Below are 55,713 nucleotides of genomic sequence, written 5' to 3' on the forward strand. Positions count from 1 at the left end.
CGACAAGAACCCCGGCGCGACCGCCACTCGTGCCGGCCAGTCAAGAACAAAGGAACCTGATCATGAGCTTTACGATCAACATCAATGGAACACAGCGCAGCGTCGACGTCGACGGCGACACGCCGCTGCTCTGGGTGCTGCGCGACGTGCTCGGCATGACCGGCACCAAGTTCGGCTGCGGCCAGGCGCTGTGCGGCGCGTGCACCGTCCACCTCGACGGCTCTGCCATTCGCTCGTGCATCACGGCCGTCGACAGCATCGGCGACTCCAAGGTGACGACGATCGAAGCGATCGGCGCGACGCCGGCGGGCGAGCGGATCCAGAAGGCCTGGCTCGACCGCGAGGTCGCCCAGTGCGGCTACTGCCAGTCCGGCCAGATCATGTCGGCGACGGCGCTGCTCGCGGACAACCCGCATCCGACCGATGCCGATATCGACGATGCCATGAGCGGCAACATCTGCCGTTGCGGCACCTATGTCCGCATCCGCGAGGCGATCAAGCTCGCCACGCAAACGCGCGTGAAGGAGGGCTGACCATGATCTTCGATCGCACGACATCCCGCTCGCCCCAGGCGAGCCTTTCCCGCCGAAGCTTTCTGGTCTCCGCCGCGATGACGGGCGGAAGCCTCGTAATCGGCCTCACGCTGCCGCTCGGCCAGAGCAGCGCCACGGGCGCGGAGGATTTCGCGCCCAACGCCTTCATTCGTATCGGCCAAAACGGCGAGGTCGTGCTGACCATGCCCTATGTCGAAATGGGTCAGGGCACCTATACGTCGATCCCGATGCTGATCGCCGAGGAGCTCGAGGTCGATCTGAAGCAGGTGAGGCTCGAGCATGCGCCGCCGGACGAGAAGCGCTACGTCAATCCGCTGCTGGGCATTCAGGCGACCGGCAATTCGAACGCCATGCGAGGTGCCTGGAAGCCGCTCCGCGAAGCCGGTGCCGCTACGCGCCTGATGCTGATCGAGGCGGCCGCGAAGCGGTGGGGCGTCGAAATTAAGTCCTGTCATGCCGAAGCGGGCGAGGTCATCCATCGCCCGAGCGGGCGGCGCCTGTCGTATGGCGACCTCGTCGCGGATGCGGCGCGTCTGCCGCTTCCGACAAACGTGGTGCTGAAGAGCCCGGCGGAATTCAAGCTGATCGGAACGCCAGCCAAGCGGCTCGACGCGTCGGGCAAGGTCAATGGTTCGGTGGTCTACGGCATCGATGCCCGTCCGCCGGGAGTGAAGATCGCGACGCTGGCGCAATCGCCCGTGTTTGGCGGCCGCGTGAAGAGCGTTAATGACGGTGCCGCCAAGCTGGTCAAGGGCGTGCGCCAGATCGTTCGGCTCGAGGATGCGGTCGCCGTCGTCGCCGATCATATGGGGGCCGCAAAGAAGGGGCTGGAAGCTCTCAAGATCGAATGGGACGAGGGTGCCAACGCCGCCTTGGCCACCGAGGACGTCGCGCGCGAGCTCGAGCAGGCCACCCTCAGAACTGGCCCGGTCGCGCAGAACATCGGTGACGCCGGTGAGGCGATGGTGAATGCCGCGACACGGATTGCCGCGAGCTATCACGTGCCGTTTCTCGCACATGCCACGATGGAGCCGATGAACTGCACGGTGCATGTCCGCGGCGGAGCATGCGAGATCTGGCTCGGCACCCAGGCGATCGCGCGAGTCCAGACAATGGCGGCGAAGGCCGCCGGTTTGCCGATCGAGCAGGTGATCGTCCACAATCATCTCATCGGTGGTGGCTTCGGGCGCCGTCTGGATGCGGATGGCGCGGTCCGCGCGGTCCAGATCGCAAGGCAGGTCGACGGTCCCGTGAAGGTGGTGTGGACGCGCGAGGAGGACATCCAGCACGACATGTACCGGCCCTATTGGGTGGATCGCATCGAGGCGGGCCTGGACAAGGATGGAAGGCCTGTCGCCTGGACCAACCGCTTCGCCGGCTCGTCGGTGATCGCGCGCTATCTTCCGCCCGCCTTCAACAACGGTCTCGATCCGGATACGACGGAAGGCGCGATCGACCTGGTCTATGCGCTTCCGAATTTCCACGTCGAGTATGTGCGCGTCGAGCCGCCGGGCATCCAGACGGCGTTCTGGCGCAGCGTCGGCCCTTCGCACAACGTTTTCGTTACCGAGAGCTTCATCGATGAGCTGGCGGCGGCTGCCAAGCAGGATCCTGTGGCCTATCGCCGCGCGCTGCTCGATCACAATCCGCGGGCGAAGGCGGTGCTCGACCTCGCCGCGGAAAAGGCCGGGTGGGGCGCTCCACTGCCGTACGGGTGGGGGCGCGGCATTGCCCTGCAGAACGCCTTCGGGAGCATTCTGGCGCAGGTGGCCGAGGTCGAGATCGCGAAAGACGGCTCGGTCCGGGTTCATCGTGTCGTCTGCGCGATGGATTGCGGCACCGTGGTCAATCCGGATACGGTTCAGGCCCAGCTCCAGAGCGGCGTGATGTTCGGTGTCACCGCGGCGCTCTATGGCGAGATCACGCTGAAGAACGGCCGTGTGCAGCAGGCCAATTTCGATAGCTATCAACTGCTGCGCATCAACGAGGCGCCGGCCGTCGAGGTCCACCTCGTCAACAGCGTGGAACCGCCGGGAGGAATGGGCGAGGCCGGCACGTCCGGCATCGTTCCCGCCATCGCCAACGCCGTGTTTGCCGCCACAGGCAAGCGGCTGCGGAAGATGCCGATCGACCCCAACGCGCTCAAGGCGTGAACGGAACCACCACCAGCAAGGAGTAACAGCATGATCCGCAAGGCAACGGCATTTTGGCGCGGCACCGGCAGGGACGGCAGTGGGCACCTGTCCAGCGAATCCGGCGTGCTCGCCGAGACGCCCTATTCGTTCAAGACCCGTTTCGAGAGCGAGAAGGGCACCAATCCGGAAGAGCTGATCGCGGCCGCGCACGCGGGCTGCTTCACAATGGCGCTGGCGTTCGGCCTGCAGCTGGCGGGCTTCACGCCGACCGAGCTTTCCACCGAGGCGGCCGTCACGCTCGAGCCGGACGGCAAGGGTTTCAAGATCAGCAAATCGGCGCTCACCTTGCGCGCCAAGGTGCCGAACCTCGACGAGGCCGGCTTTGCCCGCATCGCCGCTGAGGCTGAGAAGAATTGCCCAGTGTCGAAAGTGCTCAACGCTGCGATCACGCTCGACGCCAAGCTGATCTAGGCGAACACGGCAGGGAGCGGGGCATGGCCCACCGGGATCCGCGTTTCGGCCGGGCGCGCGGCTGGCCGTCATGGTCGGCCGTCCCGTCGAGCCTGGGTCTCACGTCGTCCGATGGCAAGCCGGTCTGAGGGAACTGCTTTGCTTGCCATTCAATTGTCAAAGCGCGAGACTTTGTCTTCAATCTCTATGCCCGCTGAAACGCCACCTCGAACAATTGGAGCACGTCAGATGACGACAGAGCGCGCAGTGCTTGCCGGAGGCTGCTTTTGGGGCATGCAGGATCTCATCCGCAAGCAGCCGGGCGTGATCTCGACCCGGGTCGGCTACACCGGTGGAGAGGTGAAGAACGCGACCTACCGCAATCACGAAGGACATGCCGAGGCGATCGAGATCATCTTCGATGCCGCGACGACGAGCTACCGGACGATGCTGGAGTTCTTCTTCCAGATTCACGATCCCACCACGCGCGATCGTCAGGGCAATGATCGGGGATCGAGCTACCGTTCGGCCATCTTCTACACGACGGACGAGCAGAAGCGGGTTGCCGAGGACACGATCGCTGATGTCGAGGCCTCGCATCTCTGGCCCGGCAAGGTGGTCACCGAAGTCGCGCCCGCCGGCGAATTCTGGGAGGCCGAGCCCGAGCATCAGGACTATCTGGAACGTTTTCCGGACGGCTACACATGTCACTTCATCCGCCCGGGCTGGAAGTTGCCGCGGCGCGAGCCCGAAGCTGCGTGATCAGGCGCCGGGCCATGCGCATGTCGGCGGTATCAGCCCCCTCGGTCAGCCGTCCGCAGATCGTCTCGAGAACCTCCGTCGCCTCCGCGGTCCGGCCCTGATCCATTCCGAGGCGCGCGATGCTGATCGCGCATCTCAGCTCCCAGAAGCGGGCGCCGTGTCGGGCTGCGATCGCCATGGCCTCGCGAAAGTAATTCTCGGCGCCGGCCGATTGCTCCCCGTCCCTGAGCATCAGTTCGCCCTTAATGCGGATCAGCTCCGGCAGATACCACCGCTCCTGCCGATCGTCGCAGCGCTTCAGGATGTCCTCAATGGCGGCGAGGCCGCGATCGACCTGGCCGGCCTCGCCAAAGCACGCGGCCAGTTCGCCAAGCAGGGGAAGAAAGCGTGGCAGGACGCGGGCGTCGCCGGCGCGATCGAGCTCATCGCGCAGCAGCGCCAGGCCTGCCGCGCTATCCCCGCGCCTCGACACGATCATCGCATTGAAGGAGCGAGCCCAGAGACTCCAGAGTCGGATCCCGTAGCGGTCGGCGTGTCCGAGCAGCTCAGCGCCATGGCGTTGCGCGGCATCATGGTCGCCGGCGAAGAAGGCGAGAAGGCAGGCGCTCTGTCCGAGCACGCTGCAGAAGGTCAGCGCGTGGCCGTTCGCTCGTCCTTCCTCGATGTTGCGCGCGGCGAGCTCCTGCGCCTGGTCGGCCAGGCCCTGTAGCCACAGGATGCGAGCCCGGAAGTATTGCGTTGAGACCCTGAGATCGAGCGGAAAGATCTTCGGCTTCTCGGTAAGCACATGCAGGGAGGCATTCACCCGGTCGATACGGATCCGGGCCTCGGTCTGGTCGCCGAGATAATGCAGCGCGACGGCCATCAGCCGGTCGGCGAGCATCAGGTCGGTCTTGTCGGGGGAGCTCGCCGCGATGGTGGTGAATCGTTCGGCAAGCGCGCGCGCCTTGCCGAACTGACCATTGTTGAACTGGTCGATGCACAATCCCCACAGCGCCCGCAGCCGGAAGTCCTTGTCGTCGAGCCGGTCCGCGAGCTCGAGCGTTTCCTCGAGGATCGGGCGGGCTTCGCGCGCGCGGCCTTCGCCGTACATCAGCGACCAGCCGAGGGCGCTCAGCAGCTGCATGCGAAGCCGATCCACTCCGTCGGCATTGTCGTCCAGCACCGCAAGCGCAGTCCGCGTCCGTTCGCGGCATTCGGCGAGCAGCGACAGGCGCACCCACAGCGTGACGGCGGCGGCCGTCAGCGCAACGCCGAGCGCAGCGTCGCCGTCGGCGGAGAAGGCCCACTCCAGTGCCGCGCGCACATTGTCCAGCTTGCCGCCATACGTGCTCAACCATGCGTGCAGTGGCGCCGATGTCTCGGTTTCGGCGCGATTGAGCACATCGCGGAAGTACTCCGCGTGGCGCTGCGCAAGACGCCTTTGCTCTCCCGACTCGGCGAGCTTTCCGAGCGCGTAGGTTCGTGTCGTGTCCAGCAGGCGGTAGCGCAAGGTCCGCGCGCCGGACGGGACGATCAGCGATTTGGCGACGAGGTTGTCGATCGCCTCGCTCGTTTCGGCCGCGCTGAGCCCGTCGCCGGATGCGACGGCTACGGCTGCCTCCGGCGTAAACGGTCCGACGAACACGGACAATCGTCGCAGGACGGTGCGTTCCGGGTCCGGCAGAAGATCGTAGCTCCAATCCAGCGCCGCGCTCAGAGTCTGGTGTCGCGGAATGGCCGTGCGCCGGCCGCGCCATTGCAACGAGAAGCGGCTGTCGAGCAGCGACGCCGTGCCGGCGATGCCGTAGGCGTTGACCCGGCCGGCCGCCAGCTCGATCGCAAGCGCGATGCCGTCGAGGCGGCGGCAGATGTCGGCGACGAACGGCGCGTCTTCCGCGCTGAGCTCGGATGGTCCGGAGCCCTGGGCGATGCGTTCGACGAACAATTGCGCCGCGGGGTAGGCGAGGATCTCCGCAACGCCGAGATCGTCGCGCTGGGGCGGACAATCCAGCGGGAACAATCGAAAGATCCGTTCGCCCTCGCTGCGGAACGACTCCCGGCTGGTGGCAAGGACGTGCAGCATCGGCAGGTCGCGGACGAGGCGTTCGGCGAGCGGCGCCAGGGTCTCCAGCACATGCTCGCAGCTGTCGAAGATCAGCAGCGTCCGCTTGTCCTGCAGATTTGCCAGCAGCGCCGGGAGCGGATCGTCCGCGTTGACGGCGAGCCCCACCGCGGAGGCGATGGCGGTTGCGGCGAGCCTGGGATCCCGCAGCGGTCCGAAGTCGATGAAGACAACCTGCCCGGCGAAGTCAGCGGAGCGGCGATGCGCGACAGTGACCGCGACGGCGGTCTTGCCGATGCCGCCCGGGCCGACCACGGTGATGAAGCGGTGCTGCGAGAGCCCGCTTGAAATCTTCTCGACGACGTCCTCCCGCCCGATCATCTTCGCGAGCGACGGCGGCAGCGGTGCGCGAGGCGCGGCGGCTTCGACGGCGGCAGGTGCGACCGGCGGTTGGGTGAGCGGCGCGGCAAAGCAGTAGCCGCGCCCAGGAACGTTCACGACATAGCGGGCCGACTTGCCGCCATCGCCCAGCACCTTGCGCAAGGCGGCGATATGGAAACGAAGGCTGCCTTCGTCGACATGCACGTCGGCCCAGATGCGCTGGACCAGCTCCCGCTTGTCGACGACCTCGCCGGGCCGCTGGGTCAGGGCGATGAGGATGTCAAGGGCGCGACCGCCGATATGAAGCGGCGCGCCATCCTTTTCCAAAAGCCTGGACTTGGGAAAGAGGCGAAATGGCCCAAATGAAATGGCCGAGTCCTGAGTGTCGTTATCCGGCACGCGCCAACGTCCCCTCGGCAGGGAAACTGCATGGTTTTTCTGTACCAGATCGAGGCGTGGAGTAAACTGGTGGAAGCGGCAGGACCAGCCTGGTGCGCAGCCTGGTTCCCGAGCCACGTGGCGAGGACTTGCTCGTTCGAACGAGTGGCCCAATCCATGCCGGGCCCGATCGGCAGACTGCCGGTTGGCAATGGACGCGCGCAGGGAGGGGCCTGTTCGAACTGCTGCGGTCGCGCCGGGACCGATGACTGCCGGTTGCCCTCGTGGGCTTGACGACTTGCGGAATTGAACATGCCCTGGCTCTCGCGCCGACAATTCATCAGTTCCGCCGCGTGGGCGGGCGCGCTCGCCGTGGGCGCGCGCAACGGAACAGCGGCCGATTATCCGACCCGCCCCATTCGGTTGGTCATTCCATATTCGGCGGGGGGATCGGGTGACCAGATCGGGCGCCCCTGGGTCGATCGGATGGCGGCGCAGCTTGGTCCGGTTTTCGCCGAAAACATCGGGGGAGCGGGCGGGGCGATCGGTGCTGCGTCCGTCGCGCGCGAAAAGCCCGACGGCTATTCGCTTCTACTGGGCAACGGCAGCACGCAGGTCATCATTCCCTTGGCGGAACGGCCTGCCTATTCCGCGGGCGACTTCCGAGCCATCTACCGGCTGGTCTCGAGCGCACTGGTCTTCGCGATACATCCTTCGGTGCCCGCGCAGGATCTGCAAACCCTGATCGCCTACGCCAAGGCCCATCCCGGCAAGCTGTCCTATGGCACGCCCGGCGTTGGCACCGGAAATCACCTCGTCGGCGAAATGTTCAAGCGGCAGGCCGGCGGGCTCGATGTCGTCCATATTCCCTATCGTGGCGTGGCGCCGGCGACGAATGATCTCGTCAGCGGTCAGATCCCAGTGTTGATCGCCGTCATGTCGGTCCAATTGCAGCAACTGAGCCGGGCCGGCACGATTCGACTGCTCGCGGTCACCACCGTCGCGCGGCTCAGCGCGGCCCAGGAGATCCCGACCGCAGTCGAATCCGGCATGCCGGACCTCCGCTATGAGGGATGGTTCGGCTTGTTTGCACCCAGGCTCACCCCAGATTCGATCGTCAACCGGCTCGCGCTGGCGACGCGCGCCGTCATGGCGGACCCGGCTCTGCAGGAGGCCTATCGGTCCCAAGGTCTGGAGCCAGACAGCCAGTCGAGCCCAGACAAGTTCCAACGAATTGTCGAAGCCACGTCTGCAAGTTTGGCCCCCGTGATCGAGTCGATCGGGCTACGCTCTGGTTAGTCAGATGGTGAATTCGACGCGACCGCGGAGCCCCCGACCTGCGCCACACGGGCCATCAGCCCTCGTCACCTCTTGGGCGCACTGTTGAAGCAAGACATGCCGAGCGCCAGCAATGGCAGAACAGAAGCCGAAAACTGAGAGCCTTTTTCGACCAGAACGCCGCAACGAATTCGCAACGAAATGGGTGAAATGAACGTGAACAAAACGGGACTATACGAATCGCGATGGAAGAAAAATCAATAACTTAGGAAATATCCCGTGCGTTCGGGACGCAGGGGTCGCAGGTTCGAATCCTGCCGCTCCGACCATTTTTTGAGGCGCTCAGCTTTTATCTCCCGAGAAGCGCAACGAAACGTACAATGAAATCACGCGGCGCCGCCCTGCACCATCCGGCATATCGGCTGTTCGTGAGCATTTGCCGCCTTCCTCCAAACGCCTCAGCCGCCTCGCCCTGGAAATCCTGATGGTGGGGGCCGTAGGTTTGCTCTAACTGCTCGACGGTCGTGCCGAGCCAACCGGCCGCTTGCCAATGGTCGGTGCCTTGCTGCGTCAGCGACGTCGCGGCCGTGTGGCGCAGGGAGTGACGCACGACGTCATCGCCAAGCCCTGCGTCTTCCAGAATGCCCCATGCCGAGCGGATCTTGCCGGCGAGCGGCTGGCGATCGTGCATGCGGTTGATCGAAGCGGATCTCCTTGCCGGTATCGAAAAGGCCGCTGCGCGCGGCTCTGCAGATCGGCATCCGTCGATCTTACGCCAGCGCACCAGATGCGGCCGCAGCCGATTGGCGATCTTGGCCGGCGGTCCGCCCTTCTTTGTTCTGCGGCCATCGCATGGAGGTCCATCCATGGATGCGTCGTCGTCGGCACCCATTGCGTCCGGCGGATCGTCTCCTCGCGCCGGGGGCTTAGAGCCCAATCAGGATGAAGCGGGCCGCCGGCCGGCGTGCTCGCACCCATCAACGACCTGTTCTTTCGTGTGCGAGGACTTGACGTAGTTCCTTGGTAGACGACAGCGCCTATCCAGCGTCCAATTCCTTCAGCTTCCGGTAAAGCGTGCGCAGGCTGATGCCGAGGGATTTTGCAAGCGCTTCCCGATTGCCGCGATGCGTCGACAGGGCGGTCCGAAGCGCTCGCGCTTCCCGTTCCTTCAATGACAGCGAGCTCTCATCCTCGGCATGCAGCAGCCTTGCTGCCGTTCGCTGCGCATTGTCGCGACCCGTGATGCCCGGCGCTCGCAACGCCAGAGCACGCTCGATCGTTGCGGCTGAGATGACATCGTCATCGCAGAGCAGGGCCGCGCGCTCCAACACGTTGCGCAACTCGCGAACATTGCCCGGAAAAGCGTAGCCCTCGAGCCGTTCGAGTGCCGGGGGGGACAAGGTGAGCTTTCGCTCCGGTGCCACGCGGGCAAGCAGCGCTGCGGCGAGAAGCGGTAGATCGCCGGGGCGGTCGCGCAATGCCGGCAGAAGGATCGGAAAGGTCGACAATCGGTAGTAGAGATCGTTGCGAAAGCGCCCGTCTGCCACCATGCGCTCGAGGTCCCGATGCGTTGCCGAGACCAGTCGCACGTCGGCGCGACGCAGCTCCGTGCTGCCGACCCGGCGATAGGTGCCGCTTTCGAGCAGCCGGAGCAGCTTCACCTGCATCGCAAGGGGGATGTCGCCGACCTCGTCGAGAAACAGAGTGCCGCCGCTGGCGGCTTCGACCAGCCCGCTCTTTGCCGTATGCGCGCCGGTATAGGCGCCCTTTTCGTGACCGAACAATTCGCTCTCGAACAAGGTCTCCGGCATGCTGGCGCAATCGACGACGACCAGCGGGTGCGAGGCGCGCATGCTCGCTTCGTGAACGGCCGCAGCGACGAGCTCCTTGCCGACGCCGGACTCGCCAAGCAGCAAAACGCTCGCGTTCGATGGACCAACCCTCGCGACCAGTTCGAGCATCTGCCGAAACGGCGCAGAACGCCCGATCAACCCTCGCGCCGCCGGCTCTCCCTTGGCAATCCGAAGTGGCTCCATCTTCTCGACAAACCAGGCGTCGTGTCCCAACGTGTCGCGGACGGGCGTCAACTCGATGTTCACGTAGGCTTCGCCAATCGGCGTGTGATGCAGATGCAGCACGCGCTCGCGCTGACCGGTTTTCTGCAGGCGCGCACGCGGACAGCTTTCTCCGGCCTGATCGCAAGGCACGGTGAAATGGTGAGACACTTCATAACAGGTGCGGCCGACGACCGATTCGTTGGGGCTGAAGTGGGCGCGATAGGCCGCGTTTGAAGCGATGATCCGGTACTGCTCGTCGACGAGAATATGCGGCTCCGGAAGGGCTTCGAGATAGGATGCAAGTTCGGGCTTCCGGCGAGTGGCCTCTGGCAGCCGGCCCGGCACTCGCGCTTTCGACGTCATCCTGCTCCGCCGCTCCGTGTCGTTCCTTCGCTGCACTGTGCCATGGACTGCCAAATAATGCCAGAATTGGCATCATGGCACGGGACGCGATGACGGCCGTTTCGGCAACAGATTGAAATAACACAATAATTCATCACGCCGCCCGCTGGCACGGGTCTTGTTAAGCAATGGCCATGAATGACAGGCGCCTCTTCCGACATCTGGGCGTCGCGATCGTCGCCAAACTCGTGCTGCTCCTGGCGCTGTGGTGGGCGTTTGTTCGCGACGCCCGCATCGACGTCGATGCGCCGACCACTGCTGCTCATCTTGCCGGCGTCAATTCCGCGCGGCAGCCGCTGGGCTTGCCAGGAGCTCTCCCATGATTCCCGACCAACTCGTCGATCTGTCGCGGCTACAGTTTGCCGCGACCGCCATGTATCACTTCCTGTTCGTGCCGCTCACGCTCGGCATGGTGTGGCTGCTCGTGATCATGGAAGCCGTGTACGTGATGACCGGCGCCGTGGTCTGGAAAGACATGACCCGTTTCTGGGGCAAGCTGTTCGGGATCAACTTCGCGCTCGGCGTCACCACCGGCATCACGCTCGAATTCCAGTTCGGCACCAACTGGGCCTACTATTCGCACTATGTCGGCGATATATTCGGAGCGCCGCTGGCGATCGAGGGCCTGATGGCCTTCTTCCTCGAAAGCACCTTCATCGGCCTGTTCTTCTTCGGCTGGGATCGCCTGCCAAAGACCCAGCATCTGATGGTGACCTCGCTGATGGCGATCGGCACCAATCTCAGCGCGCTGTGGATTCTCATTGCCAATGGCTGGATGCAGAATCCCGTGGGGGCCGCGTTCAGCTGGCAGACCATGCGCATGGAGATGGTCGATTTCTGGGCCGTCGTCTTCAATCCCGACGCGCAGGCCAAGTTCGTCCATACCGTCTCGGCGGGCTACGTCACCGGCGCGATGTTCGTGCTGTCGATCTCGAGCTGGTACCTCCTGAAGGGCCGCGACATCGAATTTGCCAAGCGCAGCTTCCGGGTCGCCGCCGCGTTCGGGCTGGCCAGCGTCGCGAGCGTCATCGTGCTGGGCGATGAGTCCGGCTACACGGTCGGTGAGGCGCAGCAGACCAAGATGGCCGCGCTGGAGGCGATGTGGGAGACCGAGCCGGCGCCGGCCGGGCTGAAGCTCCTGGCTGGCATCAACGAGAAGGCGGGCCGGAACGATTGGGAGATCGAGATTCCCTGGGTGATGGGCCTGATCGGCACACGCTCCGTCAGCAAGACGATCCCCGGCATCCGTGAGATCAAGGAACACAACCGGCGGCGGATCGTCGATGGCATCACGGCGGTCCAGGCGCTGGAAGCGCTGCGCAAGGACCGTCATGACCAGGCTGCACTGGCCACGCTCGAGCAGACCAAGGGCGATCTCGGCTTTGGCCTGTTGTTGAAGCGATACACCGCCGACGTGGCCCAGGCGACGCCAGCGATGATCGATCGTGCGGTCGACGATACCGTGCCGCCGGTGTCGCCGATGTTCTGGAGCTTCCGCGTGATGGTCGGGCTCGGCTTTGCGATGCTTGTCCTGTTTGCGATGGCCTTTCTCAGCACGCTGCGGCTGCAATGTGCGGCGCGGCCATGGATCATGCGTGCCGCCGTGATGCTGCTGCCTGCGCCCTGGATCGCGAGCGAGCTCGGCTGGTTCGTCGCGGAATATGGCCGCCAGCCTTGGACCATCTACGGCGTGCTGCCGACCCATCTGTCGGTGTCGACGCTGAGCGTCGCCAGTCTCTACGGCTCGCTCGCCGGCTTCGTTGGCTTCTACACGCTGCTGCTGGTGGTCGAGATGTATCTGATGGTGAAGTTCGCCCGGATCGGCCCGGGCAGCCTCGGCACCGGCCGCTATCAATTCGAACCCAAGCCCGTCTGAAGGACGCCGTCATGCTCGATTATCCCACATTGAAGGTCCTCTGGTGGCTGCTCGTCGGGGTGCTGCTGATCGGCTTCGCCATCATGGATGGTCATGACATGGGCGTCGGCACTTTGCTGCCATTCGTCGGCCGCACCGACACTGAGCGCCGCGTCGTCATCAATACGGTCGGCCCGCATTGGGACGGAAACCAGGTCTGGTTCATCACGGCCGGCGGCGCGATCTTCGCCGCGTGGCCCGTGGTGTATGCAACGGCGTTCAGCGGATTCTACTGGGCGATGCTGGCCGTGCTCTGGGCCTTGTTCTTTCGCCCCGTTGGATTCGACTACCGCAGCAAGATCCACAACGTCACCTGGCGGCGGACCTGGGACTGGGGCCTGTTCATCGGCGGGGCGGTACCACCTTTGATCTTCGGCGTCGCGTTCGGCAATCTGCTCCAGGGCGTTCCGTTTCACTTCGATCGCTACCTGGTCTCGACCTATAGCGGCAGTTTCTGGCAGCTCCTCAATCCGTTCGCGCTGCTTGCGGGCGTGGTCTCGAGCGCCATGATCACGCTGCACGGTGGCGTCTACCTGGCGCATCGCACCGAAGGCGCCATCCAGGCCCGCGCCGTCCGTGGTGCGCTCGGAGCCGCGTCGATCATGGTGATCGCCTTCATCGGTGCCGGGCTCTGGCTGCGCTTCGGCGGCTTCCAGGGCTACGCCATCACCTCGGTGCTCGATCCGGCCGCGCTTCCAGATCCGCTCGCCAAGACCGTGGTCCGCAGCGCCGACGCGTGGTGGGGCAACTATGGCCGATGGCCCGTGCTGTGGGCGCTGCCGCTGCTCGGTATCGCGGGCGCGCTGCTAGCGGGCGCACTCGCCGCCGCCGATCGCACCCTCGCAGCCTTCGTGTCGTCATCACTTGCCATTGCGGGCGTCATCGGCACGGCCGGGGCCAGCATGTTTCCCTTCGTCATGCCGTCCTCCTCGGTTCCGGATGCCAGCCTCACGGTGTGGGACAGCGTCTCCAGCCACCTCACATTGGGGCTGATGTTCTGGGCCACGATGGTCTTGATGCCCTTGATCATCGTCTACACCGGCTGGGCCTATCGCGTCATGCACGGCAAGGTCACGGAAGCCCAGATCCACGCCAACGAACATTCCGCATACTGACGGCGGTCCGATCCCCACGCCGCCGGAGCGGCCAACTCGAAGAGCTTAGTCATGTGGTATTTCGCCTGGACTCTCGGCGTCGGCTTCGCTGTCTTGCTTGCTATCATGAACGCGATGTGGGGCGAGACCGAGGAGGCGCGCAAGGCCAGCAACCGGACGGGGGAATGAACATGGCGCCGGTAGCCACGTCTCAGGCGCGCATCCATCTGCCGTGCCTCGTGGCCGCGCTGGTGATCATGCTGGCGAGCACGCTCTATCCGCCGTTCCTGGCGAACGCCGCAGGGCGCGCCGACCACCTGTCGGCCGGTCTGGCATTCTGGGCCATGAGCGCAGGCTTCGTCCGCGGCGTCGGCTTCGTGCCGCACGCGATCTTGCCGCGATGGCTGTTCTCCGGATCCGTATGTCTGCTGACTCTGCTGGCCTTGACGGGACTGAAAGTCCTCACGTGATCACGCAAAGGCTGAGTGCACGCTTTCGCAAAAACCATCAGCTCCAGCGTCGCAGCGAAGCCGATAGCCGGGCAAATCTCAGTCTGTCACGAGACTGACTTCGACTATGGAATAGGCCATTTTGCTCTCCGAGGATCAGCTCAGCGTCTTGGCATTCTCGTCCTCTACGGCCAGGCATGATGGATTTCGTCATTTGGATGTCCATTGCGACTAGCCTTGCCTAGAAAAGGAAGTGCGTCTCATCCTTGACTGGAGTCAAAGATGAGACGCATGCGTGCGATCGATTCCGTGGACCAGGAGAGCGCGATCAGGAAGGCCGGTGCGCGACCATTCCGATCAGCGCAGAGCGGCCATGATGGCCGCTGCCTTCGCTGAGCTCGGTCTCGTATTCGCGCAGTTCGATGATCTCCAGCTCATGGAACGCCTCTCGGAGCATGGCTTCCGTATAGAGGTGCGAGACGGCGGAAGGGCCGCCCGTCTTGTATTCCAACTGCTTGGGCGTATAGCCCTGCAGGATCAGGATCCCGCCCGGCTTCAGGCTTGCGATCATGCGCGCGAACAGCCGCTTCCTCAAATCCGGGGCGGCGAACTGCACGAAAATCGCCGCGATGCCGTCATACGCCGCACTTGGCCACGCGAAGCCGTCGCAATCGGCAAGCTGGTAATTCACGCTCACTCCGGCTGATGCGGCAAGCTTGCTCGCTTTCGCCAGACCCACTTCCGAGATGTCGAAGGCGTCGACCTGGAATCCCTGCCGGGCGAGCCAGACGCTGTTACGGCCTTCTCCGTCGGCGACGCAGAGAATACGACCGCGGTGCGGGAACGCGCCGGCATGGCGGCGCAGCCATTGATTGGGGTCGGTTCCGAAAACGAAATCATCGCTTTCGAACCGTCGGTTCCAGCGGCCGGCGTCGGCGTCTGGCGGTACGTTCGTGACCATCGGCAATCCCACTTTGAAGATGACAAGCGTGTTTGTTGGCAGACGCAGGGAGCTTGCGAACTCGCTCGGTATCAGCTTGCGAACCCTTGATCGCAAGCTAGGCGAACTGAAAGCCGGATTGTAGTTCTCCATCAGCTCGTCAGACATGGCGGGCGCGTGAGCAGGACACGCTCGCTCCGGCGTCTCGATACCGTCTCGCACGAACCGCGCCGGGACAGGCTCGACCGCCTGTTTGTTATCGTCTCGCCAAAGTGATAGCAACACGGGGCGGCCATCGACACGACGCAGTGGCCGCCTGGATGTAACCGACCGAATCGGGCGATTGGGGAATATGCGGACGAACATGGCAACCAAGCGTGCACGCAGCAGGTCTTCGCTCGAGCCTGACGCGTTGCTCGAGAAGGCTCACAAGGCAAGCGAATTCCTCAAGGCGCTGTCGCACGAAGCGCGGCTTGCCATTCTCTGCCTGCTGCTGGACGGAGAGAAATCCGTCAGCAGCATCGAGGACTCGCTGCAGCTCCGCCAGCCGACGGTGTCGCAGCAACTTGCCCGGCTGCGCGCGGACGATCTCGTCAAGGTACGCCGGGACGGCAGAAACGTGTATTATTCGGTTGCGCGGCCGGAAGTGATCGAGGTCATGTCCGCCCTTTATCGCGCCTTCTGCTAGGTGGTGCTGATGGAGTCTCGCTGCCTGCCGGAGCTCTTCCGTCAGGCGGAGCCGGGGACGGCCGCGACCGTGTTTTCAGCGGTCACTCGATCGATGAACCCGGCCGCTGCGGCTATCACCGCCGAGGTCGCCTGCTGGTGGGGCGCGTGCCCACAGCCTTCCAGCACGCAGGTCTCGATCCGGGCCGGCACGAGGGCGCGGAGTGTCTCAAGCTGCGCATGCGTGAAGAACTCGTCTTCGCTGCCCTGAACAGCGAGCACCGGGGCGCGAACCCGTCCAACGTAGGGCTTGATACCCCAGTCGCGCGCTTCTTCTCCGGTCCAGGCATCGACCAGCCGGCCAAAAAGATGGTCGGTTCTGCTGCCATGATACCGTGCGAGCCGCGCCCTCAGGTCACCGTGCTCGAAGTCCCTGATCTGGGCGGCGATGCCGTCAACGGTCCGCTGTTCGCGGAAGAGGTGAGGGGCGATCGCGACGACCCCGCTGACCTCATCGGGAAACGCGCCGGCAAACGTCAACGCGATCGCAGCACCGTCGGAGTGTCCGACCAGGATCGGACGCCGCGCTCCGGTCGTCCGTAGTACTTCGGGCAGGGCATCCAGAGCCTCGGCGAGCAGATATTGCCGCGAATGGGGCAGCTCGAGCGGCTCCGAGTCACCGGAGCCCCAGCGGTCGAACACCAGGACGGAGGAGCCGGTCGCAGCCGCAAGCCGCTCGGGGAAATCGCGCCACAGCCGGGCGCAGCCCAAGGCGTCATGCAGCAGGACGAGCGGCGGACGTTCCGGTCGCGTCGCCGCGAGCCAATGGCCGCGAAGCCTACGGCCGGCCGCAACGAAGCTGAGCTGCCGCGCTGCCGCGACGACAACATCGCGAATGTCCGGCGGGCCGAGATTGACGAAGTCGGCCGACGTGCGCGAGAAGAAGTTCTCGACGATCGATCCGGCATTGGCCAGTTCGGCGCCGCGCAGCGCCGCCTCGAGATCAAAGATGACGCGTGGCGGCGTGACGAAGAAATCGCCGGTGATCAGAGCTTCGCGAATCCGTCCGCGGTCCGGCCCCTCGAGGCGGATATCGGCGCGCAGGCTGCCGCCACGCCGCGTCAGAGTGGCACTGACCAGCGAGCCGTCCACCTCGGGAGCGTCGACCATCTCGACGAAGTCGTCACTGCCGATCTCGTCGCGATACAGCTGCTCGGCGAGTTCTTCTTCGAACATCGATACCTGGCCCCATTGCGGGACAATGCCGAGGCCTTCCGCGAGGCCGTCAAGCAGGCCTTGCTGGATGGTGGCGAGATCAGGAAGGTTGTCGCCGAGGATCTCGCGCATGCTGACGACGCGCTGGCGGGCCGAAGCGAGGTCGCGCTTGGCGAGCTTTTCCACCGGCACTTTGAGCGCGGCGATCATCTGCTCGGGGTCGAAGTCGATCAGCAGAGTTCCCTGGTAGAACAGCGTATCGCCGTCAAAGAAGCCGCCGGTGCCGCTGATCTTGCGGCCGTCGACGTCGATGTCGTTGCGCGGGCGGTAGCGCGCGGGGACGCCGAGCTTGTTGAGCCCGAGTGCGACGCTTTCGCAGATCCGCCGTGTTGTTTCGGTGAGATCCACCGTGCCCAGGCTGGAGCGGCCGAACACGAGTTCCCATCCGATCTGGCCCTCGTCGAGATAGAGACCGCCGCCTCCCGTGATCCGCCGGCCGATCTCGATTCCCTTGCTCCGGCAATAGTCGAGCCGGACCTCATGGCTCAGGATCTGATGCATACCGACGAGCGCCGACGGACGAAACCGCAGGAAGCGGATGGTATCGGGAATCCGCCGTGCCTTGTGAGCGTCGATGAGCGCCTGGTCGAAGGCGATATTGGCGCGTCCGCCCCGAATCCCGGTGTCGATGACCCGAAATGACTTGACGCTATTGGCCATCGCATCTTCCTCCCGATTATTTGGGTAGCCCGCGCCGCAGTTGGCTGCGCACGTGGCGAATGTCGCGGCGATCGGGCTTGAAAGGGTATGAAGCAATGTCGCGCGGCGGCGAGTCGCCGTAAGGGCGGTCGCAGGCGGACACATCAGCGGCCTCCTTGCCCGGGCAACCGGACGTGCGGAAGGCCACGCCCGCGTCGATGATCGCGTCAACTTCGTCCTGCGGCAGACCAAAATCGACGAGTTGACCGCGCTCGTCGAAACGCATGCGCTGCAGGGAATGGCTTCGATAGTCGATGAGATAGCGGGCGAGCTGTATGCGTCGCCATTGCGGGCGCGGCGCCGGCGGGAGATGATCCATCAAAGAGCCTTGTTCGGGAAAGAATGCGAACAGGTGGCTGTGGCCGCCGAGGTCGCGAATTCTCTGCACCTGCGAGAGAACGTCGTGGTCGCTCTCGCCCATCCCAACGATGAGATGGGCGCCGAAACGTTCCGGGCCGAATATCTCGGCGGCGGCCAGCAGGATCTCCCAATATTTGTCCCAGCTATGCGGCGATTGAACGCCGTCGCCGCGGGTGCGGTCGAAGATGACCGGGTTGGCGGCATCGAGCGCGACCGTAAATATCTCGGCGCCGAGATCCTTCAGCTCCTGCACATCCAGTCGGGTCATCGTCGTCGGGTTGGACAGGATGGACACGGGCACGTGCCTGATGCGTTCAACCCATTTCCGCAGGACGATGCGGGTGTCCTCGTCCGACCGCGGATGCGTGATCATGCTGATACACATGCGATGGAAGCGCCCGCCGTCGCCGCCCGATGCGACGATGTCGATCACCTGGTCGTAAGGCACCGCAGGCCAGTCGACACGAATAAAGTTGCGGTCGGCATAGTCGCGCTCCGCTTCGCGATGGCGCGCAAGCCCGCAATAAGCGCAGTTGGCGCGGCAGCCCTCCGGGTAGGTCAGCAGCAGGTTCAGGCAACGGGTGCAACTGGTGCGATGCATGTAGCCGTTCATGATGCCGAGGGTGATCGCCGCTGCCGTCGACATTTGCACGTAGTCGGGTGATCGCATGTTCGGCGTCAGAACGTTGTCGTTCGGCAGGTAGACGCCTTCCGGCCGCGCGTCCTGTGCTTTCACGCGCCCGCCGTTGCGTGCTTCTGCCGGCACGTCGCCGGGCGCGCGCGGCCGCATGGCTTCGGCCGCGTTGAAGGCGCGCGTCTCCCCGGTGAGGAAATCCGGCACCGGATGCGTCGGTCCTTCGAGACAGCTCATGACTTCCTCTCCTGATCCTGCATTTTCACGCCCAATAGTTCGGCGAACTGATCCACCCCTCGGCGAGCGCAGCCGCGTCGGGGCGACGGCCGTCGCCGTATTGCGCCAGAACTTGCCGTCGTCGCCGTGATGCCCGGCTCAAGGCCGCATCGAAAATGTCGCTGAGCTCTTCGTCATAATCATTGAGGGCGCCGCTGCGGCCGGACAGCATGTCTGCCGCGGCTTGCCCGGCGAGTGCGCCCGATTGCACGGCGGAGGCGATGCCGGCGCCGGTCACGGGGTTGGTCAGGCCCGCCGCATCGCCGGCCAGCAACACCTGGGTTGCGCCAAGCCGGCCTGTCGAACCCACCCTGCCGCCCACGGGTATCGCCCCGCCCGTCAACGCGAACGGGCGCGTTCCGATGCGGCGCGATGCCGACAGCGCGCCAAAGAGCGCGGCGAGCATCGGTTTCAGCCGCCGCCGGTCCTCCATCATGACGCCAACGCCGATATTGGCCACGGCGCCCTTGGGAAACAGCCAGCCATAGCCGCCGCGATAGTCGGCGCTCAGGAAGATATCCGTGGCATCGTGCGGCACGATCAGCGGCGCGGTCAGTTGCCTCGTATCGACGAGCGCGCGATTGGTCTGGCCGATGGCCGCGCCGACCCGCGAGCGAGGGCCGTCGCAGCCGATCAGGACGCGCGGCTTCATGGCAAGACCATCGGACGTATGAATTGTGCCGTCGATGTCGATGGCAACCACGGAGGTGCCGTATCGGCACGCGGCTCCCGCATTCGCCGCCTCATCAGCGAGCATTCGATCGAAGGCGGCGCGATCAATCATCCAGCCGCGGAAATCCGGCGTTTCCTCGCAATCCGTCGCCTCGGTGAAGGTCAGCATGCGCGTGATCTTCTGTTGGGCGACGGCCGTGATGTTCGGAACGTCCCGCTCGATCATGGCGGGCACGAACTCGGCACACTGGACCGGGCGACCCGCCTCGAGCCGGCGATCCACGGCGACGACGCGGTAGCCGGCCTTCGCGGCAACTGCGGCCGCACGACTCCCAGCCGGTCCAAGCCCGACGACGACGATATCCGTTGCCTCGGCGTTCATCGTGCACCTCAGGCTGCGCAAGCCCGCCGTCCGGCGAGGCCGTCAAGCGCGATCGAGCAGCAGGCATGCTCCTGCTCGACCGGGCGACCGATGGCGCGGGCAAGAGCTACGATGCCGTCCGCGGGATAGGCGATGCCATCAAATCCGGCCATGACGGCGTATGCGTCGGTCATCAGCTTGTGGCGGCCCGCGGGGCGGATACAGCCAAGTTGAACCGGCGCGTGACTGATGCGTTGCCGCGCGGCGACCAGCACCTTTGCCACGTCGTCGGTGGATATCGTGGCGAAGGGCCGATCCGGCGGCGCATAGATCGGGGTCACCACCACCAGGATCAACGCGGCGACCGGATGGCGCGAAACGATGTCCAGCGCGGTCTCCTCGCCGAGCAGCCGGCCATAGTGCAGACCGATGACGATGTGTGGCACGACCTGCATCTTGGTGCCCGAGAGCGCGGCGAGCGTCGCCTCGAAATCCGCGACGGGACGGTCGAGGTGATAGACGTCGCGGATCGTCTGCTGCGAGCCGATCACGTCGAGCATCGCGACGTCGACCCCGGCCGCTTCCATGGATCGGGCGCGCCGTTCGTCGAGCAACGCGGAATGGATGGCAATGCGCAGATGGGGAAAGTCGCGCTTGAGCCTTTCGATGGTCGGATAGAAGCGGTCGTACGGAACCTCGTTGCGGCGGTTGGATCCGCCCGAGAGCAGGAACCCGCGCAGATCCTTGAGCAGAACGAGATCGCGCACCTTGCGGTCGAGTTCGTCCGGGGTCGTTGCCGCGATCATCGGTTCGAGGATCTTCGCCTGACAGTGATCGCAATTCAGCGCGCAAGCGCCGCCGGTGATGGAAAAGGCAGGAAAACTCGCCTTGCCGCAGCCCTTGAGTTCCTCGCTGGCATAGGCGCGGAACGTCGGCGTGTAGAACCGCATCGGCCCGAGTGCGCGCTCGCGCGCCGTCGCCTCGAGCGCATCGACGAGCCCGCGATCAAAACACAGGTCGTCAAGCGGCTCGATCTCCTTCAGCTTCTCGTACCACGCCATTGTGTTCCTCGCTGGTCACATGCGAAAAAGCATATATATTGTGCCGTCGGCTTCGGCCGCCATTGACGCATCATCTGTTGGTCGCGGTTCGCCATGAAGACACTCTGCGTCTTGCAGCATTTCGAAGCCGACTATCTCGGCTTGATGGAAGATCAATTCGAGGGACGCAACGTCGGCTTTCGCTATTGCCGGCCGTTCGCGGCCGGAGGATCGATACCTGCGACGGCGGGGGACTTTGACGGCCTCATTGTTCTTGGCGCCGGACCGCTCGGAGTCGTCAGCGGCAACCTGCTTCCGAGCCTCGGGCCGGAGTTGCGGTTGGTACGGGATTTCCTGGCGCGCGGCTTGCCCGTCATCGGCATCGGAGCCGGCAGCTGCATACTTGCGACCGCGTGCGGCGGCGGCACTCAGGAAGCTCCGCTCCGCTTCGTCGTGGAGACGGCCCGACGGGTCGATCCCGCTGCGCTCGGCGGTCATCTGCCGCAATCCTTTCCCGTGGCGATCTACATGCGCGATCGCCCGGTGCTGCCGGCCGATGCAAGTGTTCTCGCGATCGACTCTGCGGGGGAGCCGGCGGTGTTTCAGCTTCGTGATAACTGCTTCGGGTTCCTCGGCCATCCCGGAATCAAATCGGCCATGATCGAGGATCTGATCATGGCATTCGACGAATGTCCTGATCGCACGGCGGAAACGCTCGCCGATCTGCGCGTGGTGCAGCGCGAGATTGCTGCGGCGCTCGGGCCGCTGATGATTGGTTTGATCGAGTCGACGCATTTGATGCGGCCGCTCCCGTAGGACCGTTCTCCCGAGCAACGAATTATTTTCTTCACCCTATAGATGTCATTCAAAAAATGGAATATGTTTTGTGCGTTCGTCCGATGGATTGGATGAAATCGATGTCAGCTTGTTGTCCACCTGGGACTTCGGTTCCTGGGCTTGTTGATCTTCATCAACCCCAAGGCGATGCGCCTCGAGATAACTTGTCGTGTACGCTCCTGTGTCGATGTGCGCTACGCACGTTCAATAGCAGACGATCGGGGAGGACATCGTAGGAATGGCGAAAAAGCTCATCATCATCATGGTCAATACCGATCCTCGCAACGGCGAGGAGCTCGGCGCGCCGTTCTTCCAGGCCACTGTTGCCGCGGCGATGGACTACGAGGTCGATGTCGTCTGTACCGCGACGGCGGGGCAGCTCATGAAAAAGGGCGTGGCCGAGAAGCTCGTGGTCAAGCCCGGATCTCCGAAAACCGTCTATGACTTCATCAAGGACGCGCACGGAGCTGGAGTGAAGTTCTATTGCTGCTCTCCGAACCTCGATCTCTTCGACATGACCGAGCAGGATCTGATCCCTGAATGCGAGGGCATCGTCGGGGGTGCAAAGGTCATCGAAGAGGTGATGGAAAACGATAACGCCAAGGTGCTGACCTACTGAGGAGAGCCGCCAGATGACGAGCGGAGCTTCAATGCAGCTGACCTCTATCGGCGACCCGGTCTCCGAGGCGCCGGTCGTTCCCTATGAGAAGCTGGAAGAGGTGTTCGACGACATTCGCTCGCACGTCCTCTACGATCATGAGCTGCACGGCTGTCTCAATTGCGGCATCTGCACCGCGACCTGTCCCTCGGCGCACTACTACGATTATTCGCCCCGCGAGATCGTCCAGCTGCTGTGGACCGAAAATCTCGAGGGCATCTACGACGCGATGCAGGAGAAGATCTGGTCCTGCGCGCAGTGCTACACCTGTGCCGCCCGCTGTCCGTTCGAGAATTCACCGGGCGGGCTCGTCATGATCATGCGCGAGGTCGCGATCAAGCATGGCATGCAGTCGGCGAAAGATGTTCTGCGACCGTTCTCGCGGGTGCTTCTGAAGGTCATTTCCACGGGAAATCAGCTCGCGCCCAACATGATCACGCGCGATGCGTTTCCCGACTGGGGCCCGAACGTCGCCAAGGTCGATGCTCCGCTCAATATCCTGCGCAAGGCCATTCCAGTCCCAACCATGCACACCATGGACACGGCCTGGGAGGTCAACCTGAAGACGTCCGTCGAACTCTACACCATTTGGGAGGCGACCGGCGTGCTCGATCAGCTCGAGACGATCGACGAGAATCTGTTCGACGTCGTCAGCGACGTGATGGATGAGAAGCGCGAGGAATACAACGAGTGGCTTGAAGAGCAGCAGGAAGAATAGGGCCGCTGAGACGACCACAATAGACGGCGAGATCAATCGCCGCGGTGGACGACGGAGGAAGCGATGGACGAAAAGCGCAGTGACAGTCAGTCGGCTTACGCCGGCTTTGGCGCGGAGTGGCGCCCTTCCAACCTGACGCCGAGCGAGGCGCAGACGGCGACGGCCTGGGTGGAAACCCGGATCGACCGTCGCTCCATGCTGACCAACAAGGAGCGTGTCCACGACATCCGCGACGCGATGTGGGAGTTGGAGAAGGACGGCGAAATCGTCGTTCATCGGATCGACGAGCGCCACGAGCCGGTGGTGGCGCGCACACTGTACGGCTGGGACAAGCGCATTCCCACCACCAACCTCTGGCAGCACAAATCCTGCGGACAGTGCGGCAATATCCCCGGCTATCCGTCGAGCGTGATGTGGCTGATGAACCAGCTCGGCGTGCGCTATCTCGACGAGACCGATCAGACCTCTTGCACCGCCTGGAATTATCACGGCTCCGGGGTCGGCAATGTCGTCAGTCTGGCCGCCGTCTTCCTGCGCAACTTCCACCAGGCATACATGTCGGCCAAGGCGCAGGGCCTGCCGGTCGGAACCTACTTCCCGCTGATCCACTGCGGCACGTCGTTCGGCAATTACAAGGAGATGCGCATCTTCTTGATGCATTCGGCTGAACTGCGCGAGCAGGTGAAGAAGATTCTCGGCAAGCTGGGTCGTCTGGTCGACGGCAAGCTGCTGATCCCCGAAGAGATCGTGCACTATTCCGAGTGGCTGCACGTCATGCGCCACCGCATCCGGGAGCGGCAGGTCATCGACGTGAGCAGCCTTCGTGCCACCGTTCATCCGGCCTGTCACGTCTACAAGATGGTTCCGGAAGACGTGATCTATGACGACACCGTCATGGACGGCAACCGCGTGGCGGTATCGACCGGCCTGATGCAGGCGCTGGGTGCACAGGTCGTCGACTACTCGACCTGGTACGACTGCTGCGGCTTCGGCTTTCGTCATATCATCGGCGAACGTGAGTTCACGCGCTCCTTCGCCATCGATCGCAAGATCAGGGTCGCGGTCGAGGAGGCGCGGGCGGACGTCATGATCGGCCACGACACGGGTTGCATCACCACACTCGACAAGAACCAGTGGATCGGCAAGGCCGTCGACAAGGTCTATGCGCTGCCGATCATGGCCGATTGCCAGTTCGCGGCGCTCGCCCTCGGCGCGCATCCCTACAAGCTCGCACAGCTTCACTGGCACGCCTCGCCGTTCGAGGGGCTGCTCGAGAAGCTCGGGATCGACTGGCAGAAAGCCAAAGCCGAGTTCGAGGCCTATCTCGGTGAGGTCAAGGCCGGCCGCATCGAGACGCTTTACGACCCCAAACGCGCGATTACGTCGGGCCCAGGCTATGTCAAGCCGACGGCGACCCTGCCAGGAGCCGCATCATGACCCGTCCCGTTCTCATCGTTGGCGGCGGGCCGTCGGGGCTTTCCGCCGCACATGCGCTGGCCGCGGCCGGCCAGCGCGTCGTTCTCGTCGAAAAGGCGGAGCAGCTCGGCGGTGCGCCGATCCAGTCAGGCTACGCCAGGCTGGTGCCGTCCGGCGAATGGGCCAAGGACGCCATCGGTGGCATGGTGCGCCGGGTCGAAACCGACAGCCGTGTCGAGATCCGAAGGCGCGTCACGGTGAAAGCCTTTTCGGGCAGCCCAGGCGACTTCCGCGTGACGCTGTCGGATGGCGCGGTGCTGGAGGCGGGGGCGGCGATCCTGTGCACCGGCTTCACGCATTTCGATTCCGTCAATAAGCCGGAATGGGGTTTCGGCACCTACCCTGATGTGGTTACGACGACCCAGGTCGAGCAGATGCTCTCCTCCGGCAGGGGCGTGCGCTGTCCGTCCGACGGGCGCGAGCCGGAACGGGTTGCGATCCTGCTATGCGTCGGCTCGCGCGACCGCCAGATCGGTCGCGAGTGGTGTTCGAAGATCTGCTGCACGGTCTCCGCCAACATCGCCATGGAGATCCGCGAGGCGATGCCACGGTGCAACGTGTATGTCTACTACATGGATATCCGCACCTTCGGCCTCTACGAGGATCTCTACTACTGGGAAAGCCAGGAGAAGCACCGCGTCAAATACATCAAGGCGCGGATCGCCGAAGTGACGTCAGACGGCAGGCGGTTGATCGTGAAGGGCGAGGACACGCTGGTGAAACGGCCGATCTCGATCCCGTTCGACATGGTGGTGCACGCCATCGGCATGGATCCCAATGTCGACAACATGACGTTGTCGGCGGTGTTCGACGTCAAACTGCAGAAGCACGGCCATATCGAGAAGGCGTCGGTCTATTCCAACACATCGGCCACCTCGCGGCCCGGCGTCTTCGTCGCCGGCGCGGCCACCGGGCCCGAGACCATCGACGATTCCATCGCACAGGGCCAATCGGCAGCGATGGCCGCGCTGGCCCTGGTCCGCGGCGCCATGATGGAAGCGGCCGAGTGATGTGGCCGATCACCAACCATAGAGGCAAGGCGGTGGTCGAGCCGACGCGGCCGGTGCTCGATCTGTCCGGCCCCAGGCTGCGGCGGGCGTTCGAGAGCCTCGTGGAATCCGCCGACGACAGCGGTGGCGTCGAGCGCTATGTCGGAGCGCTCGCGCTCAAGGCCTCGCTGTTCGAGGAGGTGTTGGGCAAGGGGCGGGTCAGCGAGCTGACGGAGGCCGAATTCTGCGACCTTGCCACGTTCATCACGCCGGTGCGCCGGCGTGTGGGGGCGTGGCTCGGCCGCAACGGGTTTGCGGCGCTGCGCAGCAGGCTCGAGGCGCTGCTGCACGGATGGTCCGACCTCGGCACAACCGACCAGCGCGTCGCCGCGTTCGTCACGAGCTTTCCGGCCGATCGCGAGCACCGCTGGTCGCGCGATCTTGCCGCCGAGGTCCTTCATTTCACCGCGCCGGACCACTATCCGCTGATGACGCGCTGGATGTGGGACGCCAGGGTCAATACCGGCGTATTGCGCGAGATATGGTACGACGAGGCTGCCGAGACCGGCACGATCGCCGTCGGCGACGGCTTCGCCACTTTCACGATGCTACGCGAGGAGCTCGAAGGTTTCCTGCAGGCGAACGGTGTCTTCCGCGATCTGGCCTTCTACGTCGATCTGCTCTGCGCCCACACCTATGCAAGCTATATCAACGACAAGGGCGGCCAGTTCCTGCACGCGGACTTCTGCGGCGGCTTCAAGGCGGACGCGATGGCGCATACTCGCCGTCTCCTGGGACTCGATGCGGTCGATACCGAGTCGGGGCGCACCCGCCTGAAGCTGATCGATGGCAGGGCCCATGTGCTCGGGCAGCCTCGCCTGCTGAGCGAATGAGGGAACATCCATGCCGATTCACGAAAAATCGCTGATCCGGCCAGAGAATCTCGTCACGCATGAGCACCTGGAAATTGATGGCGTCGATGTCTCCGGGCACTGGAGCACGTTCATCACCTCACGCGCCATTACCGACTACAACGAGCAGATGCAGGAGGAGATCGCGGCGCTCCCGGGAGGCGAGTTCATCCACCGCTGCTGGCAATGCGGCTCATGCACCAATGCCTGCACGATCAACGCCGTGAATCCCGACTTCAACCCGCGCTATTGGATCTACCTGATCCGAATGGGCTTCGAAAGCGAGTTGCTGCGCGACAAGGACATCATCTGGCAGTGCGTCTCCTGCAACAAATGCACCTATGCCTGTCCTCGCGACGTCAGTCCCGAAGGCGTGATGAAGGCCACGGCACATTGGCTGGAGCTGAAGGGCCATACCGAGAAGAAGCCGTCCACCGCGTTCGATGAGGTCTTCTCCGAGCAGGTCTTCGCCACCGGCAGGATCGAGGAGGGCCGCGTGCTGCGCCGGTTCTTCGCGCGGACCGGGCAGTCCCTGTCGCAGGGGTGGCTCGTCGAACTGATACGCAGTCTCGCCAGCCGATTGCCGGTGGGCCTCCTGGTGAAGTTGGGACTTGCCAGCGTGGTCCGTCCCCGCACGCGCGGATGGGGGGGCGCCAGCCTCGCGATCGACGAGTATGTCCGTGAGTGTGAAGCAGCGGCCCGCAAGGCGCTTCGGTTGGACGTTCAGGGAGCTGAGTGATGAGCGACAAACACAAGCGGGTCGCCTACTATCCGGGGTGCGCGCTCGAAGGAACCGGGCACGCCTACAACCGCTCCACCCGGGAGGTCGGCAAGGCACTCGGCCTCGATCTGGTCGAGCTCAGGAACTGGAACTGCTGCGGCGCCATGGAGGTCAAGAACATCGATCCCAGGCTGCAGACCTATCTGTCGGCCCGCAACCTCTCGATCGCGGATGCGATGGGGTTCGATACGGTGATGGCGCCTTGCAACGGCTGCTATCACAATCTCAAGAAGGCCGAATACGACCTCGCCAAGGATCCCGCGTCGCGTGAAGTGACGGACCGATTGTCGCGCAAGGCCGGCCACGCGACCTACGAAGCGGGCAAGGTCACGACCATTCACGCGCTCGACTGGATCAAGGAATCCGTCGGCGAACAGGGCCTCAAGACACGCGTGAAGAACTCGCTCAAGGGCCTGAAGGTCGCCAACTACTACGGTTGCATGTACACGCGGCCGCGTCACATCTTTCCGGAAAAGGATAAGGGGCCCGGCTCGGAATCGACCTCGAAGCCCCATTTCATGGACGACCTGCTGGCTGCGGCGGGGGCCGAGAACGTCGAGTACCCGCTCAAGACGGCATGCTGTGGCGGCGCTCACACGCTGTCCGACAGCGACACCTCGACCAAGCTCGTTCTCAACCTGCTCACGACGGCCGAGGCCTGCGGCGCGGACGTGATCGCCACCGAATGCCCGACCTGCCACACCGGGCTCGAAATGCATCAGGTGCGCGCGGAAAAGGTCTTCGGCCGCAAGACGAGCGTCAAGATCCTGTACTTCACCCAGCTCCTCGGCATGGCGCTCGGGCTGTCGGCGCGCAAGGTCGGCGTGCAGGAGAATTTCTCGGATTCGACCGGTCTGTTGCATGCGCGGGGGCTCGGGTGATGGCGGATATCGGTATCACGAGCCTCGACGACGTCGCGGAGCGGCTGGACGGCATGTTGGCCGCGTCCGATGCTGCACTCGGGGCGGCCGCCGCGCCGCTCGCCGAGGAGTTGCTGCAGCTCGGCGAAACGATTCTCGAAACATGGCTCGCTGCGCACGGCGAGATCCCGACCGATCGCCAGGTCGAGACGTTTCGCCTGCTGGCGCTGCATCGGCAGGGCGCGCGCGGCGATGCAAGCTTCAACGCCTGCCGCGAAACCTGCCGCGAGCTCGTCTATCACTACAATCTGGTGCGCCTCGAGCCAGGCTACGCGGAGGTCGCCCGGCGGCTGCGACTGGGCGCCATGGTCGCGCGGCATCTTATGCTGTTCATCGGAGGCAAGCTGGAGGTGGCCGGGCTCGGCGAATTCTGCTGCGCGTCCCGGCCGCTACGTCAACTCGATGCATCGATGCAGACCAACGAAACTGTTTGAGATAAGGAGAAGACGATGCCCATCGTCCGCGGCTGCAACCTTCCCGACGACCTCCTCTATGACGTCGAAAACAACATCTGGTATCGCGAGAACGCCGACGGCACCGTGACGATCGGGATGACCGCTGTGGCAGCGGCCATGGCCGGTCAGCTTGTCGCCTTCACACCAAAGAAGGCCGGCCGGTCGGTCGATGCGGGCAAGTCCTGCGCCACGATCGAATCCGGTAAGTGGGTCGGCCCGGCAAAGGTCGCCTTCAATGCGGAAATCGTCGAGGTCAACGATGCAATGAGCGCAGCGCCCAAGCTGGCCAACACCGACCCGTATGGCGAGGGATGGATGGTCAAGGTGCGCCCGAAGGATTGGGCTGCTGCCAAGGCCGGCCTCGTGCCGGGCACGGCGGCCGCCGCCCCTTATGAAGCGAAGATGGCTGCCGAGAATTTCGCTGGCTGCGCGTAAGGAAGTGGACAGGCTGTGACTGAGACCGCCGCAATCAGGACATCGATGATAAGTCGCGGCCTCGCGGCCTTCATGTCGCTGCCGACCTACTTCCCGGGTGTCCTGGCCAGTTTGATCATCGCGATCGCGGCAACCTTCCTGTCCGAGCACTATGGCGGGCCGGTCATGCTGTTCGCCTTGCTGCTTGGGATGGCCTTCTATTTCCTGTCGCAGGAGGGGCGCTGCGTTGCCGGCATCGAACTCGCCTCAAAGCGCATCCTGCGCGTCGCCGTCGGCCTGCTCGGGGCGCAGATCACGATTGCCGAGATCATGAAGCTCGGCCCGACGCCCGTGATCACGGTCGTCGGCGCGGTGATCCTGACCATCCTGTTCGGCGCGCTGGCCTCCCGCGCCATGGGGTTGAGCCGGCCGTTCGGAATCCTCACCTCCGGGGCCGTGGCGATTTGCGGAGCGTCGGCGGCGCTGGCGATCTCGTCGGTGTTGCCCAAGGGGGAGCACCACGAACGCGACACGGTCTTTACCGTGATCGGCGTGACGGCGCTCAGCACGATCGCGATGATCGTCTATCCGCTGGTGATCGCAGGATTCCATCTCGATCACGCTGCCGTCGGCATGTTTCTTGGCGGTACCATTCACGACGTGGCGCAGGTGGTTGGCGCCGGCTTCAGCGTGTCGGAGGAGACCGGAAACGTCGCGACCTTCACCAAGCTGCTCCGGGTTGCCATGCTGCTGCCTGTCGTCGTGATGCTGTCCTACGTGTTCCGCGCCCATCGCGTCGGCAAGGCCGGGCGCCAACTGCCGGGGTTCCTGGTGGTGTTCGCCGTTCTGGTGATGCTCAACAGCGCCGGCGTCATTCCCGCATTCCTGCTTGCCGTCATCAAGGACATTTCAAGGTGGTGCCTCGTGACGGCGATCGCAGCGCTCGGGATGAAGACGTCGCTCAAGGCGATGGCCGATGTCGGCGGCCGGGCGATCGCGCTGATCGTCGCCGAGACGCTGTTCCTCGCAGTCCTCGTGCTGATGGTCGTGCGTTGGAAAGCAGGAATCCAATAGCAGGAATCCAATGACGCGCGCGGTTGCGCCTGCGAGAGACCAAACGGAGAGATGCAATGGCCGAAGACAACAATACCAAGCGCATGTCGATGATTGTCACCAAGGGGACGCTGGATTGGGCCTATCCGCCCTTCATCCTGGCCACGACAGCGGCGGCCATGGGCCTCGACGTGACCATGTTCTTCACCTTCTACGGCTTGACGCTGCTCAAGAAGAATCTCGACCTGAAAATCTCTACGCTCGGCAATCCGGCCATGGAGATGCCGATGTTTGGAATGCACATCGGTATGCCGAATCTCGTATCGGCCATCCCCGGCGTCGACGCGGCGGCGACGACGATGATGAAAAACCTGATCAAGAAGAAGGGGGTCGCATCGATAGAGGAGTTGCGCACGATGGCCATCGAAGCCGACGTCAAGATGATCGCCTGCCAGATGACCATGGATCTGTTCGAGTACACCAAGGACGACATGATCGAGGGGCCGGTGCTCGGGGGCGCTGCGACCTACATCGAGACGGCGACCAAGAGCGACATCAACCTGTTCATTTGAACGTGTCACGGACCCAGCACCAGAAATGACGGAGAGACAGGATGGCTGACCAGGTTCTCGATGCCAAGGGATTGAACTGCCCGCTGCCGATCTTGCGCGCGAAGAAGGCGCTCAAGGACGTGCCGATCGGTGGCACGCTCCAAGTGCTCGCCACCGATCCCGGCGCTGTGAAAGACTTCGAGGCGTTTTGTCGCACGACCGGAAATGATCTCTTGGAATCCAAGTCGGAAGGCAAGCAGTTCGAGTTCCTGATCAGGCGAACGTCCTGACGCTGCGCAATCTCTGCCACGCCGAAGTGCCTTTCGTCATGATCGAGACCGGGGCCGCAACAAGGCGGGGGCGCCGACGCAGTCTACGTTGCCCCGCGGCCCGCGTTGCGCCGCCGTTTGCCCACGACGCAAGGCGCACGACTGTGAGCCGTCACCCTTGCGTCTTTGCCGGGGCGTCCTCGATCAGGTGATCCGCAATGATCTCCACCAGGCTCGCGAGGCCACCTTCCCATTTCCAGTGGGCCTTGCTCTCGTCCATGGTCAGCCGGCAGTTTGAGCATGCCGAGACCATCGTCTTCGCGCCGGTCTTCTCCACCTGATCCATTTTGATCTTGAAGACCTTGTGGCGAAGATCGGCTGCGCGCGCGATCGCCTGCACGCCGCCGCCGCCACCGCAGCACCAGTTGAGATCTCCGGTCGGGGTCATCTCGCGGAAGTCCTTCGCGAAATCCTGCAGGAGGAATCGCGCATCCTCGGTCGCGCCGCCGCGACGGGAGATCTGGCAAGGATCGTGATAGGTGATCGACTCCTCGATCGGTTTCAGCTTCAGCCTGCCGTCGCGCTTGAGCTGCGCCATGAATTCCGAAATGTGCACGACTGCGAAGGGCAGGGGGCGGCCGAGCACATTGGCGCCCGACCAGCGCAGTACACCGAACGCGTGGCCGCACTCCGGAATCACGACCGTCTTGGCTCCGACCGCCTCGGCGGCCTCGGTGATCCGCTGAACCATGATCCGGGCGACGTCTGCCTTGCCGGCCAGATAGCCAAAATTCGTGGCTTCATAGCCCTTGGTGCTCAGCGTCCAGTCGACGCCCGCGTGGTTGAGCAGCTTGGCCATGGCCACCACGGAATCGGGGTATTTCATCGTTTCGACGGACGAGAGCGTCAGCAGAATGTCGGCCTTGTCCTTGTCGAGCGCGATGGGCACGTCGTGCTCATCTTCGAGCCATTCGATGCGATCGCGCAGCTTGTCGGCTGTCACGCCCAGCGGGCTTCCATGGTCGCGCGAATTGTCGGCGGCCTGCAGAAGGTCCTTCGGCCCAAGTCCTGCCTTGACGAAGGCCTGCCGCGCGCCGCCCACGATGGAAGCGATGTCGATCCCCATCGGACAGATCGTGGTGCATCGACCGCACATGGTGCAGGTATCGAACAGCAGTTCCTCCCATTCCTTGAGGTCCTCTTCCGTGATGCGGGGAGCGAAGAGGGAGAGCGGGAATTTCTGCCGGCGATAGGCCTTGGCCATCGGAAACAGCTTGTAGGCGGGCGTATGCCGTGGATCTCCGGAGGCCTGATAAAAGTGGCAGGCTTCGGCGCAGTTTCCGCAATGGACGCAGGCCTCGAGATAGCTGACCAGATGTTCCTCGGTCCGCGCCAGGAACGTTCTGCTGGCTGCTTCGACGTCGATTTCGCCGCCCATCGCCTTACCTCACCCGCAATTGTATCAGCTCTTCGCCGTCGGGATCGATCACATGCACCGCGCAGGCGATGCACGGATCGAAGCTGTGGATCGTGCGCTGGATCTCGAGCGGCTGCCGAGGATCGTGGAGCGTGTGGCGATCCATCAATGCCGCTTCGTAAGGTCCGGGCTGGCCCTTGGAATCGCGCGGCCCCGCGTTCCAGGTCGAGGGCACCACGGCCTGATAATTATCGATGCGCTTGTTCTTGATCACCACCCAATGCGCCAGCGCCCCGCGCGGCGCTTCCATGAAGCCGACGCCCTTGGCTTCGGTTGGCCAGGTCGAGGGATCCCACTTGTTCGAATTGTGAACGTTCAGATCACCCGCGCGGATGTTGGAAAGAAGACGGTCGTACCAGGTCGACATCTGGTCGACGACGATCTTGCTTTCCAGGGCGCGCGCCGCTGTGCGTCCCATGGTCGAAAGCATCGCCGTCAGCGGCAGGTCGAGCTTGCCCAGCGCGTAACCGGCCAGTTCGCGCGTCGGCTCGTGACCTTTGGCATGGAGCATCAGCACGCGCGCGAGCGGGCCGACCTCCATGACATGGCCCTTCCAGCGCGGCGCCTTGAGCCAGGAATAGCTCGCGCCGACATCGAGCTGCTCGAAAGGGGGCTTGGGACCGGTGTAATGCAGATTAGTCTCGCCCTCGTAGGGATGCAGGCCCTTGTCCTTGCCGCTTGCATAGTCGTACCAGGAATGGGAGACGAACTCCTGGATTTCCTCCGAATTGTTCATGTCGACGGGATGGATCTTGGTCAGGTCGCGATTGAGGATCGCGCCCGCCGGGATCAGCCAACTGGCCGGGTCGTCCATGCCCTTTTCGGGGAAGTCGCCGTAGGTCAGGAAGTTGCCCACGCCTTCGCCGCGCGCGAACCAGTCCTTGTAGAAGGACGCAATGGCCAGCGTGTCCGGCAGATAGACCTGCTCGACAAAATCCTTCATTCGGCCGATCACGGTCTTCACCGTCTGCAGGCCGTCGATGCCGATGGCGGTGCCGCCGGTGTTCAGGCTGATCGCTGACGGAGCGCCGCCGACCAGGAAATTCGGATGCGGATTCTTGCCGCCGAAGACGGTGTGGAGCTGCACCACCTCGCGCTGCCAGGCGAGCGCTTCCAAATAGTGCGCGACCGCCATCAGGTTTGCTTCGGCCGGCAGCTTGAATCCGGGATGTCCCCAGAATCCACCTGCAAAGATGCCGAGCTGGCCGCCTTCGACGAAAGCTTTCAGTCTCTTCTGCGTGTCCGCGAAATAGCCCGGACTCGACTTCGGGAAGCTCGAGATCGATTGCGCCAGTTGCGACGTTGCCGCCGGATCGGCCTTCAACGCCGACACCACGTCGACCCAGTCGAGCGCATGCAGATGATAGAAGTGCATGACATGGTCATGCACATATTGTGCGGCAATCATCAGGTTGCGGATGAGTTGCGCGTTCGGCGGAATGGTGTATCCCAGCGCATTCTCCACGGCGCGGACGCTGGCGATGCCGTGGACCAGCGTGCACACGCCGCATATGCGCTGAGCGAAAGCCCAGGCCTCGCGCGGATCGCGTCCTTTCAGGATCAGTTCGATGCCGCGCACCATCGTGCCGGAACTGTAGGCACCGGTGATGGCGCCATGGGGATCTGTTTCCGCCTCGATCCGCAGATGCCCTTCAATGCGCGTGATGGGATCGACGACGATGCGCTGGTTCATATCTCGACTCCCCGGCGGCTGTAGAAGATCCCGGTCTCGCTCCTGGTCAGGAAGACGAGGAAGGCATGCATGAGTTTTCCGAACGGGAACCAGATCAGGAACAGGCACACGGCCAGGATGTGCACGGACAAGAGCGTCTCGTACGGCGCCCATAGGTGGCTCACCGCGATCAGCCCCGTCACGACCGGAAGGAACGTCACCAGCCAGCTGAAGTAGTCGTCAAGCGTCGAAAGCAGTCTTAAGACCGGATTCGTCATCCGTCGCGCCAGCGCAGCCAGGAGCGACGCCAGCGTGACCACCGAGGCGGCCGAGATCACGCCGGTGGGCAGATTCGGCCATGAAAAGCCGAACAATCCACGCAGGAAGAGAATGTGCTGCGCCAGTCCGAACACGATGATGGCAAGGCCGACGTGAAAAACATAGCCATTCACCGTGCTGAACAACGAGGCGCGCAGATAGGTGTTCGCGGGCCATAGGTGACGCACGAAGCCACGGAACGCGCCAACCACGGCATGCGGTGCATCAGCTCGCCTCGCCGATCTGTCGCTGGTCCAGGGCAGGAGCAGCAGCGACGCGAGCCGCCACAACACGCCGCCCACGAATATCGCGATTGCGATCTCGATCGCGGGTCCGCGCACGAAATCCAGCAGGCTCATGGCTGGGCCTCCCTCTCTGCTCGTTGTTTGCGTCGCCGCGCCAGCCATGCGCTGGCAATCCCGACCGCCGCGCCCGCAGCCGCGGCGCCGCCGATGATCTCCGGATCATTCAACGTGTTTGAAGAAAGTGGCTGGTAGAAGCTGCCACGATCCCAGAAATTCGGTTCGGAACAGCCCAGACAGCCGTGTCCCGACTGGATCGGGAAAGAGACGCCACCATTCCATTTCATGGTCGCGCACGCATTGTAAGTCACGGGCCCCTTGCAACCGACTTCATAGAGGCACCAGCCCTTGCGCGCTCCCTCATCGTCGAACTGCTTGGCGAACTGCCCCTTGTCGTAGAACGGCCGGCGATAGCAGCGGTCATGGATCGTATCGCCGAAAAACGCTTTCGGTCTGCCCTTGTCGTCGAGATCGGGAAGCTTGTTGAACGTCACGAGATAGGCAACCGTGCCGGCGATGGCTTCCGGAATGGGCGGGCAACCGGAGACATTGATCACCGGTTTGTCGGTGATGATGTCGCTGACGGCAACTGCGCCGGTGGGGTTGGGATTTGCGTGGGGAATGCCACCGAAGGCCGCGCAGGTCCCGACGGAGATCACCGCGGCTGCATCTGCGGCCGTCTCCTTCAGCACCTCGAGGTTGGTCTTGCCGGCGTTGGTGGAGTAGACCCCGCCATCCCTCGTCGAAACGGAGCCGTCGACCACGACGACATATTTGCCCTTGTTCTCCTTCATGGCAGCCAGGCGCGCCGCTTCCGCGGCAGTACCCGACACCGCCATCAGCGTTTCGTGATAGTCGAGCGAGATGAGATTGAAGATCATGTCCTCGATGGTTGGACCGAACGAACGCGTCAGCGATTCCGTGCAGCCGGTGCATTCCTGAAACGAGAGCCAGATCACGGATTGGCGGCGCGTATTCGCCAACGCCTCAGCCATGCCCTTCGCGGCCATCGGGGGCAATGCGAGAAGGCTGGCAAGATAGGTCGTATATTTCAGCAGGGCGCGGCGCGAGACGCCGCTGCGCGTCAAGAGCTCGCCGATCGTCTCGGTTTCATGCATCTTCGGCATCCTCTGAAGAGACGCGGTCGATCAGGTCTTCAGCCAGTCTGTTGCTGGCCGCAGCGATGTCGGCCGCATGGCTCGTCAGGATCTCCGGGGACGCCGTGATTTCAATGCGTTCGGCGGCGAGCTTGTCCCCGGCGCCGAGATGGCGAACCCACCACACGCCGGCATAGCGCGTCTCCCAGATTTCACTGGTGCCGGCTGCGGTCAAAACGGCCTCCAGGTCACCATGGCCCAACCGGGCTTCCAATTCGCTGCGGTCCGCAGCCGTGAGAGGCAGGCTGCACAGATCGATCGCCGCGCATGCGCCGGTTTTGGCAAGCACACCGAGGTGATCGGCGATCTCGCGGAGCAGGCTGTCGGTCATCCCCGTGCGGAACCGTGCCGCGGCATCCGCTTCAACTGTCATGGTGCCACCTGCTGAGCAGTGTTTTGATCTGCTGACACGCGGAGGGAATGGCCGCGCCAACCGCGGGCGTCAGCGACAGGCCCCATTGCGTGGATTCAGGTTGAATTGCGACCAGCGCCCGGCGCGCCGGCTCGCAGCCGGCCAGCCGCGCCGCCGACATCAGGTCGGCAAGCGCGACCTCATGAGCCGTCCGCTTCTTGCCCGTGAGCTGCCGGTCCATCTCCGGACCTTGAAAGATCTTGACGGTGCCGGGCTTCGCGCCCAGTTCCACGGCGTCGACGGCGATCAGCGAGCCGAAATCTTCGATCTCCGAAAACAGGGACAGCCCGAGCGTCCCGCCATCCCGCAGAGCAACACAAGGCGGTATCTCGCCCGCACATTCAAGCGCATCGAGGGCCCGAATGACGTGCACACCAATGCCGTCATCGCTCAGCAGGATATTGCCGAGTCCGAGCACCAGCGTGGTGGTCGCCGCGACATTGGTCCGCATGGAAATCCCCGCGAGATCAGACGCCACATATTCTATGCAGCGAATATGATTCCCTTATCTTGATCCACGTCAAATCGAGTTCATCGATCGGGCTATGATTTCGGACTCAAGTATTTGCGGGTGGAACCGAGATGTGCCTTGGCATCCCGATGCGGGTCGTGGAGAGTGACGGAGTCATGGCGCGATGCGAGGCCAAAGGCATCGAGCGCACGGTGAGTCTGTTTTTGCTACAGCATGAAGCTATCGAGCCCGGCGATCACGTCGTGGTTCATGTCGGTTACGCCATCCGGAAGATGTCGGAAGCCGAAGCGTCGGGTGCATGGGATCTCCTCGACGAAATGCTTGCGGCGGAAGACGCAATGCACGGCAATACATGAGCTCGCCGGCTGTGGAATATCTCCACGGCGCTGGTGGCACGGTTCAGCGCATCCGCTTCGGGCTGGGGATGCCACCTTCCGGCATATCGCTTACCAAAAAAAGAAAATTTTCGACGTCCCGAGATCGATCTGACCCGCACACCCGATGTTCCCTAACGGAGGCCTGATTTGACCGGCGGCTGATAAATGCCGTTTCTATGGGTTGCGTTTGCGTTATAGTTCAATTCTTGAATGTGATGCAAGACAAGCAAGAAGGAGGGTCAATGCGATTGGTTGTCTTCCTCGCGGTGTTGATACCACTGGGCCTATCTGTGGCACATGCCAAAGGGGCTCCACATAAGCCGATAAAGGCGGAGCCTATTGGTAGATGCGAGTATACTTCGATTTGTGGCACGGGTTGCAGATTTTGCCCCACACATGGCGCTTGCCGTTGCAGCAATTGTTGCCTCGCGACATCAAGACATAATAGATAGTAGATCTAATAATCAATTTTGCGGATTGCTTGGTGAACGTCGAGCCATGTCATGCTATAGGGCAACCGTTTTAGTTGGTGGCCTCACTATTTCATTCGCGATCTCGTTTCGGCCTAATGCAATTTGGATCATGGCTGAGACCATCGGCGGCGCCGCGCTTGGGACCTGTTCGGCGTCACCGTCCGCACGATTACCGATCTGGCGAAGCGTGGCATCACTGCGTGCGCCGTGCGCTGCTACGAGCTGACGGTCAGCTTCGCGGCTATTGCGAACATTTGCTGAAGCTGGCGACGGGACGCGGCGGCGGTCAAGCGATTTGCATCGGCGACGGTAGAGCGGGCTCGCCTGGCGCGTGAGCAGGCCGGCCACCGGTTGACGACCGAACCCCTGTGAACAGACGGCGAAAATGGTCGTCAATCACGAGCAAACTTCATTTTCCCTATTGGCCTTTTCGTTCGCTATTTGCGTTCGGGACGCTGGGGGCGCAGGCTCGAATCGTGCCGTTCCGACCATTCTTCGCGTGACATCTCACGCGTTTCCCGATTTCACCTTGCGTCTGCGACGTTGACCCGGCGTGGTTCGATATGGCGAGGTAGTCCCGATATGACAGCGCGAGATCAACGCAAGGCGCGGCCCACCGGGCAGACGGCATGGCGTCACGCCAATGTCGGCCGGCTGCTCAACAATGCGGTGCGCCGGTTCGAATCCCGGGTTCTCCAATTGATGGCGGAGAGCGGTCACGGCGAGACGCGGATTGCCCATGTCAGCCTCACCCGCAACCTCGACGTCGAGGGCACCCGGCTGACCGAGCTCGCGCGGCGGGCCTCGATGAGCAAGCAGGCGATGGGCGAACTGGTCGATCAATGCGCCGAGCTGGGGCTGGTGTCGCGCGAGGCCGATCCGAGCGACCGGCGCGCGCGCCTCGTCCGCTTCACGCCGGCCGGACTGACATGGCTGGAGGCGTTTGGCGATGCCGTGGATGTGGCGGAAGCCGAGATGCGCAAGGAGCTCGGCAAGGCCGCGATGGACGCGATTCTGCAGGGATTGTCGGCCTATGGCGCCCGCTTCGACACGCTCGACGACACCAGATAGTCAGGCTGATTGACTAATTCGCGGGGCGCGCTAGCATTCCTCCATTGCGAGGAGGAGCGCCGTGATCGAACGTCTGAGCGCCTCGGTGCTGATCGTGGGCGGCGGTCCGTGCGGGCTGATGCTGGCCAACGAGCTTGGCCGCCGCGGCGTGTCCGCAATCCTGGTCGACGAGAAGCCGGGAACGGCGTTCAACCCGCAGGCCAACGCGACGCAGGCGCGGACGATGGAGCATTTCCGCCGGCTCGGATTCGCCGACGAGGTCCGGCGCGCCGGCCTGCCCGCGGACTACCCGACCGACGTCGCTTATTTCACGCGCTACACGGCGCATGAGCTGGCACGTTTTCAATTGCCGTCCGCGGCGCGCGCGACGGAACTGGTGAAGGGCCTGTCCGGCTCATGGAGCGCGGCCGAGCTGCCGCACCGGGTGTCGCAGAAATTCGTCGAAGAAATCCTGCGCCGGCATGCCGCGCGCCTTGCGGGCATTCAGTTGCACTACGGGCACCGGTTGATCGGCCATGCCGTTACCGACGGCGGCATTGCCGCCGAGGTCGAGCGTGTCAGCGACGGCGCGCGCCTCGAGATCGCGGCTGATTTCCTGATCGGGGCCGACGGTCCGCGCTCCCAAGTGCGACAGTCGCTCGGGATCACCTATGGCGGAACGACGGGCGTGCAGCGCGATTTCATGGGCGGCCGCATGCTCGCGGTCTATCTGCGCTCGCCGGAGTTCTACGCCAGCGTCCCGCATGCGCGGGCCTGGATGTATGTCTGCTTCAACCGCGACCGCCGCGCCTTCATGGCCGCGGTGAACGGACGCGACGAGTTCGCTTTCCACACCCAGCTTCGGCCCGGCGAGAACGAAAGCGCTGTCACCGCCGACGATGCGCGGGCAGCGTTCCAGCGCGCCTGCGGTGCGCCCATTCCCTGCGAGGTGCTTTCGCATCTCACCTGGACCGCGGGGCATGCGCTGGTCGCCGAGAGCATGCAGCGCGGCCGGGTCTTCCTTGGCGGCGATGCGGCGCATCTGTTCACTCCGACCGGCGGGCTCGGCTACAACACCGCGATCGAGGATGCGGTCAATCTGGGTTGGAAGCTGGCGAGCGTCATCAAGGGAACGAGCCCCGTCTCGCTGCTCGACAGCTACGAGGCCGAGCGCCGTCAGGTGGCGCTGCGCAACACCGACTACGCGCGCGGCTTTGCGGATTCGCTCGGCCTGTTTGCCGCGGTGCCCGAGATCGAGGACGCGACCGCGGCCGGCGACGAGGCACGGCGCATCGCCAGCGCCTATCTCGATCAGCATGCGCGCGCCGAGTTCAACATCCCCGGCGTCACCTTCGGCGGCCGCTATGATGGCTCACCGATCATCATCCCCGATGGCACCCGGCCGCCGCCGGATGCGGCCAACGCCTACGTGCCGAGCGCCTGTCCCGGCGGCCGCGCGCCGCACGCCTGGCTGGAGCAAGGTATCTCGCTGTACGACCGCTTCGGCTTCGAATGGACGCTGTTGCGGTGTGAGGGCAGCGACCTCGATGAGGATCAACTACGTGAGGCCATGGGGCCGCTGCGTGTCGACGTCGAGATCGTCACCTTGCCGCGGGCCCTGCGCGATCTCTACGAGGCCGACCTCGCTTTGATCCGTCCCGATCAGATCGTGGCCTGGCGCGGGAGCGCGGCGCAGGCCGGCCTGCTTCGAGGCGTGCTGGCTCGGGCGCTCGGCGGGGATGCACGCACTCACTGAGCGCTGCATGGCGCGGGTCCGAAACCGAGAAGTCGCGGACGTTGTGCTGCAGGGACGGTTGTGCCGCAGCATTTGGAACCCGCCGCGTCGTTGCGCGCGGAAGCATTCTGCAGGGTTGCCGCGCGGGGCTTAGGAACGATCGTCGGGTAAGGCTCTTGCCGTCGCGACGATCAGGAGTCGAACCCCTCGGAGATCAACGATGAGCAGGATGATCCACAACCATCAGACGAGAGCAATCCGAATTGCCCTGGCCGCCTCTGCCGTGACCGTGTTGGTGGCCGGCGGCGCGGTCGCCGCTCCGAAGGGCCGGTCGCCCGCCAAGGATCAGCATTTCATGACCGAGGCGATCGAGGGCGACATGTCCGAGGTGAACATGGGCAAGCTGGCGCAGCAGAAGGGGCAGAGCGATCAGGTCAAGCAGTTCGGGCAGGCCTTGCAGCAGGACCATAGCGAGCATCTGCAGAAGGCGCAGCAGCTTGCGAGCCAGAACGGGATGAAGGTGCCGTCCGAGCCGAGCAGGAAGCAGAAGGCCATCTACAACCGGTTGGAAGGCATGTCCGGCGGTCGGTTCGACCAGGCGTTTGCGCAGGCGATGGTTCGCGATCACCAGGAGGATATCAAGAAGTATCAGAAGCAGGCGGCGGCAAACTCACCGCTGTCGGACTTCGCCCAGCAGACCGTGCCGGTGCTGCAGAAACACCTCGACATGGCGAAATCCTTGGCGAAATGACATGCGCCAGAGCGATCACAATGCCTCAGCCTTGTCGAGGGGTCGTGATCGCCAATGAACGCGCTATCTGAAGAACGCGTTGCAGATCACGACGCCAATGCACGCCGGCCGAGACGCTGGCAAAGCAGCATCGCAAGAGGGCCGAGCCAGGATCGGCGGGAAATCGCACGTCGGCATCGCGCGTTCGGCATTGGAGTGCCGTCTGCCCGAGCATTGCCCGACCTTCGTCCGGCTGCTAGCGTTCTCCCGTGAGGCACGGGCAAACGAAAAGACGATGACTGACGTGATGACCGAATCGGAAAAGGCGCAGCAGATCGTGGCTGCGCTGAGGGCGGCGGAAGTGAGCCCGCCGGAAGCGGCACTGCAGACGTTGAACGGCCTGATGGGCCTCGTCCGCAGCCCGAGCGCGGAGCAGCCGCTCGAGGTGGAGGAGGCGCGCTCGGCGGCCTTCATGTCGATCTGCGAGGTCGGCAAGGCACTGCATCGGGGGCAGCCGACGGAGGCGCTGTGGCCGACGGCGCTGTCGGCCAGCGAGCGCTGGCTGGCCCTCGCCAAGTGAGAAAGGGCGAGTGAGAAAGAACCAGACCATGAGGTGGCGCGCAATGGCGCCGGGCGATCTTGCTGATGTCGATGAGATCGCGGCCCGCGTGCACCCGAACTATCCCGAGGACAAGAGTGTTTTCGCGGAGCGCCTGCGTCTCCATCCTGATGGCTGCCGCGTGCTGCGTGGGACGGGCGCGGGCATCGCCGGCTATGTGCTCAGCCATCCCTGGCATCTCGGCCGGCCCCCGGCCTTGAACCTGCTGATCGGCAGCATTCCGCCGGCTGCGTCGACCTACTACATCCACGATCTCGCCTTGCTGCCCGAGGCCCGCGGCAGCGGCTCGGCGACCGTGATCGTCGAGGAGCTGATCCGACACGCGCGTGCGCTCGGCCTGAAGTCGCTGTCCTTGATCGCCGTCAACGGCTCGACGCCATTCTGGGAGAGGCAAGGATTTGCGGTCGACAAGACAGCCGCTGCCGATCCGACCGGCAGCTATGGCAGCGACGCGAACCTGATGATCCTGCGGCTCGCCTGAATTGCACGCGCTTCGTTCGCGGCGGCGGTCCAACGCGAAGCGGCCCGGCGATGGGCCGGGCCGCTCGCTGGTCTTGATGTGCTCTATTCCGGCATCGACATCGGCCGCCGCCACATGTCGCGCCGCCGGCTGAAGCGGTTGGCGTGCAGCATCCATCCGGTGACAGGCTTGCCGTCGCGGTGACGGCCACCGCTCTCCGCAGCCGCCCAGGCGGCGACGGCGCCGAGCAGCAGCGCGGTGGCAACCGAGAACGCCAGGATGACAGTGCCGGCGCGGGTATGCGAGATCGCGCTCTTGGCTTCTGCGATCACGCTGTCCACCCGCCGCTCCGCATCGGGCGCAGCAAGACCCGTCGTGCCGGTGACGAGCTGCACGAGATAGCTGCGATCCTCCGGGCTGACGCCATTGTGGCTCGACGCCGTGAGCAGGATGCGGCCGGCCTCGCTGCGCGCGGGGGCGACATCCGGGCTGGGTACCCGCCGGGGCGCGCGGAACAGATGGTCGAGCTCATAGCTCAGGATCGACGGTTCATTGGCCGTCGCCGGCGTAGTCAGCGGATGGGTCCGTGTCGCCGCGGACGCGCCGAGTACGGCCAGGGTGGCGCCGAGCACGACCGCCAGCGCCCAGGCTGTGACGCCGTGCAGGCCGTCCCGCTTCTCGGTCTCCTCGCTTTCGGCGAGCCCGTGCGGTGCGCGCAAGCGGCCCGCCATGTAGCCGCCGCAGCCGAAGCTGATCAGCGCCTGCAGCACCAGATAGAGTCCGGACAGGAGCCAGAGCGCCACCGAGGCGTCGCGCCATGTCGGCGCGGTGGAGCTGACACCGAGACCGACCGACATGGCAAAGCTGATCAGGATCGAAGAGACCGCCGCCGCGGTCAAAGCTCCCGCAACGACCGGCGTCCATTGCAGGGTCCAGCTATCGGCCGTCGCGCTTGAAACGGGTGAGGCGACGACCGGCGCAGTTTCCATGGTCATGATCGTCGTCTCAACGCAGGCCGAAGAACGATAGAACGGCCATGATGACCACGATCAGCCCCACGAGATAAATCAGTCCGTCCATGATGATCCTCCTCCGGTTGGACATTGGTCGCCGTATAAGTGACGGCGAGCCGCAATGTTCCGTGCGCCGAGCGGCGGAGGAGGAGAGCACGCGCGGCTGCCGGCGCCGGAGTAAGGCTTGCCGCAACAGCTAACGGATCATCGTGCCGTTGCGCGACGCAATAGAGCAGGGCCGGGGGAGCACGGGGGCCTGACATCCCGCCGCTAGCCATCTCTCAGTCGATGGGGCTGATCGTGCACCGCGCAAGAGGCTGACGCAACGGTCCACGCTCAATAGCGTCGGTCGTAGCCGCGCTGCCGGGCATAGGCGTAGGCGGGGTTGATGCCGCAGCCGGCATCGGTGCCGGAGGCGGAAGCCAGGCACTGGCGATAGGTGGAGAATTGGCAGTTGCCCGGATAGCCCCAGATCCTGCCTTGCAGGCAGTAGCGGTCCTGGGCGGCGGATGCGGGCGAGATCGCGGCGAAGCTCGCGAGGACGGCGGTGGCGGACAGCGAGGCAAATAACAGGCGGCGCATGCGTTTATCCTTGCGTTGAAAAGTCCCGTTGCAACGCGAGGGTGCGCAGGCCCGTTCCTCGCGCGCAACATAACTGTTTTGTGTCGGCGCCGCAGCGACGCGTTCACAGGCCGGCGAAATTGTCTGGATGTTGGCGCCCGAGTTGGCCTCTTGAAGGTCTGAGGCAGCCCCACCGTTGCGGAGCCTGGCAACGCGCGTCATGACGTGATGCCGGAACATTCGTCCACCGCACCGGTTGCTTTTTGGCCGCTGGTGATGGACCGATCCCATGTTTCGCCGATCCAAGACGTCAGACGCCGCCCATCGCGACTCTTCGAGCGTTTTCGCGGGCCGCCCGCGCACACCTGGCACCGGCGGGATGCTGGCTCTGCTCGGGTTCGCGTTCCTGATCCACTATTTCGATCAGCGGCCCGAACAGGCGGAGCGCTCGCGAGGCGCGAGCCGGGCCGGCGCTGGACACGGCCGGCTGGCGCGTTCGCCCTCGGAGATTCCCGCGCGCGGCTGGAAGGACGTCCTGCTCCGGGTCTATGAGAATGTCACCGAGCACAGGATCGTTGCGCTCGCCGCAGGCATGACCTTCTACACCCTGCTGGCGATCTTTCCGGCGCTGGCCGCGCTGGTGGCAATCTACGGCCTGTTCTCCGATCCGGCCAAAATCACCGGACATCTGGAACAGTTGCAGGGCTTGATGCCCGGCGGCGCCATCGACATTGCGCGCGACCAGTTGACGCGCGTTTCCGCCAACGGCCGTCAGGCGCTCGGCATCACCTTCCTCGTCAGCCTCGCGATCTCGCTGTGGAGCGCCAATGCGGCGATGAAGTCGCTCTTCGACACGCTCAACATCGTTTATCGCGAACCCGAGAGGCGTGGCTTCATCAAGCTGAACGCGATTTCGCTGCTGTTCACCGGCGGCGCGATCCTGTTCGCGCTGCTCGCCATCGGTGCCGTCGTCGTGCTCCCGGTGCTGCTGAACTATCTCGGCATGTCCGGGGCCGGCGATCTGGTGCTGCGGATCGGCCGCTGGCCCGCGATCTTCATCTGCGTCGCGCTCGGACTGGCCCTGATTTACCGCTACGGGCCGGACCGCGAGGAGCCCAAATGGCGCTGGATCAGTTGGGGCAGCGCGCTGGCGGCGGCGCTGTGGCTCGCGGGCTCGGCGCTGTTTTCCTGGTATGCCGCCAATTTCGGCAGCTTCAACGCGACCTACGGCTCGCTCGGCGCAGCCATCGGCTTCATGACCTGGATCTGGATCTCCGCCATCGTGATCCTGATCGGTGCCGAGCTCGATGCCGAATTGGAGCATCAGACCCGGCGCAACACCACCACCGGCGCTGCACAGCCGCTCGGCACCCGCGGCGCCACGATGGCTGATACGGTGGGCCGGGCCAGCTGATCGGCCGTCGGCTGAGAAGGCGGGGTGCGATCGGCGTCAGCCGTGCGAAATGCTGGGCGGCTCCGAGCATCACGCACGCGTCGGGCCTCCAGCTGTACACCTGTCGGACGTCCGTCCTGCACGCCGGCGGACCTGGGGATGGAACTGGGGAACCGGAGGCGGAGCGACTGTGTTCCTATCCGGTCGTCGCGAAGCCTCGCGTTATCGGTTTCGCTGCCGCGTCGTTTCGATTGTTATAACGGAGCTTTTGCATGACGGAGCAGCCTGTTCGCGGAAGCGACGAGGGCGGGCCCACGGATCTGCCGCGTATTTCGACCGGAAGCGAAGGCCTCGACGACATTCTCGGCGGCGGCTTCGATCCCAATCGCCTGTATCTGTATGAAGGCCGGCCCGGCACCGGGAAAACCACCATCGCGCTGCAGTTCCTGCTCAAGGGCGTGAGCTGCGGCGAGCGCGTGCTCTACATCACCCTGTCGGAGACCCGGCGCGAGCTCGAGCTGGTGGCGCGGCGCCACGGCTGGTCGCTGGCCGGCGTCGACATCTTCGAGCTGGTGCCGCCGGAAACGACGCTCGACCCCGAGCGTGAGCTCACTGTCTTTCATCCGGCCGAGGTCGAGCTCAGCGAGACCACCAGCCTGATGTTCAACGAGGTCGAGCGGATTAATCCGAGCCGCGTCGTGATCGACAGCCTGTCGGAGCTTCGCCTGCTGGCCCAGAGCCCGCTGCGCTACCGCCGCCAGGTGCTGGCGTTGAAGCACTTCTTCGCCAAGCGCAACTGTACCGTCGTCCTGCTCGACGATCTGTCGTCGGCCCAGGACGACCTGCAGCTGCACTCGGTTGCGCATGGCGTCGTGATGCTGGAGCAGCTCGCGATCGACTACGGCGCGGAGCGCCGCCGGCTGCGCGTGATCAAGATGCGCGGCATCGCGTTCCGCGGCGGCTACCATGACTTCACCATTGCGTCCGGCGGGCTCAAGATCTTTCCGCGCCTCGTCGCCGCGGAGCATCACCGGACGTTCGCGGGCGATGTCACGCCGAGCGGCAATGCCGAACTCGATCAGCTTCTCGGCGGCGGACTGGAGCGCGGTACCAACGCGCTGCTCATCGGTGCCGCCGGCGTCGGCAAATCCTCGGTCGCGCTGATCTATGCGATCGCGGCGGCGAGGCGCGGCGAACATGCGGTATTCTTTGCCTTTGACGAGGGCCGCGGCACCGTCGAGGCCCGCGCGCGGACGCTCGGCCTCCCGCTCGATGAACACATCGACTCCGGGCGCATCCGCTTTCAGCAGGTCGACCCGGCCGAGTTGTCGCCGGGCGAGTTCGGCGCCATCGTCCGGCAGAGCGTCGAGCAGGACAATGCCCGCGTCATCATCATCGACAGCCTCAACGGCTATCTCAACGCGATGCCGGACGAGCGGTTTCTGATCCTGCAGATGCACGAGCTCTTGACCTATCTGGCCCAGCAGGGCGTGCTGACGATCCTAGTGCTCGCGCAGCACGGCATGGTCGGGCCGATGGATACGCCGCTGGACATCAGCTATCTCAGCGATGCCGTCCTGATGCTGCGCTATTTCGAGGTCGGCGGCACGGTTCGGCGCGCCTTGTCGGTGGTCAAGAAGCGCAGCGGCCACCACGAGCACAGCATTCGCGAATTTCGCCTGAGCAGCGCGGGTATCAGCCTCGGTCCGCCGCTCAAGAATTTCAGCGGTATCTTCTCCGGCAATCCACGCTTCACCGGGACGGATTTCCCCGACATGGACATGCGGGATGAGCATTGAGCAAGATCACCGTGTCCTCGTCTTCGCGCCGATCGGGCGGGACGGACCGGCATCGGCGGAGCTGCTCCGCAGCGCAAGGATCGAGGCGGCGGTCTGCTCGGACCTGGCGCATCTGCTCCGTGAGATGAGCGCAGGCGTCGGCGCGGTCTTTGTTGCCGAGGAAGGGCTGTTTGCCCAGGACACCGCTCCCCTCACGCAATGGGTCGAACGCCAGCCGGCCTGGTCCGACCTGCCCTTCATCGTGCTCACCAGCCACCGCGAGCAGCGCGCCGTCGTCACCTGGCGGCGCAACCTCGTGAGTGCGCTGCGCAACGTCTCGCTGCTCGAACGGCCGATCCAGCCGATCACGCTCACCAGCGCGGTTCAATCGGCGCTGCGGGCGCGACGCCGCCAATACCAGATCCGCGCGCTGATCCAGGCGCGCGAGCAGGCGGCGCAGCAGCTCGAGCAGCTCGTCGTCGAGCGGACCCGGGCGCTCGCGGAATCGAACGAGCATCTTCGCATCGAGATGGCCGAGCGCGCACGGGTCGAGGAGACGCTGCGCCAGGCGCAGAAGATCGAGGCCATCGGCCGCCTGACCGGCGGCGTGGCGCACGACTTCAACAATCTGCTGATGGTGATCTCCGGCGGCCTTGACATGCTCGACCGCCAGGGCGATCCGGCGCGGCGCCGCCGCCTGATGGACGGCATGATCCAGGCGGCGCAGCGCGGCGCGAGCCTGACCCGGCAGTTGCTGGCGTTCTCGCGCCGGCAGGAGCTGCGGCCCGAGCCGGTCGACATCGCCCGCCAGATCGGCGGCATGCGCGAGCTGCTCGACCGCAGCCTGCGCGGCGACGTGCACGTCGAGTTCGACTTCCCCGACGCGCTGTGGCCCGTCGCGGTCGATCCGGGCGAGCTCGAGCTCGTGGTGCTCAATCTCGCCGTCAACGCCCGCGATGCGATGCCGGCCGGCGGCACGATCCTGGTCCGGGCCGAGAACCTGCGACATCTGCAGGACGACGAATTGGCCGGCGACTATGTCCGCCTCTCCGTGATCGACACCGGCACCGGCATGACGGAGGACGTCCGGGTGCGGGTGTTCGAGCCGTTCTTCACCACCAAGGATGTCGGCAAGGGCTCAGGGCTCGGACTCGCCCAGGTCTACGGCTTCGTCACCCAGTCGCGCGGCACCGTCCGCATCGACTCGGAGGTGGGCAAGGGCACGACGATTGCGCTCTACCTTCCGCGATCGGCGCAGGCGGCATCCAGGCAGCAGCACCATCTCCTCGACCTGCAGCGGCCGCGGGCGCGCCAGCATGATGAGGGCCGCATTCTCCTGGTCGAGGACGACGACGAGGTCGCGGCCCTGGTCGGCGAGATGCTGCGCCAGCTCGGCTATGAGGTGACCCGCGCCTCCAGCGCGGCGGCCGCGCTCGGCGCGCTCGCCGACGGGCGCACGGTCGACCTCGTGTTCTCCGACGTCATGATGCCGGGGGGCATGAATGGTGTCGAGCTGGCACGCGAGATCCAGAAGCGGCGCGGCGACATGCCGATCCTGCTGACCAGCGGCTATTCCGGCGCTGCCGTTCACGCCGCCAAGGAGGCCGGCGTCCGCATCCTGTCGAAACCGTATCGCATCGATGAGCTGGCCGCCGCGCTCGACGCGGTGAAGATGGGCCACGTTTGGACGCAGGCCCGCATTTCCTCATAGGGAGCTGCTGATAGCGAGCTGCGGCCTTGGACCTTTCACAGCCGTCAACCGCGCTCGATCAGCACCGAAATTGTGACATGCCCGATCTGGCCGTCATCGGAGCTGACCTCGAGGCAGACGTTCGTCGAGGAGGGATGGAGTCGGTCGCGCGCGATTGCACAGTGGGAGCACGATCATCCCTCTGCCGCCGGCTCGAAGCGGGGAAGCCCGCGATCATCGAAAACGGCTGAATGCGGGTTTGTTCCTCGCGGATCAGATTTTTTTTGCCGGCAGCCAGTCGCGACCGAACCGGTTGTTCACCGCCGGTCGTCCATCCAATTGACAGATCCGCAGGCGGTACAGTTGAACAGACGCGCCGCTTCGCCGGTTCGCGGGTTCAGGATGCTCTGAACCGCGCGCGCCGGTTGGCCGCAGCTGCGGCAGCGCGCCGGCTCGGTCCGGCCGCTGCGGGAGTCACTGCTCTGATCCGACACGTCTGTCATGGCCGCCCCGAAACGGACGGGAGCAGACGGTGGATCAGGTCGAGCGCGCACGCCGGTCTGAGACGGGAGCGGGGGCGCCCGAAGCTGGCCTTGTCCAGTCGATCCGCGGTTCGCTGCACCCGGCCGCGCTGCGATGACCTGCCGACAAAATAGATGGCGTCGGTGTCGGGCCGCCGAGCCTTGCATCGTCCTCTGCGAAGGATACGGAGGACTCCAGACATGACCCCCAGAATAGTCACCGCGGACGAATGGACCGAAGCTCATCGCGCCCACCTCACCCAGGAGAAGGCCTTCATCAGGCAGCGCGATGCGCTGGCTGCCGCCCGCCGGGCGCTGCCGTGGGTCCGGGTCGAGAAGGACTATGTCTTCCAGGCGGCGGATGGACCCGTGAGCCTGGCTGACCTGTTTCAGGGACGGAGCCAGCTGATCGTCTATCATTTCATGATGGCGCCGGGCGATCCGCACCGCTGTCCCGGCTGCTCGTTTCTGTGCGACCACATCGACGGCGCCAACCAGCACCTTCGCCATCACGACGTCAGCCTGGTCGTCGTCTCGCGTGCGCCGCTCGCCGAGATCGCGCCGTTCAAGGCGCGCATGGGCTGGACGTTCGACTGGGTGTCATCCGAGGGCGGTGATTTCAACTTCGACTTTCAGGTCTCGTTCTCGGACGAGCAGATCGTGACGGGCAAGGCCGTCTACAATTTCGCACCCTTGACGCGCAGGTCGCCCGAGCTCCCGGGCCTGACCGTGTTCACCAAGGACGACGCCGGCAACATCTTCTGCACCTTCCAGGTCCGCTCCCGCGGCGGCGATCCGCTGATCGGCGCCTATCACTATCTCGATCTCACGCCCAAGGGCCGCAACGAGACCGGCCGCGGCAATCTCTCCGATTGGGTGCGCCTGCACGATGAATATGAGGAAACCGGCGCGCGAGACTGTCATTGCGGCCGGTAGATCGAAACGGGCGGGGCGGATCGGCGCAGCGTGATCCGCCGCGCCGTCACACCGACGGCGACGGCAAGATCTCGCTGCGGGAATTCCAGGCGACGCATGAGCGCATCTTCAGGGCCATGGACAGCAACAAGGACGGCAAGTTGACCCCGGAAGAGATGCAGGCGTTCATGCACGGGCCGCAATGACCGGCGTCAAAACAGCGTGATGGCCTGGCCTGCGCCGCCGCGAGTCCGGCCCATGCGGCCATTTCGCTGATCTCGATCAAGTGCACGCCGCACGGACGCGCAACAGTGCCGCCGGGAGATCCCATGGCCGCGCGCGACGAACCGTGTTGACGCGGCGGCAGACCAGCCGGAAAGAGGCGAACATGAGCTACTATTTTGCCAAAGCGGTGAATCTATCGTTCGACGCAGCGATCGAGCGGGTGACCGCGGAGCTGAAGGCACGCGGCTTTGGCGTTCTGACCCGCATCGATGTGCAGGCGACGCTGCGCGAGAAGATCGGCGCCGACTTTCGGCCCTACACCATTCTGGGCGCCTGCAATCCGAAGCTGGCGCATGAGGCGTTGCAGGCGGAGAGCCGGATCGGCACCATGCTTCCCTGCAACGTCATCGTCCAGGAGATCGGCGGGAAGGTCGAGGTCGCTGCCGTGAATCCCGTCGCCTCGATGCAGGCCATCGAGAACGCGGCGCTTGCGACGCTCGCCACAAAGGTCTCTGACGCCTTGAAGGCGGTGGTCGAGGCGGTCTAGCGCCGCTGTCCAACGGGACCGCCGCTGATCGAGGATCGCCAGCCCAGGTGCATGACGACATCAGCGCGGATGGACCGCGGTGATCGCCCGCGCGCATCGGGCGTTCTTGCACTGGCGGTTGCCCCGGTGCCGAAGTGCTGCGAACTGGTGCGGCTGCTCGGTGAGGCGCTGCGCGCCAACCAGGCAACGCTCGGCCGCCTGGTCCCGCAGCCGCTGTCTGCCGCAGCAGGGCTGCGGCGGACATGTGATCGACCGACTTGATGCCCCGCGATCTTCGCGCCGCACGGCCGATAGCCGACGCTTTCGGGGCCGCAGCGCAGCTTGCGCGCGCCGTCATTGTATGCCGGGCGTCATGTCACAGCGGTAGAACTACGGAAAGGCCGGAGTTTCTCAACGCGCTTTAACGAGACTGGAACAAGTTGCATCAATTTTGCGCAGACATGTCGCCGGGCGCGCGGGGACGATCGTCATCGCCGCCGACCATCTGCAAACGAACTATTCATCTGGAGGTTACCTTGTTGTTTCGATCGAACAGCCGCTCGGACGCGGAAGCACAGCTTGCAGCAATCAGTCGCGCGATGGCCGTGATCGAATTCCAGCTCGACGGCACGATCATCACCGCGAACAAGAACTTCCTGAACGCACTCGGCTATCAGCTGGAGGAAATCCAGGGCAGGCATCACAGCATGTTCGTGGAGCCGTCCGAACGCGACAGCGCCGCCTACCGCGAGTTCTGGGCGGCGCTGAGCCGCGGCGAGCTCAAGGCCGCCGAGTTCAAGCGCATCGGCAAGGGCGGTCGCGAAATCTGGATCGAGGCGTCCTATAATCCCGTCCTCGACAGCGCCGGCAAGCCCGTGAAGGTCGTCAAGTTCGCGACCGACATCACGGAGAAGAAGCTGCGCAGCATGGCCGACGGCTCCAAGCTTGCCGCCATCGACCGCGCGCAGGCCATGATCGAGTTCAAGCTCGACGGCACCATCGTCGGTGCCAACAAGAATTTCCTGGATGCGCTGGGCTATCGCCTCGACGAGATCCAGGGCAAGCATCACAGCATGTTCGTCGAACCCGCGCTGCGCGACAGCCAAGCCTATCGCGAGTTCTGGGCTGCGCTCAATCGCGGCGAATACCAGGGCGGCGAGTACAAGCGCATCGGCAAGGGCGGCAAGGAGGTATGGATCCTCGCCACCTACAATCCGGTGCTCGACGCGGCGGGCAGGCCGATCGGGGTCGTGAAGTTCGCGACCGACGTCACCGCGCAGAAGCTAGAGAACGCCGACCTCGCCGGGCAGATCGAGGCCATCGGCAAGTCCCAGGCGGTGATCGAGTTCAACATGGATGGCACGGTCATCACCGCGAACGACAACTTCCTGCGCGCGCTCGGCTACACCCTGGCCGAGATCCAGGGCAAGCATCACAGCATGTTCGTCGAACCGTCCGAGCGGGAGAGCGGCGCCTACCGCGATTTCTGGGCGAGCCTGAACCGCGGCCAGTATCAGTCGGCCGAGTACAAGCGCATCGGCAAGGGCGGCCGGGAGGTCTATATCCAGGCCTCCTACAATCCGATCCTCGACCTCAACGGCAAGCCGTTCAAGGTGGTCAAATACGCCACCGACGTCACCCGGCAGGTCTTCGTTCGCATGGGCAACGAGCGCGTGCGCGCCATGATGGAATCGGTGGCGGCGGGCGCGGAGGAGCTCAACGCGTCCGTGCGCGAGATTTCCGAAGCCATGACGAAATCGCGCGAGACCGCAATGGGCGCGGTGGACCGTGTCACCTCAGCCGACGCGCAGGCGCAGCGGCTGTCCGATGCCGCCCAGTCGATGAGCGGCATCGTCGAGATGATCCACAACATCACCGGCCAGATCAATCTGCTGGCGCTGAACGCCACCATCGAGTCCGCCAGGGCCGGCGAAGCGGGCAGGGGCTTCGCCGTCGTCGCATCCGAGGTCAAGAACCTGGCCACCCAGGCGAAGACCGCCACCGACAAGATCGCGACCGAGATCGACAGCCTCAACAACATCTCCGGGGGCGTCGTCACGTCTCTCAGCTCGATCAAGCAGGCGATCCAGAACGTCAGCGAGTATGTGACGTCAACGGCCGCCGCCGTCGAGGAGCAGAGCACGGTCACGAGCGAGATGTCGTCCAGCATGGCGCGTGCCGCGGCCGAAGCTCAGGCTCTGGCCGAGCGCGCGGCGGCTTGACGCCGGATCGGAAAGCGCCGATCGCGCGGTGGCCTGTCAATCCAGGCCGCCGCGCGGTTGCAGGCAATGCCGCCGCCCCGCGCGTCGTGCGCCTGTCGTCTTCGCCGAATTCCACCTCTCTCATCGGGGCGATCCGTGGCTGATATCCTCCCATTTCCCGCCCGTGCCCCGTTGCCTATCATCGGCGCGCAATCGGAACGGCTGCGCGATGCCGTGGTCACCGGCGAGATCGGACGGCTGCGGCGCGAATTGGAGGACTGGCGGCGCGCGGTCGACAATCTGGAGCGGTGCATCAGATCGGATCCGGCCCTCGCATCGCTCGCTCCCGAGTGCGACAAGATCCGCGACCTGATCTCCGTCACGGCCGGCAAGCTTGAGACACTGCTGTAGAACCGGCCGCCCCAGGAGTCGTGAGTCCAGCCGCGCGCCATCGTCGCGCATGGGCCGCCGATCCCCGAGCGAACACGTTGGACGCAACGCTGTTCTGCGTTTTTCCAGACGCGTTTTTGATTTGCCGCAACGGCGGCAGCCCGCTTTTCCTGGAGCATGGCGGCAACTGGAAAGGAGTTGACGCCATGTGGCTCACCAAGGACGATTTTCGTATCAAGGCGGAAAATTTTGATCTCTCGAACGGCCTGAACATTCTTCGCATCATCTGCGGCTTGTTTCTGTTTCCTCACGTGGCCGGAAAATTCGCAGGCGGCGCGGTGTCGGCGGCGACCGCCGGCTTCTTCGCCAAGGCCGGCTTTCATCCCCCCGAGGTGTGGGTCGTGATCGCGGCCGCCTCCGAGTCGGCCGCCGGCATTGCCCTGGTGCTCGGCATCTGCACGCGCTTTGCCGCGCTCGGCGCCACCGCGCTGCTGCTGTTTGCGGTCTACGCGCTGCAGGTCGTGAAGGGCTTCGGCTGGACCTGGAACACCGGCGGCTATGAGTATCCCGTGTTCTGGGCGATCACCTCGCTCGTCGTCGCCATCGAGGCGTGGAAGACGCATCTCGCGCAGGCGAAGCCGAGCGCCCGAGCCCTGCCGGCAAGCGCTGCGGCCTGACCCTCAGATCGATCCTGCGGCCTCGGAGAGGCCGACATCGAGCACGGATCGCGATCCGGACACGAGAGCCGCCCATGGGCGGCTTTCGCGCGCTATGGCTCAAGCCCCAGCCGGGATCGGCTGCTCCGGGCAGTTCGTCAGCCGGGCCGGCGTGCCCACGGCCGTGCAGCCCGACGGCACATCGGTGGTGACGACCGCACCGGCGCCGATCTTGGCAAAATCACCGATCGCGACGTCGCCCAGCACGGTCGCGCCCGAGGAGAGCAGCACGCCGCGGCCGATCCGCGGGGCGCGGCCGGGCAGTGTGTCGTGTCGTCCGATCGTAACGTTCTGCAGGATGGTGACGTCGTCGCCGATGCTGCTGTGGGCGCCGATGACGATGCCGGTAGCATGATCGAGAAACACCGCGGTGCCGAGCCGCGCCGAGGGATGGATGCTCACCTGCAGGGATGTTGACGTGTCCGCCTGCAGCAGTAGCGCCAGGTCGGGCTGCCCGTTGCTCCAGAGCCAGTGCGCGACGCGATGCGCCTGCAGTGCGACGTAGCCTTTGTAGTTCAGCAGCGGCGGCAGCAGCGCCGTCGTCGCTGGGTCCTGCGTCGCGATCGCACCGAGGTCGTGACCCGCCGCCTCGACGAGCTCAGGCGCGGCGGCATACGCCTCGCGCGCGACCGCGGCAAACCGGGCGCGCGCGGCATCGCCGCTACCGATGCGGACGCCAATCTGCTGCGCGACGGCACTGCCGAGATCAGAATGGTCGAGGATTGCAGCCGACAGAGCGCGGCTGAATACGGGATCGGCCGCAGCGATGCGTTGGGCCTCGTGCTGGAGCGACGGCCAGAGCTCGGGACTGGATGGGTGTGTGTCGGCCACGGCAAAGCCTGCTCGATGACAGGTGACGGCGGCAATATAGCCTGACCTGCGCGTTGCTGAAACCTGGACGACGCCTCGCGGGCGTTGTCAGCCGATGTGGTCGGCGACATTCCCTGCCGAAGGTCGCGGCCCGTTCAGTTCTGCGCCGTCCGCGCCGCCGCGGCGGCGACGCCCGCACCGATCAGAAGGGTGCCGCCCGCCTTGTTGAAGATGCTGATCACCTTCTCGCTCCGTACGAGCGCGCGGGCGCGCGAGGCGATCAGCGCATAGCCGACGGCGTTGGCGAAGGCGAGCACGACAAAGGTCGATTCGAACACGACCATCTGCGTGAGGAAGCTGCCGTTCGGACTGAGGAACTGCGGCAGGAACGCGACGAAGAAGGTGATGCTCTTGGGGTTCAGCGCCGTGACGATCCAGGCGTGACCGAGCATCTTCAGCGCCGAGGTCCTGTCGGTCCGCGGCACGGCGTTCAGCGCGCCGCCGGCCTGCCACAGCTTGATCCCGAGCCAGACGAGATAGGCCGCGCCGATCCATTTCAGCACGGTGAACAGCAGCGCCGAGGTCGCCAGCAGCGCGCCGACGCCCAGCATGGACAAGGTCATGGCGGTGAAGTCGCCCAGCGCGACGCCGATAGCCGTCGGCAGCGCGGTTCGCCATCCCTGGCCCAGCGCATAGGAGACCACCAGCAGAACCGTCGGCCCCGGGATCACCAGGAGGATGATGGACGTTCCCGCAAATGCGAGCCAGGTCTCGATCGTCATGCTGATTGTCTCTCGCGAGGACACATGCGACGTTGGTATATCGAGGCGGAAAGGGCCGCAATGATCTTTGTTGCGAGACCCGCT

At 64.5% G+C, this 55,713-nt stretch carries 56 protein-coding genes and 1 pseudogene; 39 read left to right on the plus strand and 18 right to left on the minus strand.

The features are described from left to right. The first annotated feature begins 62 nt into the window (after positions 1-62). The 4 genes from QW845_RS14340 (at position 63) to msrA (ending at position 3,901) form a co-directional block, all read left to right on the plus strand. Positions 63-533, plus strand: a complete 471-nt coding sequence (locus tag QW845_RS14340; protein WP_250171818.1) for a (2Fe-2S)-binding protein — start codon at positions 63-65, stop codon at positions 531-533. Positions 534-535: 2 nt separating this feature from the next. After that, entirely contained in the window at positions 536-2,707 is a 2,172-nt protein-coding gene (locus QW845_RS14345) for a xanthine dehydrogenase family protein molybdopterin-binding subunit (RefSeq protein ID WP_315802214.1), read from the plus strand. A 30-nt stretch (positions 2,708-2,737) separates the two neighbouring features. Then, positions 2,738-3,160: an OsmC family protein gene (locus QW845_RS14350; RefSeq protein ID WP_250171816.1), complete on the plus strand. Its 423-nt coding sequence runs from the start codon at positions 2,738-2,740 to the stop codon at positions 3,158-3,160. 228 nt (positions 3,161-3,388) lie between these two features. Continuing rightward, positions 3,389-3,901, plus strand: coding sequence for a peptide-methionine (S)-S-oxide reductase MsrA (gene msrA, locus QW845_RS14355; protein WP_315802215.1), 513 nt, complete (start codon positions 3,389-3,391; stop codon positions 3,899-3,901). Here the strand turns inward: msrA and QW845_RS14360 are convergent. Then, complete coding sequence (locus tag QW845_RS14360; protein ID WP_315802216.1) at positions 3,852-6,725, minus strand: ATP-binding protein; 2,874 nt, start codon at positions 6,723-6,725, stop codon at positions 3,852-3,854. The two genes, msrA and QW845_RS14360, sit on opposite strands and share 50 nt — an antisense overlap. Before the next feature lie 291 nt (positions 6,726-7,016). On the opposite strand from QW845_RS14360, the gene QW845_RS14365 reads away from it, so the two are divergent. Then, positions 7,017-8,003: a tripartite tricarboxylate transporter substrate binding protein gene (locus QW845_RS14365; protein ID WP_315802217.1), complete on the plus strand. Its 987-nt coding sequence runs from the start codon at positions 7,017-7,019 to the stop codon at positions 8,001-8,003. Positions 8,004-8,331: 328 nt separating this feature from the next. Here the strand turns inward: QW845_RS14365 and QW845_RS14370 are convergent, their stop codons facing one another. Together QW845_RS14370 and QW845_RS14375 are read right to left on the minus strand one after the other, a co-directional pair. Next, positions 8,332-8,874, minus strand: coding sequence for a hypothetical protein (locus tag QW845_RS14370; RefSeq protein ID WP_315802218.1), 543 nt, complete (start codon positions 8,872-8,874; stop codon positions 8,332-8,334). A gap of 145 nt (positions 8,875-9,019) precedes the next feature. Next, positions 9,020-10,402 (minus strand): sigma-54 interaction domain-containing protein, encoded by a 1,383-nt coding sequence (locus QW845_RS14375; RefSeq protein WP_315802219.1) that lies wholly within the window; start codon positions 10,400-10,402, stop codon positions 9,020-9,022. A 173-nt stretch (positions 10,403-10,575) separates the two neighbouring features. Between QW845_RS14375 and cydP the strand changes: the two genes are divergently transcribed. Genes cydP through QW845_RS14400 form a run of 5 tightly spaced genes read left to right on the plus strand, consistent with a single transcriptional unit; the run spans position 10,576 to position 13,920 of the window. Further along, the gene (cydP, locus tag QW845_RS14380; RefSeq protein ID WP_315802220.1) at positions 10,576-10,764 is read left to right on the plus strand and encodes a cytochrome oxidase putative small subunit CydP; all 189 of its coding nucleotides are present in this window, start codon (positions 10,576-10,578) and stop codon (positions 10,762-10,764) included. Next, on the plus strand, positions 10,761-12,317 hold the full coding sequence (locus tag QW845_RS14385) for a cytochrome ubiquinol oxidase subunit I (RefSeq protein ID WP_315802221.1): 1,557 nt from the start codon (positions 10,761-10,763) through the stop codon (positions 12,315-12,317). The genes cydP and QW845_RS14385 overlap by 4 nt, the downstream gene beginning before the upstream one ends. An 11-nt stretch (positions 12,318-12,328) precedes the next feature. Further along, on the plus strand, positions 12,329-13,471 hold the full coding sequence (gene cydB, locus QW845_RS14390) for a cytochrome d ubiquinol oxidase subunit II (RefSeq protein WP_315802222.1): 1,143 nt from the start codon (positions 12,329-12,331) through the stop codon (positions 13,469-13,471). Between the two features lie 51 nt (positions 13,472-13,522). Then, positions 13,523-13,639, plus strand: coding sequence for a cytochrome bd-I oxidase subunit CydX (gene cydX, locus QW845_RS14395; protein WP_315802223.1), 117 nt, complete (start codon positions 13,523-13,525; stop codon positions 13,637-13,639). Next, positions 13,636-13,920 (plus strand): cyd operon YbgE family protein, encoded by a 285-nt coding sequence (locus tag QW845_RS14400; RefSeq protein WP_315802224.1) that lies wholly within the window; start codon positions 13,636-13,638, stop codon positions 13,918-13,920. Before cydX ends, QW845_RS14400 begins: the two co-directional genes overlap by 4 nt. Positions 13,921-14,227: 307 nt before the next feature. Here QW845_RS14400 and QW845_RS14405 read toward each other — a convergent pair whose 3' ends face one another. Further along, entirely contained in the window at positions 14,228-15,007 is a 780-nt protein-coding gene (locus QW845_RS14405; protein ID WP_315802225.1) for a class I SAM-dependent methyltransferase, read from the minus strand. A 196-nt stretch (positions 15,008-15,203) separates the two neighbouring features. Between QW845_RS14405 and QW845_RS14410 the strand changes: the two genes are divergently transcribed. Further along, the gene (locus QW845_RS14410; protein ID WP_315802226.1) at positions 15,204-15,527 is read left to right on the plus strand and encodes a metalloregulator ArsR/SmtB family transcription factor; all 324 of its coding nucleotides are present in this window, start codon (positions 15,204-15,206) and stop codon (positions 15,525-15,527) included. 41 nt (positions 15,528-15,568) lie between these two features. On the opposite strand, the gene QW845_RS14415 is transcribed toward QW845_RS14410, so the two are convergent. The 4 genes from QW845_RS14415 to QW845_RS14430 are packed head-to-tail and all read right to left on the minus strand — an operon-like array spanning position 15,569 to position 20,843. Next, the gene (locus QW845_RS14415) at positions 15,569-17,440 is read right to left on the minus strand and encodes an alpha/beta fold hydrolase (protein WP_315802535.1); all 1,872 of its coding nucleotides are present in this window, start codon (positions 17,438-17,440) and stop codon (positions 15,569-15,571) included. 16 nt (positions 17,441-17,456) lie between these two features. Further along, positions 17,457-18,710 carry a radical SAM protein gene (locus QW845_RS14420; RefSeq protein ID WP_315802227.1) on the minus strand — a complete coding sequence of 418 codons (1,254 nt, stop codon included), beginning with the start codon at positions 18,708-18,710 and terminating at the stop codon, positions 17,457-17,459. A 25-nt stretch (positions 18,711-18,735) separates the two neighbouring features. Further along, positions 18,736-19,803 carry an NAD(P)/FAD-dependent oxidoreductase gene (locus tag QW845_RS14425; protein WP_315802228.1) on the minus strand — a complete coding sequence of 356 codons (1,068 nt, stop codon included), beginning with the start codon at positions 19,801-19,803 and terminating at the stop codon, positions 18,736-18,738. Between the two features lie 8 nt (positions 19,804-19,811). Continuing rightward, entirely contained in the window at positions 19,812-20,843 is a 1,032-nt protein-coding gene (locus QW845_RS14430; protein ID WP_315802229.1) for a radical SAM protein, read from the minus strand. 111 nt (positions 20,844-20,954) lie between these two features. Here QW845_RS14430 and QW845_RS14435 point away from each other — a divergent pair, with 111 nt between their 5' ends. The 13 genes from QW845_RS14435 (at position 20,955) to QW845_RS14495 (ending at position 30,875) form a co-directional block, all read left to right on the plus strand. Further along, on the plus strand, positions 20,955-21,638 hold the full coding sequence (locus QW845_RS14435) for a hypothetical protein (RefSeq protein ID WP_315802230.1): 684 nt from the start codon (positions 20,955-20,957) through the stop codon (positions 21,636-21,638). Between the two features lie 259 nt (positions 21,639-21,897). Continuing rightward, positions 21,898-22,278: a DsrE/DsrF/DrsH-like family protein gene (locus QW845_RS14440; protein WP_315802231.1), complete on the plus strand. Its 381-nt coding sequence runs from the start codon at positions 21,898-21,900 to the stop codon at positions 22,276-22,278. Between the two features lie 31 nt (positions 22,279-22,309). Further along, positions 22,310-23,035 (plus strand): 4Fe-4S dicluster domain-containing protein, encoded by a 726-nt coding sequence (locus QW845_RS14445; protein WP_315802232.1) that lies wholly within the window; start codon positions 22,310-22,312, stop codon positions 23,033-23,035. 63 nt (positions 23,036-23,098) lie between these two features. Next, positions 23,099-24,472, plus strand: coding sequence for a heterodisulfide reductase-related iron-sulfur binding cluster (locus tag QW845_RS14450; RefSeq protein WP_315802233.1), 1,374 nt, complete (start codon positions 23,099-23,101; stop codon positions 24,470-24,472). After that, complete coding sequence (locus QW845_RS14455; protein WP_315802234.1) at positions 24,469-25,521, plus strand: FAD-dependent oxidoreductase; 1,053 nt, start codon at positions 24,469-24,471, stop codon at positions 25,519-25,521. The genes QW845_RS14450 and QW845_RS14455 overlap by 4 nt, the downstream gene beginning before the upstream one ends. Then, the gene (locus tag QW845_RS14460) at positions 25,518-26,393 is read left to right on the plus strand and encodes a hypothetical protein (RefSeq protein ID WP_315802235.1); all 876 of its coding nucleotides are present in this window, start codon (positions 25,518-25,520) and stop codon (positions 26,391-26,393) included. The genes QW845_RS14455 and QW845_RS14460 overlap by 4 nt, the downstream gene beginning before the upstream one ends. Positions 26,394-26,403: 10 nt before the next feature. Further along, positions 26,404-27,150 carry a 4Fe-4S dicluster domain-containing protein gene (locus QW845_RS14465; protein WP_315802236.1) on the plus strand — a complete coding sequence of 249 codons (747 nt, stop codon included), beginning with the start codon at positions 26,404-26,406 and terminating at the stop codon, positions 27,148-27,150. Then, positions 27,150-28,073, plus strand: coding sequence for a CoB--CoM heterodisulfide reductase iron-sulfur subunit B family protein (locus QW845_RS14470; RefSeq protein WP_315802237.1), 924 nt, complete (start codon positions 27,150-27,152; stop codon positions 28,071-28,073). The genes QW845_RS14465 and QW845_RS14470 overlap by 1 nt, the downstream gene beginning before the upstream one ends. Then, entirely contained in the window at positions 28,070-28,546 is a 477-nt protein-coding gene (locus tag QW845_RS14475; protein ID WP_315802238.1) for a hypothetical protein, read from the plus strand. The genes QW845_RS14470 and QW845_RS14475 overlap by 4 nt, the downstream gene beginning before the upstream one ends. A 15-nt stretch (positions 28,547-28,561) precedes the next feature. Continuing rightward, complete coding sequence (locus QW845_RS14480) at positions 28,562-29,002, plus strand: glycine cleavage system protein H (protein WP_315802239.1); 441 nt, start codon at positions 28,562-28,564, stop codon at positions 29,000-29,002. 45 nt (positions 29,003-29,047) lie between these two features. Further along, positions 29,048-30,055: a YeiH family protein gene (locus tag QW845_RS14485; protein WP_315802240.1), complete on the plus strand. Its 1,008-nt coding sequence runs from the start codon at positions 29,048-29,050 to the stop codon at positions 30,053-30,055. 56 nt (positions 30,056-30,111) lie between these two features. Next, complete coding sequence (dsrE2, locus tag QW845_RS14490) at positions 30,112-30,606, plus strand: sulfur carrier protein DsrE2 (protein ID WP_315802241.1); 495 nt, start codon at positions 30,112-30,114, stop codon at positions 30,604-30,606. A 41-nt stretch (positions 30,607-30,647) separates the two neighbouring features. Continuing rightward, entirely contained in the window at positions 30,648-30,875 is a 228-nt protein-coding gene (locus QW845_RS14495; RefSeq protein ID WP_315715462.1) for a sulfurtransferase TusA family protein, read from the plus strand. Positions 30,876-31,026: 151 nt separating this feature from the next. Here QW845_RS14495 and QW845_RS14500 read toward each other — a convergent pair whose 3' ends face one another. The 6 genes from QW845_RS14500 to QW845_RS14525 are packed head-to-tail and all read right to left on the minus strand — an operon-like array spanning position 31,027 to position 36,643. Beyond that, positions 31,027-32,292 (minus strand): (Fe-S)-binding protein, encoded by a 1,266-nt coding sequence (locus QW845_RS14500; protein ID WP_315802242.1) that lies wholly within the window; start codon positions 32,290-32,292, stop codon positions 31,027-31,029. Between the two features lie 4 nt (positions 32,293-32,296). After that, the gene (locus QW845_RS14505; RefSeq protein WP_315802243.1) at positions 32,297-34,024 is read right to left on the minus strand and encodes a nickel-dependent hydrogenase large subunit; all 1,728 of its coding nucleotides are present in this window, start codon (positions 34,022-34,024) and stop codon (positions 32,297-32,299) included. Further along, positions 34,021-34,728 carry a hypothetical protein gene (locus tag QW845_RS14510; RefSeq protein ID WP_315802244.1) on the minus strand — a complete coding sequence of 236 codons (708 nt, stop codon included), beginning with the start codon at positions 34,726-34,728 and terminating at the stop codon, positions 34,021-34,023. The genes QW845_RS14505 and QW845_RS14510 overlap by 4 nt, the downstream gene beginning before the upstream one ends. Beyond that, on the minus strand, positions 34,677-35,741 hold the full coding sequence (locus tag QW845_RS14515; protein WP_315802245.1) for a hydrogenase small subunit: 1,065 nt from the start codon (positions 35,739-35,741) through the stop codon (positions 34,677-34,679). The genes QW845_RS14510 and QW845_RS14515 overlap by 52 nt, the downstream gene beginning before the upstream one ends. Then, positions 35,734-36,153, minus strand: a complete 420-nt coding sequence (locus QW845_RS14520) for a hydrogenase expression/formation C-terminal domain-containing protein (protein WP_315802246.1) — start codon at positions 36,151-36,153, stop codon at positions 35,734-35,736. Before QW845_RS14520 ends, QW845_RS14515 begins: the two co-directional genes overlap by 8 nt. Then, positions 36,143-36,643 carry a HyaD/HybD family hydrogenase maturation endopeptidase gene (locus QW845_RS14525; RefSeq protein WP_315802247.1) on the minus strand — a complete coding sequence of 167 codons (501 nt, stop codon included), beginning with the start codon at positions 36,641-36,643 and terminating at the stop codon, positions 36,143-36,145. Before QW845_RS14525 ends, QW845_RS14520 begins: the two co-directional genes overlap by 11 nt. A gap of 131 nt (positions 36,644-36,774) precedes the next feature. Here QW845_RS14525 and QW845_RS14530 point away from each other — a divergent pair, with 131 nt between their 5' ends. The 6 genes from QW845_RS14530 to QW845_RS14555 all read left to right on the plus strand — a co-directional run bounded on the left by QW845_RS14530 (position 36,775) and on the right by QW845_RS14555 (position 42,129). After that, positions 36,775-37,020, plus strand: coding sequence for a HypC/HybG/HupF family hydrogenase formation chaperone (locus tag QW845_RS14530; protein ID WP_315802248.1), 246 nt, complete (start codon positions 36,775-36,777; stop codon positions 37,018-37,020). A 1,076-nt stretch (positions 37,021-38,096) separates the two neighbouring features. After that, positions 38,097-38,585 carry a MarR family winged helix-turn-helix transcriptional regulator gene (locus tag QW845_RS14535; RefSeq protein ID WP_315802249.1) on the plus strand — a complete coding sequence of 163 codons (489 nt, stop codon included), beginning with the start codon at positions 38,097-38,099 and terminating at the stop codon, positions 38,583-38,585. A gap of 118 nt (positions 38,586-38,703) precedes the next feature. Next, a complete protein-coding gene (locus QW845_RS14540) occupies positions 38,704-40,320 on the plus strand; it encodes an FAD-dependent oxidoreductase (protein ID WP_409997923.1) in 1,617 nt (538 codons plus the stop codon). Between the two features lie 199 nt (positions 40,321-40,519). Beyond that, on the plus strand, positions 40,520-41,050 hold the full coding sequence (locus tag QW845_RS14545) for a DUF4142 domain-containing protein (protein ID WP_409997912.1): 531 nt from the start codon (positions 40,520-40,522) through the stop codon (positions 41,048-41,050). Between the two features lie 286 nt (positions 41,051-41,336). Continuing rightward, positions 41,337-41,609 (plus strand): hypothetical protein, encoded by a 273-nt coding sequence (locus QW845_RS14550; protein ID WP_315802537.1) that lies wholly within the window; start codon positions 41,337-41,339, stop codon positions 41,607-41,609. 28 nt (positions 41,610-41,637) lie between these two features. Next, complete coding sequence (locus QW845_RS14555) at positions 41,638-42,129, plus strand: GNAT family N-acetyltransferase (RefSeq protein ID WP_315802251.1); 492 nt, start codon at positions 41,638-41,640, stop codon at positions 42,127-42,129. An 83-nt stretch (positions 42,130-42,212) separates the two neighbouring features. Here QW845_RS14555 and QW845_RS14560 read toward each other — a convergent pair whose 3' ends face one another. Further along, on the minus strand, positions 42,213-43,103 hold the full coding sequence (locus tag QW845_RS14560; protein ID WP_315802252.1) for a hypothetical protein: 891 nt from the start codon (positions 43,101-43,103) through the stop codon (positions 42,213-42,215). Between the two features lie 354 nt (positions 43,104-43,457). Continuing rightward, the gene (locus QW845_RS14565; protein ID WP_315802253.1) at positions 43,458-43,703 is read right to left on the minus strand and encodes a DUF3551 domain-containing protein; all 246 of its coding nucleotides are present in this window, start codon (positions 43,701-43,703) and stop codon (positions 43,458-43,460) included. A gap of 358 nt (positions 43,704-44,061) precedes the next feature. Here QW845_RS14565 and QW845_RS14570 point away from each other — a divergent pair, with 358 nt between their 5' ends. The 9 genes and pseudogenes from QW845_RS14570 (at position 44,062) to QW845_RS14610 (ending at position 53,998) form a co-directional block, all read left to right on the plus strand. Beyond that, positions 44,062-45,096, plus strand: a complete 1,035-nt coding sequence (locus tag QW845_RS14570; RefSeq protein ID WP_315802254.1) for a YihY/virulence factor BrkB family protein — start codon at positions 44,062-44,064, stop codon at positions 45,094-45,096. A 251-nt stretch (positions 45,097-45,347) separates the two neighbouring features. Next, positions 45,348-46,874, plus strand: a complete 1,527-nt coding sequence (locus QW845_RS14575) for an ATPase domain-containing protein (RefSeq protein WP_315802255.1) — start codon at positions 45,348-45,350, stop codon at positions 46,872-46,874. Next, positions 46,864-48,564, plus strand: coding sequence for a response regulator (locus QW845_RS14580; protein WP_315802256.1), 1,701 nt, complete (start codon positions 46,864-46,866; stop codon positions 48,562-48,564). Before QW845_RS14575 ends, QW845_RS14580 begins: the two co-directional genes overlap by 11 nt. Positions 48,565-49,265: 701 nt before the next feature. Next, positions 49,266-50,000, plus strand: a complete 735-nt coding sequence (locus QW845_RS14585; protein WP_315802257.1) for a thioredoxin family protein — start codon at positions 49,266-49,268, stop codon at positions 49,998-50,000. Between the two features lie 50 nt (positions 50,001-50,050). Next, positions 50,051-50,185 (plus strand): annotated as a pseudogene (locus QW845_RS14590) (EF-hand domain-containing protein); the annotation flags it as partial. Positions 50,186-50,367: 182 nt separating this feature from the next. Next, positions 50,368-50,751, plus strand: a complete 384-nt coding sequence (locus QW845_RS14595; protein ID WP_315802258.1) for a DUF302 domain-containing protein — start codon at positions 50,368-50,370, stop codon at positions 50,749-50,751. A 578-nt stretch (positions 50,752-51,329) separates the two neighbouring features. Beyond that, entirely contained in the window at positions 51,330-52,952 is a 1,623-nt protein-coding gene (locus QW845_RS14600) for a PAS domain-containing methyl-accepting chemotaxis protein (protein WP_315802259.1), read from the plus strand. A 135-nt stretch (positions 52,953-53,087) separates the two neighbouring features. Then, positions 53,088-53,342 carry a hypothetical protein gene (locus QW845_RS14605; RefSeq protein ID WP_315802260.1) on the plus strand — a complete coding sequence of 85 codons (255 nt, stop codon included), beginning with the start codon at positions 53,088-53,090 and terminating at the stop codon, positions 53,340-53,342. Between the two features lie 185 nt (positions 53,343-53,527). Then, a complete protein-coding gene (locus QW845_RS14610; RefSeq protein WP_315802261.1) occupies positions 53,528-53,998 on the plus strand; it encodes a DoxX family protein in 471 nt (156 codons plus the stop codon). 99 nt (positions 53,999-54,097) lie between these two features. Here the strand turns inward: QW845_RS14610 and QW845_RS14615 are convergent, their stop codons facing one another. Both QW845_RS14615 and QW845_RS14620 read right to left on the minus strand, forming a co-directional pair. Next, positions 54,098-54,868, minus strand: a complete 771-nt coding sequence (locus QW845_RS14615) for a serine acetyltransferase (protein WP_315802262.1) — start codon at positions 54,866-54,868, stop codon at positions 54,098-54,100. 134 nt (positions 54,869-55,002) lie between these two features. Further along, positions 55,003-55,629, minus strand: a complete 627-nt coding sequence (locus QW845_RS14620; protein ID WP_315802263.1) for a LysE family translocator — start codon at positions 55,627-55,629, stop codon at positions 55,003-55,005. Positions 55,630-55,713: the final 84 nt, after the last annotated feature.

Origin of the sequence: Bradyrhizobium sp. SZCCHNS3002 (assembly GCF_032377435.1) — a bacterium.
In the GTDB taxonomy this organism is placed as follows: Bacteria; Pseudomonadota; Alphaproteobacteria; order Rhizobiales; family Xanthobacteraceae; genus Bradyrhizobium.

Coding starts and splice junctions, on each gene's coding strand:
- QW845_RS14340 (WP_250171818.1), top strand. CDS start 63: ATGAGCTTTACGATCAACATCAATGGAACACAGCGCAGCGTCGACGTC.
- QW845_RS14345 (WP_315802214.1), top strand. CDS start 536: ATGATCTTCGATCGCACGACATCCCGCTCGCCCCAGGCGAGCCTTTCC.
- QW845_RS14350 (WP_250171816.1), top strand. CDS start 2,738: ATGATCCGCAAGGCAACGGCATTTTGGCGCGGCACCGGCAGGGACGGC.
- msrA (WP_315802215.1), top strand. CDS start 3,389: ATGACGACAGAGCGCGCAGTGCTTGCCGGAGGCTGCTTTTGGGGCATG.
- QW845_RS14365 (WP_315802217.1), top strand. CDS start 7,017: ATGCCCTGGCTCTCGCGCCGACAATTCATCAGTTCCGCCGCGTGGGCG.
- QW845_RS14370 (WP_315802218.1), bottom strand. CDS start 8,874: ATGGGTGCCGACGACGACGCATCCATGGATGGACCTCCATGCGATGGC.
- QW845_RS14375 (WP_315802219.1), bottom strand. CDS start 10,402: ATGACGTCGAAAGCGCGAGTGCCGGGCCGGCTGCCAGAGGCCACTCGC.
- cydP (WP_315802220.1), top strand. CDS start 10,576: ATGAATGACAGGCGCCTCTTCCGACATCTGGGCGTCGCGATCGTCGCC.
- QW845_RS14385 (WP_315802221.1), top strand. CDS start 10,761: ATGATTCCCGACCAACTCGTCGATCTGTCGCGGCTACAGTTTGCCGCG.
- cydB (WP_315802222.1), top strand. CDS start 12,329: ATGCTCGATTATCCCACATTGAAGGTCCTCTGGTGGCTGCTCGTCGGG.
- cydX (WP_315802223.1), top strand. CDS start 13,523: ATGTGGTATTTCGCCTGGACTCTCGGCGTCGGCTTCGCTGTCTTGCTT.
- QW845_RS14400 (WP_315802224.1), top strand. CDS start 13,636: ATGAACATGGCGCCGGTAGCCACGTCTCAGGCGCGCATCCATCTGCCG.
- QW845_RS14405 (WP_315802225.1), bottom strand. CDS start 15,007: ATGTCTGACGAGCTGATGGAGAACTACAATCCGGCTTTCAGTTCGCCT.
- QW845_RS14410 (WP_315802226.1), top strand. CDS start 15,204: ATGGCAACCAAGCGTGCACGCAGCAGGTCTTCGCTCGAGCCTGACGCG.
- QW845_RS14415 (WP_315802535.1), bottom strand. CDS start 17,440: ATGGCCAATAGCGTCAAGTCATTTCGGGTCATCGACACCGGGATTCGG.
- QW845_RS14420 (WP_315802227.1), bottom strand. CDS start 18,710: ATGAGCTGTCTCGAAGGACCGACGCATCCGGTGCCGGATTTCCTCACC.
- QW845_RS14425 (WP_315802228.1), bottom strand. CDS start 19,803: ATGAACGCCGAGGCAACGGATATCGTCGTCGTCGGGCTTGGACCGGCT.
- QW845_RS14430 (WP_315802229.1), bottom strand. CDS start 20,843: ATGGCGTGGTACGAGAAGCTGAAGGAGATCGAGCCGCTTGACGACCTG.
- QW845_RS14440 (WP_315802231.1), top strand. CDS start 21,898: ATGGCGAAAAAGCTCATCATCATCATGGTCAATACCGATCCTCGCAAC.
- QW845_RS14445 (WP_315802232.1), top strand. CDS start 22,310: ATGCAGCTGACCTCTATCGGCGACCCGGTCTCCGAGGCGCCGGTCGTT.
- QW845_RS14450 (WP_315802233.1), top strand. CDS start 23,099: ATGGACGAAAAGCGCAGTGACAGTCAGTCGGCTTACGCCGGCTTTGGC.
- QW845_RS14455 (WP_315802234.1), top strand. CDS start 24,469: ATGACCCGTCCCGTTCTCATCGTTGGCGGCGGGCCGTCGGGGCTTTCC.
- QW845_RS14465 (WP_315802236.1), top strand. CDS start 26,404: ATGCCGATTCACGAAAAATCGCTGATCCGGCCAGAGAATCTCGTCACG.
- QW845_RS14470 (WP_315802237.1), top strand. CDS start 27,150: ATGAGCGACAAACACAAGCGGGTCGCCTACTATCCGGGGTGCGCGCTC.
- QW845_RS14480 (WP_315802239.1), top strand. CDS start 28,562: ATGCCCATCGTCCGCGGCTGCAACCTTCCCGACGACCTCCTCTATGAC.
- QW845_RS14485 (WP_315802240.1), top strand. CDS start 29,048: ATGATAAGTCGCGGCCTCGCGGCCTTCATGTCGCTGCCGACCTACTTC.
- dsrE2 (WP_315802241.1), top strand. CDS start 30,112: ATGGCCGAAGACAACAATACCAAGCGCATGTCGATGATTGTCACCAAG.
- QW845_RS14495 (WP_315715462.1), top strand. CDS start 30,648: ATGGCTGACCAGGTTCTCGATGCCAAGGGATTGAACTGCCCGCTGCCG.
- QW845_RS14500 (WP_315802242.1), bottom strand. CDS start 32,292: ATGGGCGGCGAAATCGACGTCGAAGCAGCCAGCAGAACGTTCCTGGCG.
- QW845_RS14505 (WP_315802243.1), bottom strand. CDS start 34,024: ATGAACCAGCGCATCGTCGTCGATCCCATCACGCGCATTGAAGGGCAT.
- QW845_RS14510 (WP_315802244.1), bottom strand. CDS start 34,728: ATGGCTGGCGCGGCGACGCAAACAACGAGCAGAGAGGGAGGCCCAGCC.
- QW845_RS14515 (WP_315802245.1), bottom strand. CDS start 35,741: ATGCATGAAACCGAGACGATCGGCGAGCTCTTGACGCGCAGCGGCGTC.
- QW845_RS14520 (WP_315802246.1), bottom strand. CDS start 36,153: ATGACAGTTGAAGCGGATGCCGCGGCACGGTTCCGCACGGGGATGACC.
- QW845_RS14525 (WP_315802247.1), bottom strand. CDS start 36,643: ATGCGGACCAATGTCGCGGCGACCACCACGCTGGTGCTCGGACTCGGC.
- QW845_RS14530 (WP_315802248.1), top strand. CDS start 36,775: ATGTGCCTTGGCATCCCGATGCGGGTCGTGGAGAGTGACGGAGTCATG.
- QW845_RS14535 (WP_315802249.1), top strand. CDS start 38,097: ATGACAGCGCGAGATCAACGCAAGGCGCGGCCCACCGGGCAGACGGCA.
- QW845_RS14540 (WP_409997923.1), top strand. CDS start 38,704: ATGCTGGCCAACGAGCTTGGCCGCCGCGGCGTGTCCGCAATCCTGGTC.
- QW845_RS14545 (WP_409997912.1), top strand. CDS start 40,520: ATGAGCAGGATGATCCACAACCATCAGACGAGAGCAATCCGAATTGCC.
- QW845_RS14550 (WP_315802537.1), top strand. CDS start 41,337: ATGACCGAATCGGAAAAGGCGCAGCAGATCGTGGCTGCGCTGAGGGCG.
- QW845_RS14555 (WP_315802251.1), top strand. CDS start 41,638: ATGAGGTGGCGCGCAATGGCGCCGGGCGATCTTGCTGATGTCGATGAG.
- QW845_RS14560 (WP_315802252.1), bottom strand. CDS start 43,103: ATGACCATGGAAACTGCGCCGGTCGTCGCCTCACCCGTTTCAAGCGCG.
- QW845_RS14565 (WP_315802253.1), bottom strand. CDS start 43,703: ATGCGCCGCCTGTTATTTGCCTCGCTGTCCGCCACCGCCGTCCTCGCG.
- QW845_RS14570 (WP_315802254.1), top strand. CDS start 44,062: ATGCTGGCTCTGCTCGGGTTCGCGTTCCTGATCCACTATTTCGATCAG.
- QW845_RS14575 (WP_315802255.1), top strand. CDS start 45,348: ATGACGGAGCAGCCTGTTCGCGGAAGCGACGAGGGCGGGCCCACGGAT.
- QW845_RS14580 (WP_315802256.1), top strand. CDS start 46,864: ATGAGCATTGAGCAAGATCACCGTGTCCTCGTCTTCGCGCCGATCGGG.
- QW845_RS14585 (WP_315802257.1), top strand. CDS start 49,266: ATGACCCCCAGAATAGTCACCGCGGACGAATGGACCGAAGCTCATCGC.
- QW845_RS14595 (WP_315802258.1), top strand. CDS start 50,368: ATGAGCTACTATTTTGCCAAAGCGGTGAATCTATCGTTCGACGCAGCG.
- QW845_RS14600 (WP_315802259.1), top strand. CDS start 51,330: ATGGCCGTGATCGAATTCCAGCTCGACGGCACGATCATCACCGCGAAC.
- QW845_RS14610 (WP_315802261.1), top strand. CDS start 53,528: ATGTGGCTCACCAAGGACGATTTTCGTATCAAGGCGGAAAATTTTGAT.
- QW845_RS14620 (WP_315802263.1), bottom strand. CDS start 55,629: ATGACGATCGAGACCTGGCTCGCATTTGCGGGAACGTCCATCATCCTC.